Annotated in this window: 45 protein-coding genes, 1 tRNA gene and 5 pseudogenes (1 of these 51 running past the window's edge); 23 read left to right on the forward strand and 28 right to left on the reverse strand. The window is 60.5% G+C overall.

The window, feature by feature from the left end; translation table 11 throughout:
- Window positions 1–249, reverse strand: the 5' end (the start) of a protein-coding gene (gene carA / locus AA309_RS06995) for a glutamine-hydrolyzing carbamoyl-phosphate synthase small subunit (protein ID WP_047188343.1). It extends 969 nt beyond the left edge of the window; the window shows 249 of its 1,218 coding nt (coding positions 1–249); its start codon is at window positions 247–249; the stop codon falls past the left edge of the window.
- A gap of 143 nt (window positions 250–392) precedes the next feature.
- Here carA and AA309_RS07000 point away from each other — a divergent pair, with 143 nt between their 5' ends.
- The gene (locus AA309_RS07000; RefSeq protein ID WP_047188294.1) at window positions 393–851 is read left to right on the forward strand and encodes a GatB/YqeY domain-containing protein; all 459 of its coding nucleotides are present in this window, start codon (window positions 393–395) and stop codon (window positions 849–851) included.
- 155 nt (window positions 852–1,006) lie between these two features.
- On the opposite strand, the gene AA309_RS07005 is transcribed toward AA309_RS07000, so the two are convergent.
- Window positions 1,007–1,594, reverse strand: coding sequence for a cysteine hydrolase family protein (locus tag AA309_RS07005; protein ID WP_047188344.1), 588 nt, complete (start codon window positions 1,592–1,594; stop codon window positions 1,007–1,009).
- Window positions 1,595–1,717: 123 nt separating this feature from the next.
- On the opposite strand from AA309_RS07005, the gene AA309_RS07010 reads away from it, so the two are divergent.
- Window positions 1,718–2,149 (forward strand): Lrp/AsnC family transcriptional regulator, encoded by a 432-nt coding sequence (locus tag AA309_RS07010; protein ID WP_052954520.1) that lies wholly within the window; start codon window positions 1,718–1,720, stop codon window positions 2,147–2,149.
- A 588-nt stretch (window positions 2,150–2,737) separates the two neighbouring features.
- On the opposite strand, the gene AA309_RS07015 is transcribed toward AA309_RS07010, so the two are convergent.
- From AA309_RS07015 to AA309_RS07030, 3 genes are all read right to left on the reverse strand, one after another.
- Entirely contained in the window at window positions 2,738–3,283 is a 546-nt protein-coding gene (locus AA309_RS07015) for a DUF3800 domain-containing protein (RefSeq protein ID WP_150117415.1), read from the reverse strand.
- Window positions 3,284–3,828: 545 nt separating this feature from the next.
- Window positions 3,829–4,098 carry a hypothetical protein gene (locus AA309_RS07025; protein ID WP_047188298.1) on the reverse strand — a complete coding sequence of 90 codons (270 nt, stop codon included), beginning with the start codon at window positions 4,096–4,098 and terminating at the stop codon, window positions 3,829–3,831.
- Window positions 4,099–4,242: 144 nt separating this feature from the next.
- Complete coding sequence (locus AA309_RS07030; protein ID WP_047188299.1) at window positions 4,243–4,974, reverse strand: Crp/Fnr family transcriptional regulator; 732 nt, start codon at window positions 4,972–4,974, stop codon at window positions 4,243–4,245.
- Window positions 4,975–5,206: 232 nt separating this feature from the next.
- Between AA309_RS07030 and dnaG the strand changes: the two genes are divergently transcribed.
- Both dnaG and rpoD read left to right on the forward strand, forming a co-directional pair.
- Window positions 5,207–7,105: a DNA primase gene (gene dnaG / locus AA309_RS07035; protein ID WP_047188300.1), complete on the forward strand. Its 1,899-nt coding sequence runs from the start codon at window positions 5,207–5,209 to the stop codon at window positions 7,103–7,105.
- 278 nt (window positions 7,106–7,383) lie between these two features.
- Entirely contained in the window at window positions 7,384–9,378 is a 1,995-nt protein-coding gene (rpoD, locus tag AA309_RS07040) for an RNA polymerase sigma factor RpoD (protein WP_047188301.1), read from the forward strand.
- Between the two features lie 51 nt (window positions 9,379–9,429).
- Here the strand turns inward: rpoD and AA309_RS07045 are convergent, their stop codons facing one another.
- Window positions 9,430–10,689: an MgtC/SapB family protein gene (locus AA309_RS07045; protein ID WP_047188302.1), complete on the reverse strand. Its 1,260-nt coding sequence runs from the start codon at window positions 10,687–10,689 to the stop codon at window positions 9,430–9,432.
- 193 nt (window positions 10,690–10,882) lie between these two features.
- Here AA309_RS07045 and AA309_RS07050 point away from each other — a divergent pair, with 193 nt between their 5' ends.
- Window positions 10,883–11,290: a CidA/LrgA family protein gene (locus AA309_RS07050; RefSeq protein ID WP_047188303.1), complete on the forward strand. Its 408-nt coding sequence runs from the start codon at window positions 10,883–10,885 to the stop codon at window positions 11,288–11,290.
- Window positions 11,287–12,009, forward strand: a complete 723-nt coding sequence (locus tag AA309_RS07055; RefSeq protein ID WP_047188304.1) for an LrgB family protein — start codon at window positions 11,287–11,289, stop codon at window positions 12,007–12,009. The genes AA309_RS07050 and AA309_RS07055 overlap by 4 nt, the downstream gene beginning before the upstream one ends.
- Here AA309_RS07055 and AA309_RS07060 read toward each other — a convergent pair whose 3' ends face one another.
- Complete coding sequence (locus AA309_RS07060) at window positions 12,010–13,116, reverse strand: serine hydrolase domain-containing protein (protein ID WP_244470284.1); 1,107 nt, start codon at window positions 13,114–13,116, stop codon at window positions 12,010–12,012.
- A 215-nt stretch (window positions 13,117–13,331) separates the two neighbouring features.
- On the opposite strand from AA309_RS07060, the gene AA309_RS07070 reads away from it, so the two are divergent.
- Window positions 13,332–14,606 (forward strand): dicarboxylate/amino acid:cation symporter, encoded by a 1,275-nt coding sequence (locus tag AA309_RS07070; RefSeq protein WP_084730932.1) that lies wholly within the window; start codon window positions 13,332–13,334, stop codon window positions 14,604–14,606.
- A gap of 58 nt (window positions 14,607–14,664) precedes the next feature.
- Here AA309_RS07070 and AA309_RS07075 read toward each other — a convergent pair whose 3' ends face one another.
- Window positions 14,665–15,831, reverse strand: coding sequence for a CAP domain-containing protein (locus AA309_RS07075; RefSeq protein WP_047188307.1), 1,167 nt, complete (start codon window positions 15,829–15,831; stop codon window positions 14,665–14,667).
- Window positions 15,832–16,116: 285 nt separating this feature from the next.
- Between AA309_RS07075 and AA309_RS07080 the strand changes: the two genes are divergently transcribed.
- Both AA309_RS07080 and AA309_RS07085 read left to right on the forward strand, forming a co-directional pair.
- Window positions 16,117–16,596, forward strand: coding sequence for a YkgJ family cysteine cluster protein (locus tag AA309_RS07080; RefSeq protein WP_084730934.1), 480 nt, complete (start codon window positions 16,117–16,119; stop codon window positions 16,594–16,596).
- A gap of 134 nt (window positions 16,597–16,730) precedes the next feature.
- Entirely contained in the window at window positions 16,731–17,951 is a 1,221-nt protein-coding gene (locus AA309_RS07085; protein WP_047188308.1) for an MFS transporter, read from the forward strand.
- A gap of 15 nt (window positions 17,952–17,966) precedes the next feature.
- Here the strand turns inward: AA309_RS07085 and AA309_RS07090 are convergent, their stop codons facing one another.
- The 3 genes from AA309_RS07090 to AA309_RS07100 form a co-directional block, all read right to left on the reverse strand.
- On the reverse strand, window positions 17,967–19,055 hold the full coding sequence (locus tag AA309_RS07090) for a bifunctional transcriptional activator/DNA repair enzyme AdaA (protein WP_047188309.1): 1,089 nt from the start codon (window positions 19,053–19,055) through the stop codon (window positions 17,967–17,969).
- Window positions 19,056–19,234: 179 nt separating this feature from the next.
- The gene (locus tag AA309_RS07095; RefSeq protein ID WP_047188310.1) at window positions 19,235–20,563 is read right to left on the reverse strand and encodes a cytochrome c peroxidase; all 1,329 of its coding nucleotides are present in this window, start codon (window positions 20,561–20,563) and stop codon (window positions 19,235–19,237) included.
- A gap of 4 nt (window positions 20,564–20,567) precedes the next feature.
- Window positions 20,568–21,437, reverse strand: coding sequence for a hypothetical protein (locus AA309_RS07100; protein WP_047188311.1), 870 nt, complete (start codon window positions 21,435–21,437; stop codon window positions 20,568–20,570).
- Window positions 21,438–21,561: 124 nt separating this feature from the next.
- On the opposite strand from AA309_RS07100, the gene AA309_RS07105 reads away from it, so the two are divergent.
- A complete protein-coding gene (locus tag AA309_RS07105; RefSeq protein WP_047188312.1) occupies window positions 21,562–22,221 on the forward strand; it encodes a Fe2+-dependent dioxygenase in 660 nt (219 codons plus the stop codon).
- Window positions 22,222–22,536: 315 nt separating this feature from the next.
- Here the strand turns inward: AA309_RS07105 and AA309_RS07110 are convergent, their stop codons facing one another.
- On the reverse strand, window positions 22,537–23,157 hold the full coding sequence (locus AA309_RS07110; protein WP_047188313.1) for a TIGR02466 family protein: 621 nt from the start codon (window positions 23,155–23,157) through the stop codon (window positions 22,537–22,539).
- Window positions 23,158–23,288: 131 nt separating this feature from the next.
- Here AA309_RS07110 and AA309_RS07115 point away from each other — a divergent pair, with 131 nt between their 5' ends.
- Window positions 23,289–24,509 (forward strand): adenylate/guanylate cyclase domain-containing protein, encoded by a 1,221-nt coding sequence (locus tag AA309_RS07115; RefSeq protein WP_047188347.1) that lies wholly within the window; start codon window positions 23,289–23,291, stop codon window positions 24,507–24,509.
- On the opposite strand, the gene AA309_RS07120 is transcribed toward AA309_RS07115, so the two are convergent.
- Window positions 24,497–25,483: a glutathione S-transferase family protein gene (locus AA309_RS07120; RefSeq protein ID WP_047188314.1), complete on the reverse strand. Its 987-nt coding sequence runs from the start codon at window positions 25,481–25,483 to the stop codon at window positions 24,497–24,499. The genes AA309_RS07115 and AA309_RS07120 overlap by 13 nt on opposite strands.
- Before the next feature lie 207 nt (window positions 25,484–25,690).
- On the opposite strand from AA309_RS07120, the gene AA309_RS07125 reads away from it, so the two are divergent.
- Both AA309_RS07125 and AA309_RS07130 read left to right on the forward strand, forming a co-directional pair.
- A tRNA-Ile gene (locus AA309_RS07125) sits at window positions 25,691–25,766 on the forward strand.
- A gap of 528 nt (window positions 25,767–26,294) precedes the next feature.
- Window positions 26,295–26,990, forward strand: a complete 696-nt coding sequence (locus AA309_RS07130; protein ID WP_047188315.1) for an IS6 family transposase — start codon at window positions 26,295–26,297, stop codon at window positions 26,988–26,990.
- A gap of 1,298 nt (window positions 26,991–28,288) precedes the next feature.
- On the opposite strand, the gene AA309_RS07135 is transcribed toward AA309_RS07130, so the two are convergent.
- The 4 genes from AA309_RS07135 to AA309_RS07150 all read right to left on the reverse strand — a co-directional run bounded on the left by AA309_RS07135 (window position 28,289) and on the right by AA309_RS07150 (window position 34,633).
- On the reverse strand, window positions 28,289–29,953 hold the full coding sequence (locus AA309_RS07135; RefSeq protein WP_047188316.1) for a serine protease: 1,665 nt from the start codon (window positions 29,951–29,953) through the stop codon (window positions 28,289–28,291).
- Entirely contained in the window at window positions 29,950–30,948 is a 999-nt protein-coding gene (locus AA309_RS35080; protein WP_047188317.1) for an esterase/lipase family protein, read from the reverse strand. Before AA309_RS35080 ends, AA309_RS07135 begins: the two co-directional genes overlap by 4 nt.
- Before the next feature lie 15 nt (window positions 30,949–30,963).
- Window positions 30,964–32,802, reverse strand: coding sequence for a toll/interleukin-1 receptor domain-containing protein (locus AA309_RS31745; protein ID WP_052954521.1), 1,839 nt, complete (start codon window positions 32,800–32,802; stop codon window positions 30,964–30,966).
- A gap of 436 nt (window positions 32,803–33,238) precedes the next feature.
- Window positions 33,239–34,633, reverse strand: a complete 1,395-nt coding sequence (locus tag AA309_RS07150; protein WP_052954522.1) for a cell wall hydrolase — start codon at window positions 34,631–34,633, stop codon at window positions 33,239–33,241.
- Between the two features lie 710 nt (window positions 34,634–35,343).
- Between AA309_RS07150 and AA309_RS07155 the strand changes: the two genes are divergently transcribed.
- The 4 genes from AA309_RS07155 to AA309_RS07170 all read left to right on the forward strand — a co-directional run bounded on the left by AA309_RS07155 (window position 35,344) and on the right by AA309_RS07170 (window position 41,986).
- Complete coding sequence (locus AA309_RS07155) at window positions 35,344–36,267, forward strand: hypothetical protein (RefSeq protein WP_160310410.1); 924 nt, start codon at window positions 35,344–35,346, stop codon at window positions 36,265–36,267.
- A gap of 93 nt (window positions 36,268–36,360) precedes the next feature.
- Window positions 36,361–37,848 carry a toll/interleukin-1 receptor domain-containing protein gene (locus AA309_RS07160; protein WP_047188319.1) on the forward strand — a complete coding sequence of 496 codons (1,488 nt, stop codon included), beginning with the start codon at window positions 36,361–36,363 and terminating at the stop codon, window positions 37,846–37,848.
- A complete protein-coding gene (locus AA309_RS31750; protein ID WP_052954523.1) occupies window positions 37,845–40,508 on the forward strand; it encodes an ATP-binding protein in 2,664 nt (887 codons plus the stop codon). Before AA309_RS07160 ends, AA309_RS31750 begins: the two co-directional genes overlap by 4 nt.
- A 206-nt stretch (window positions 40,509–40,714) precedes the next feature.
- Window positions 40,715–41,986, forward strand: a complete 1,272-nt coding sequence (locus AA309_RS07170; RefSeq protein ID WP_047188320.1) for a trypsin-like peptidase domain-containing protein — start codon at window positions 40,715–40,717, stop codon at window positions 41,984–41,986.
- Between the two features lie 184 nt (window positions 41,987–42,170).
- Here AA309_RS07170 and AA309_RS36310 read toward each other — a convergent pair whose 3' ends face one another.
- Complete coding sequence (locus tag AA309_RS36310) at window positions 42,171–42,260, reverse strand: transposase (RefSeq protein WP_244470286.1); 90 nt, start codon at window positions 42,258–42,260, stop codon at window positions 42,171–42,173.
- 785 nt (window positions 42,261–43,045) lie between these two features.
- Between AA309_RS36310 and AA309_RS34100 the strand changes: the two genes are divergently transcribed.
- Entirely contained in the window at window positions 43,046–43,858 is an 813-nt protein-coding gene (locus AA309_RS34100; RefSeq protein ID WP_150117419.1) for a hypothetical protein, read from the forward strand.
- A gap of 372 nt (window positions 43,859–44,230) precedes the next feature.
- Window positions 44,231–44,941 carry a hypothetical protein gene (locus tag AA309_RS07175; RefSeq protein ID WP_150117420.1) on the forward strand — a complete coding sequence of 237 codons (711 nt, stop codon included), beginning with the start codon at window positions 44,231–44,233 and terminating at the stop codon, window positions 44,939–44,941.
- A gap of 117 nt (window positions 44,942–45,058) precedes the next feature.
- Here AA309_RS07175 and AA309_RS07180 read toward each other — a convergent pair.
- Window positions 45,059–45,517 (reverse strand): annotated as a pseudogene (locus AA309_RS07180) (IS6 family transposase); the annotation flags it as partial.
- 759 nt (window positions 45,518–46,276) lie between these two features.
- The gene (locus AA309_RS07190) at window positions 46,277–46,672 is read right to left on the reverse strand and encodes a hypothetical protein (protein ID WP_200901957.1); all 396 of its coding nucleotides are present in this window, start codon (window positions 46,670–46,672) and stop codon (window positions 46,277–46,279) included.
- A gap of 540 nt (window positions 46,673–47,212) precedes the next feature.
- On the opposite strand from AA309_RS07190, the pseudogene AA309_RS34110 reads away from it, so the two are divergent.
- Window positions 47,213–47,350, forward strand: a pseudogene (locus AA309_RS34110) (IS6 family transposase); the annotation flags it as partial.
- 183 nt (window positions 47,351–47,533) lie between these two features.
- Here AA309_RS34110 and AA309_RS07195 read toward each other — a convergent pair.
- The 7 genes and pseudogenes from AA309_RS07195 to AA309_RS37400 form a co-directional block, all read right to left on the reverse strand.
- Window positions 47,534–48,850: a hypothetical protein gene (locus AA309_RS07195; RefSeq protein ID WP_150117421.1), complete on the reverse strand. Its 1,317-nt coding sequence runs from the start codon at window positions 48,848–48,850 to the stop codon at window positions 47,534–47,536.
- Between the two features lie 78 nt (window positions 48,851–48,928).
- Window positions 48,929–50,031, reverse strand: a protein-coding gene (locus AA309_RS34115; protein WP_150117422.1) for an IS3 family transposase whose coding sequence is annotated in 2 segments (ribosomal slippage) — window positions 48,929–49,770 and window positions 49,770–50,031 — 1,104 coding nt in all. Because the reading frame shifts where the segments join, the coding sequence is not laid out codon by codon here.
- A 258-nt stretch (window positions 50,032–50,289) separates the two neighbouring features.
- Window positions 50,290–51,807, reverse strand: a complete 1,518-nt coding sequence (terL, locus tag AA309_RS37395) for a phage terminase large subunit (protein WP_342027934.1) — start codon at window positions 51,805–51,807, stop codon at window positions 50,290–50,292.
- A gap of 126 nt (window positions 51,808–51,933) precedes the next feature.
- A pseudogene (locus tag AA309_RS37190) lies at window positions 51,934–52,143 on the reverse strand (DUF5681 domain-containing protein); the annotation flags it as partial.
- A 145-nt stretch (window positions 52,144–52,288) separates the two neighbouring features.
- A pseudogene (locus AA309_RS07215) lies at window positions 52,289–52,558 on the reverse strand (adenylate/guanylate cyclase domain-containing protein); the annotation flags it as partial.
- Between the two features lie 27 nt (window positions 52,559–52,585).
- On the reverse strand, window positions 52,586–54,115 hold the full coding sequence (locus AA309_RS07220; RefSeq protein WP_047188327.1) for a ComEC/Rec2 family competence protein: 1,530 nt from the start codon (window positions 54,113–54,115) through the stop codon (window positions 52,586–52,588).
- A 314-nt stretch (window positions 54,116–54,429) separates the two neighbouring features.
- The gene (locus tag AA309_RS37400) at window positions 54,430–54,699 is read right to left on the reverse strand and encodes an ATP-binding cassette domain-containing protein (protein ID WP_342027935.1); all 270 of its coding nucleotides are present in this window, start codon (window positions 54,697–54,699) and stop codon (window positions 54,430–54,432) included.
- A 568-nt stretch (window positions 54,700–55,267) separates the two neighbouring features.
- On the opposite strand from AA309_RS37400, the gene AA309_RS07225 reads away from it, so the two are divergent.
- A complete protein-coding gene (locus AA309_RS07225) occupies window positions 55,268–55,717 on the forward strand; it encodes a c-type cytochrome (RefSeq protein ID WP_047188353.1) in 450 nt (149 codons plus the stop codon).
- A gap of 63 nt (window positions 55,718–55,780) precedes the next feature.
- On the opposite strand, the gene AA309_RS07230 is transcribed toward AA309_RS07225, so the two are convergent.
- A complete protein-coding gene (locus AA309_RS07230; RefSeq protein ID WP_047188328.1) occupies window positions 55,781–56,014 on the reverse strand; it encodes a hypothetical protein in 234 nt (77 codons plus the stop codon).
- Between the two features lie 70 nt (window positions 56,015–56,084).
- On the opposite strand from AA309_RS07230, the gene AA309_RS07235 reads away from it, so the two are divergent.
- Both AA309_RS07235 and AA309_RS07240 read left to right on the forward strand, forming a co-directional pair.
- Window positions 56,085–56,321, forward strand: a complete 237-nt coding sequence (locus AA309_RS07235; protein ID WP_047188329.1) for a hypothetical protein — start codon at window positions 56,085–56,087, stop codon at window positions 56,319–56,321.
- 54 nt (window positions 56,322–56,375) lie between these two features.
- Window positions 56,376–57,646 (forward strand): annotated as a pseudogene (locus AA309_RS07240) (carboxypeptidase M32).
- Window positions 57,647–57,671 lie beyond the last annotated feature (25 nt).

Consider the following 57,671-nt stretch of genomic DNA (forward strand, 5'->3'; position numbering starts at 1 on the left):
GTTCGTGCCGACATTGCCGATATGCGGGAAGGTGAAGGTGATGATCTGCCCGGCATAGGAGGGGTCCGTCAGGATCTCCTCGTAGCCCGTCATCGCCGTATTGAAGCAGACCTCGCCGGTGGCTTCGCCTTCGGCGCCGACGCCGAAGCCTTCCAGCAGCGTTCCGTCCTGGAGCACGAGAACGGCCGTTGCGCGTGGCTCTTCCCAGCCACCCGAGTGGGACCCGGTGGTGTCTTTGTCTTGCAGCATCGTCATGATCTCTTGTAAGTCCGGGGCCAACAGGCCGTGCTTGAGCAGGCCCGTACCGGGCCGTCCGTGAACTGTCCTCGTGACTTAAGGGGCCGCTCGCGTCCCGTCAACGCTTGAAGCACCTTAATTTAAAGGAGATCCGCATGCTGCGCGAACGTTTCACCGCCGATATGAAAGAGGCCATGAAGGCCGGCGACAAGGGCAGGCTCGGCGCGATCCGCCTGATTCAGGCCGCCTTGAAGGACAAGGACATCGAGGCCCGGGGCGCCGGCAAGGGGCCGCTCTCCGACGAGGAAATCCTGGCTCTGCTGCAGAAAATGGTGAAGCAGCGTCAGGAATCGATCACCATGTACGAGCAGGGCGGACGCCAGGAACTGGCTCAGCAGGAGAAGAACGAGGTCGAGGTGATCTCGTCCTACCTGCCGAAGCAGATGGACGAGGCCGAGACGAAAGCTGCCATCGAGGCCGCCATCGCCGAGACGGGCGCCACCTCCATGAAGGACATGGGCAAGGTCGTGGGGATCTTACGCGCCAAGTATGCCGGCCGCATGGACTTCGCCAAGGCCAGCGGCCTCGTGAAGGACATGCTGCCCAAGGGGTGAGCGGTATCAGAACCCATGATCAGAACCCATGGCGTCATGGCCGTCCCCGGACTCGATCCGGGGATCGGTCCCGGCCATCCACGTCTTTAGAAACGCTGCGCCAACAAGGCGTGGATCCCCGGAACAAGTCCGGGGATGACGAGGAGAAGCGAGCTTCAAGCCGCTACAACCGCTCCGGACGCTGTGAGCGCCTGAACAAGCTCCCGCGTCGCGACGATTCTGGCGAATTCGAAGCCCAAGGTCGCCACATGCGTCGCGTGGACGGCTTCCGCCGGAATGGTGCCGCCCCTGCCGTCGGGGAGGTCGAAGCAGTCGCAGGCATCCTCGACCAGGATCATGCGGTAGCCCAGGTTGGCCCCCATGCGCACGGTGGTCGACACGCACATATCGGTCGAGATGCCGAAGGCGACGATGGTGTCGACCCCGAGCCGCCGGAGGCGCAGGTCGAGGTCCGTTCCGATAAAGGCCGAGTTCACGCTCTTGGTGACGAGTGGCTCGTGGCCTTTCGGACCGAAGCCCTCACGGAAGGCATTGCCTGGTCGGGTCGGGCCGAGGGTCGAGTTCGGCTCAACCGAATCATGTCGGACGTGGATGATGGGGCGTCCCGCCGCTCGCCAGGTTTCGATGAGCAGCAGACCATTGGCATCGACGGTCTTGTTCCAGCGGGGCGGCCAGGATGGGGCATCGAAGGCTTTCTGCATGTCGATGGGCAGAAGAACCGCGTTCGTGAAGTCGGAAGGCATCGGAAGCTCCTTGTGAAACGATGCCATACTCTTCATGAGTGTTCGGCCGGTTTCACTCGACAAGATGACGGCCTGACCGGCTAAATGCCGGTTGGAAGGCTTCAAGGCGGCAGATGGGGCGCCATGCTGGACGACAAAGACAAGATCCTCGTTGCCGCCTTGCGGAAGAATGCCCGGGAGAGCCTCGTCGGTCTCGCCCGCAATGTCGGCCTGTCCCGCAGTGCGACCCAGGAGCGGATGCGCCGCCTCGAGCGCGAGGGCATCATCAAGGGCTATACGGTGGAGCTGGCCTCCGAGCACGATCCCGCCGTGCGTGCCATGATCGCCGTGACCTTCGAGCCGGGTTTCCGCTGCAGGCAGGTGGTGCCCATCCTCTCCGGCATTCCGGAAATCGTCGCCTGCCACTCCCTGACAGGATCCATCGACCTGATGGTGATGGTCGCCTGCGATTCCAACGCGACCCTCAACACGATCAGGGACACGGTGGCCGCCGTAAAAGGGGTCGCCACCGCCACCACGCATATCGTGCTGGCCACCGAGTGGTCGCGGGATTGAAGGGTTGGGGCGGCCGAGGCCTGCCATTTTGCATCCAGCAATTTTCAAAGAGCCAAGCTGAAGCGTCCTCGGGGCCGGTGCGGCTTCCGAGGTTCAGCAATCGAGGGAGGCGCGATGGGCGATCCGGCTCGAACTCTGATGGTGATGCTTGGAACCGGATGGCCCCTCGCGCACGGCTTTTTTAGGCGGACAGGCGGGCCATGGCTCATCGACTGCCGCAGGCGGACACCGCGTCCTTTTCAGCGAGCGGCCTGCGACCAATCCTGAACCCCAGCCGCATCCTGGGCCTCCCGCCGGATGAGGCTGCGTATCCTCACCCGCGAGACCGCTCCCAACCCCACACATGCGACGCCTCGCGAGCGCGCCCTCGGCAGGTCAGGACAGCACTAGATATAGCCCAGGTTAGGAACATTGTCAAGAACAAAATCAGAACAAACAAGATGGCTCTCTTCCTCGCCTTGTGGGGAAGATGGAGGTGAGGGTGTAAGTGGTAGCCTACAAAGTTCTGCTGTCCACATTGATCCGGGATCTTCGGGAGCAACCGGTTTGTGGCTGCCCAGAACTCCCTAAGCAAAGTGGTCCAGCCACTCAAAGCGCTCTTCTTCTCGCAAACTGTCGGTGAGGCGCGGGAAGAATTTTCCCGTAACTCAGATAGCTCTTATGGCGCCTGAAGACGATGGGCTTGAGGTGCCGGATATAGCGGCATTCCGTAGTGTAATACTGCGAGGGCTCAATGGCTTTGCCGAGACCGCTGGCCATGGCGTCAGCGAGTTGAAGCCCAATCAATTCCTTGTTCTGGAGGAGCTCGACTTCGCGCTCCAACGCCGGCCAATGGATCTTGTTATGGGCTAGATCGGGATAGAGGCTGCGCGAGTCGGCCTTTCTGCGGAGAAGGTCCGGATATTCAGTGATGCCTTCAACCTGAAGGCCTCGGCGACTGGAGAAAATGAAGCTAGCCTTGCCGTTCCCGGGATCGTCTGCGGGCTTATTAAAGCGGCAAAACCACGAGACGCGTTCAAGGAGAAGCCTCGCGATGTAGAAATATAAATAGTACGGTTTCTTGAACGCATCGGTGAGCAGCAGGCTCGGCTTATGGACAGCCACGGCCATGCAGGCATACGGAGCGACCCTCATGTGCTCGATAGAGCCGAGGCGGATGCTCAACACCAAGCAGCAGAAGCAGAAACGGGACCGCGCCGAAGCGAAGCCCCGTTCCCTGTCAGTTGAAGAGGGACAAGATGGCGTACAGCACCCAAAGGCACGACGCTAAATCGACCTCTAGACTAACAGCTAGCCGGAGTATGGTTCTCATTGGAAAACGCTCCGGGTCGCGGCGCCGCAGACCTAAAGAGATTGGGATGCGGAGTATTTGTATCTCGCCCCAGCTGGCGCTAGCCTTCGGGATGGCCAGTCCTTCAAGGCGTTCGGGCATTGAGACGTGTGAGGTCGCTTTGCCCATTAGCCGCCCTCGACAGGGCAACACAGGGTGTGTCGTCACCCTAAGCGGATTAGAGGATGCTCCCTCAGGAGGCCTCTGATCCACCTTTATTTAGTCTAGCAACTGTCGGCGTTTACACCAGCGCAGGGAGTGCTTCGCCTCACGTTTGATGATCGATTGTCAGCCGGGCTCTTCATCTCATGATTGGAGCTCGGCTTGTCTGTCCCGGCAGAGCGAAGGCTCAGCCGTAAATACGCTCCTGAAGGATCGCGAGTTGCTGAAGGTAAGGGTTTCGCTGCTCGCGATGGCTCTCCCGAAGTTTCCCCAGAGCTCGGATTTGCTCCCTCGGGTTCAGAGCGGATGAGCTCAGCGTCTCCCGCTCGCGCTCATACGCGAAGTCCAGGTTCGTGAGCGTTGTGAGAAGCGATTGATAAAGGATCTTGAGCGCCGGAGCCTGAGATTGCGCTTCCCTCAGCTCCACGCGCGATTTGTCGATCTCGAAAACAGACATTCGCATCCTCTGCTGTGTTGAACGATGCGATAGAGCCTGTAACGCGCGGCGTCTGTCAGAGTGATGACAGTTCCTGGTGGCCGAAGGGAGTAGTGACCTACTACTATCGGGTAGTATTGGGTAGGCCCAAAGCGTGGCTTTTATCTAGGCTGTTGTGGGAGGGCCGCTTCCTTTTGGAAAGTGAAACCCGAGTTCGCTGAATCTCTCTCGAATGTTTCCGTAGCACTCACAGGCTGCTTCTTCGAGCCCCTCGCGATCGGCGATGACGAGGATGCCGCGGCGCTGCGTGATGAGCCCTGCGGTCTGAAGAGTGCGCAGAATGATGCTCACGGTGGGGCGCTGCACCCCGAGCATCTCGGCCAGGAATTCGTGCGTCAGCGGCAGTTCGTCCCGCGCGACCCGGTCATGGGCAGTCAGGAGCCAGCGGCAGCAGCGCGCTTCGACTCCATGAACCGCGTTGCAGGCCGTGATCCGGAAGGTCTGGGACAGCAATCCCTCAATGTAGCGGAGGAAGAGGGCGCGCATATTCGAACTGGTGTCGAAAGCTTTCACGAGCGGTTCGATCGGTGTCCGCGAGGCCGCTCCAGGGAGTTGAACCAGATAGCGGCCCAGAGCCACCCGCGTGGTCAAGGCACTGGCAAAGCCAACGACGCCCTCCCGTCCGAAGACCGCCATCTCGACGGTCCCCCCATCCTTCATGATGGTGACGAGCGAGACCATCGCATCATGAGGAAAGTAGGCATAATCGACCGTTGCGCCGGTCTCGTACAGAACTTGTCCGGGGGATAGTTCAACGATCTCCAGCGCGGGCTCGAGAACGGCGAAATCGTCAGGCTCCAGGGCGGCAAGAAGCCAGTTTTCTTGACGGCTGATCATGGTCGATCACCTCGGTTGGGCCCCAGGGCGAGAAGCATGACCACTGTCTTCGGTCCGTGATGTGACGCTTCGGGCGCTCTCGCTCGGAGAACAGTGAGGCTGGGGCTTGGTTCCCCCTTCAGGCCGCGAAGGCGGCCTGTGGATTGCGGGTACAGAAAAGCTCGGCTGTTCTCTTTCCGTCTTCAGTCTTGCCGCCCTAGTTTATGGAGCAGGTTTGGAGAATTCGCTTAACTTGCGCTACCCGCCCCAAATCCTCGAAGAGATCCGCGCCCGACTGCCGGTTTCGGCCGTCGTGGGCAAGCGCGTGCGCTTGAAGAAGGCGGGGCGGGAGTGGAAGGGGCTGTCGCCCTTCAACGCGGAGAAGACGCCGTCCTTCTATGTGAACGACCAGAAGCAGTTCTATCACTGCTTCTCCTCCGGCAAGCACGGCGACATCTTCACCTTCGTCATGGAGACCGAGGGGCTCTCCTTCCCCGAGGCCGTGGAGCGGCTGGCGGCGGAGGCCGGGGTGCCCCTGCCCAAGCTTGGCCCTGAGGACCGGGCGGAGGAGGTGAAGCGCAGGACGCTCTACGACGCCATGGAAATGGCGACGGAGTTCTTCGAGGCTTCCCTCCAGGGCCGTTTCGGCATGAAGCCTCGCGATTACTTGGCCGGTCGCAGTTTGAGCCCGGAGACGCAGAAGCGCTTCCGCATCGGCTATGCGCCGCCGGAGCGCTTTGCCCTTCGTGACTACTTGGCCTCCAAGGGCATCTCCATCGAGATGATGATTGAGGCGGGACTCGTCTATTCGGGCGAGGACGTGAAGGTGCCGTACGACCGCTTCCGCGACCGGGTGATGTTCCCGATCTGCGACGTCCGCGGCCGCGTGATCGCCTTCGGCGGGCGCGCCATGAGCGCGGATGCGCCGGCGAAGTACCTGAACTCGCCGGATACGCCGCTCTTCAACAAGGGGCGGCTTCTCTATAACTACCATCTTGCTCGCCAGCCCGCGCATGATCGGGGCACGGTGATTGCGGTCGAGGGCTATGTGGACGTGATTTCGTTGAGCGTCGCGGGTTTTCCCAATGCGGTCGCCCCGCTTGGGACGGCGCTTACGGAGGACCAGCTTGCCCTCCTGTGGCGCCTCTCCGAGGAGCCGATCCTGTGCTTTGACGGTGACAAGGCCGGGCAGCGGGCCGCCTATCGCGCTCTTGAGACGGCCCTACCGAACCTTTCCGCCGGCAAATCCCTGCGCTTTGCCATCCTGCCGGAGGGGCAGGACCCGGACGATCTCGCCCGTTCCGGCGGGCGGCCCGCCATCGAGCGGGTTCTGGCGTCAGCGAGGCCCCTGGTGGACATTCTCTGGTCCCGGGAGACCGAGGTCGGCCCCCTCGATACCCCGGAGCGTCGGGCGGCCCTGGAGCGGCGGCTTCGCGAATCACTGGCACTGATTCGCGACGAGACCCTGAAGAAATACTACCGGGAGGAGGTCGAAAGCCGCCTTGCGGCCTTGAATCCTGCCCCCCGGGCAGGGCGGTTCGCCCGCCAGGGCGGGGGAGGGCGGCGCGACTTCCGCGGGCCTGCTCCGACCACGCCGAGCGCCCGTTTGAGCGTCTCGCCGCTCCTGGCGCGCAGCCCTCTTTTCACCGGCGGAACGGCGGAAAGCCCCCGGGAGGCGATGATCCTCTGCGCCTTCCTAGTGCACCCGGAGCTCCTGCAAAATCACGCAGAAACCCTTGCAGATCTTGAACTTGAGGGACGCTCTGCCCAAATGATGCGCAGTCTCCTGCTGGATAGCGCCGCCAGCGGCGACCCAGCCGATCCTAACGTGATGCAGACCCGCCTGGAGCGTGCCGGACTGACCCAGGCGGCGGACAGGCTGAACGCTTTGGTCCGTCCTGGCGACCGCTGGATGCTCGATCCGCATGCGGATCCCTTGCGGCTTGAAGACGCATTGAGGCAAGCCATCACCTTGCATCGTCGTGCGCGCACGTTACATAGCGAGCTTCGGGCCGCCGAGCGCGCGCTCGCCGAAGAGGACAACGAGGCCAATCTCGCCTGGCTGCGAGAGGTCCAAAACCAACTGTCCTCCGTCGAGGGTGCCGAGGCCGACTTGGACAAGAACGGGTCCGCTGGGGGAGCCGGTTTCTAGCGCATCGTGCGGAAAAGCGGACCCGGTTTTCCGCTCAAAACGATGCGCTGTTGAAATAGGAGCATCGGATCGATCCCAGAAGTGGAGCCCACTTTCGGGTCCGATGCTCAGGACAGGGTGCGGCCCAATGCGGGCGGGAGATGGTTAACGGTTAGTCAATTGACTTGCTGTTGAATGGTCAGGAATTTCCGGGTGGCCGGGCCTACAGGCCTTGCTGCCCATTCGCGCATCGAAAGTCCCGCTGGGGGGACCGACGGGGCGCTGGAGTAGAGCGAAGCATGGCAACGAAGGCAACCGAACGGGACGAAGGCGAGACGACAGCTCCGGAGCAAACGAGCGACGGGCCTCTGCTCGACCTGAGCGATGCCGCCGTTAAACGGATGATCAAGCTCGCGAAGAAGCGCGGGTATGTCACGTATGATGAGCTGAATGAGGTTCTGCCTCCGGAGGAGTTCTCCTCGGAGCAGATCGAGGACGTGCTCGGCCAGCTCTCCGAGATGGGTATCAACGTCGTCGAGTCGGAAGAGACGGAAGAGGGCGCTCAGGCCGAGGCCGAGGAGGACGAGGCCGAGGGCGGCGATCTCGTCGAGGCATCGCAGACCCGCGCCGTCGCGGTCCGCGAGACCACGACCAAGGAGCCGACCGACCGCACGGACGATCCGGTGCGCATGTATCTGCGCGAGATGGGCTCGGTGGAGCTTCTCTCCCGCGAGGGCGAAATCGCGATCGCCAAGCGCATCGAGGCCGGCCGCGAGGCGATGATCGCGGGCCTCTGCGAAAGCCCGCTGACCTTCCAGGCGATCATCATCTGGCGCGACGAGCTCGTCGAAGGCCGGGTGCTCCTGCGCGACATCATCGATCTCGAAGCAACCTACGCAGGCCCCGACGGCAAGGGCGCGCCCAAGGTGGATGCGCTTTCCGACGAGAGCGAGGATGAGCCGGCCGAGACCGAGGAGGGCATGACCCCGCCCGAGGGCGAGATGGACGACGAGGACATGGAGAACAACGTGTCGCTCTCGGCCATGGAAGCCGAGCTGAAGCCGCGCGTTCTCGAGACCTTCGACTCCATCGCCGACAACTACAAGAAGCTGCGCCGCCTGCAGGTCGAGCATGTGGAGCAGCGCATGCAGAACAAGCAGCTGACGCCGGCCCAGGAGCGCAAGTACCGCGAGCTGAAAGCCGACATCGTCGCTGCGGTGAAGTCGCTGTCGCTCAACAACAACCGCATCGAAGCGCTGGTCGAGCAGCTCTACGACATCAACAAGCGCCTCATCTCGCATGAAGGCCGCCTGATGCGTCTGGCCGAGAGCCACGGCGTCGCGCGCGAAGAGTTCCTCAGGCACTACCAGGGCTGGGAACTCGATCCCAAGTGGGTGCTGCGCGTCTCCAAGCTCGGCGGCAAGGGCTGGAAGGACTTCGTCGCCAAGGCGAAGGACCAGATCCACGACCTGCGCGAGCAGATCCACAATCTGGCAAGCGAGACCGGCCTGGAGATCCAGGAATTCCGCCGCATCGTCATGATGGTGCAGAAGGGTGAGCGCGAGGCACGCCAGGCGAAGAAGGAGATGATCGAGGCGAACCTGCGTCTCGTGATCTCCATCGCCAAGAAGTACACGAACCGCGGCCTGCAGTTCCTGGACCTGATCCAGGAGGGCAATATCGGCCTCATGAAGGCGGTCGATAAGTTCGAGTACCGTCGCGGCTACAAGTTCTCGACCTACGCCACGTGGTGGATTCGTCAGGCGATCACCCGCTCCATCGCGGACCAGGCGCGCACGATCCGCATCCCGGTGCACATGATCGAGACGATCAACAAGATCGTCCGCACGTCGCGCCAGATGCTGCACGAGATCGGCCGCGAGCCTACTCCGGAGGAATTGGCCGAGAAGCTCGCCATGCCGCTGGAGAAGGTGCGCAAGGTGCTGAAGATCGCCAAGGAGCCGATCTCGCTCGAGACGCCGATCGGCGACGAGGAGGATTCACACCTCGGCGATTTCATCGAGGACAAGAACGCGATCCTGCCGATCGACGCGGCGATCCAATCGAACCTGCGCGAGACCACCACGCGTGTTCTCGCCTCGCTCACGCCGCGCGAGGAGCGCGTGCTGCGCATGCGCTTCGGCATCGGCATGAACACCGACCACACCCTCGAAGAGGTCGGCCAGCAGTTCTCGGTGACCCGCGAGCGTATCCGTCAGATCGAGGCGAAGGCGCTGCGCAAGCTCAAGCACCCCTCGCGGAGCCGCAAGCTCCGGAGCTTCCTCGACAACTGAGCGAACGAGAAAAGGCGGGCTTCCAGGCCCGCCTTTTTCGTATGCGCTCGTTTATGCAGCGAGAGCAAAAGTCACGCTACCGGCTGCGATGGCCGCAAGGCTCGCGCCGGAGACGATCCACCCGGCTTTTCCCGCGCCTAAGCTGAATGTCATGCCCGCTTTCACGAGCGTGTTGACGGCAACGGCGATGCCGATGCCGAGCGCTGCGGTCGTGACCGTGACGCCGTCCCGCGACAGGCGCGCGAGGGAGAGCGTGATCGCATCCACATCCGCGATGCCGGAGAGAGCGGCGAGAACGGTGAGGCCCGCATCGCCCATAAGATTGCTGACCACTTTCGCGAGCAGGCTGATGATCGCGATGAGCGCTGCGAATTGCAGGGCCATACCGAGATCGAAGGGGTTCCTGATGCTGAGCTGAGGGCATTCCTTGCTTCCTTTGCCGTAGGTGAGGAAAAGCAGGCCGGACACAATGATCAGAACGAGGCCCGCTGCGCCCAGGGGCCAGGCGAGCGGAAGCAGGAGCGCATCGTTCAAGGCGCTCGCCACGATCAGAACGCGTGCGACCATGACGAAGCCGGAGAGAAGAATGCCGGCGGAAAGCAACGGGCTTGCTGCCGGGTGCTCACGCGCCATGCGCGCGAGTGTCACGGTCGTGGCCGTCGATGAGGCAAGGCCGCCTGCAAGCGCTGCGAGCGCCACGCCTGCTTGGCTTCCCATGATGCGAACGGCCACGTAACCGGCAAACGAGATGGCGGCGATGATGATGGCCAGCAACCAGATCTCGGAGGGATTGACGGCATTCCACGGATCGACCGCTCTGTCCGGCAGAAGCGGCAGCGCGAGAAATGTCATTGCGAGCAGGATGAGGACGGAGCGGATCTCCAGCCATGTCAGCCGCCTGAGCCACGTGTGGAGCGGCTGCTTGAGAGCAAGGATGAGCGTGACGATGACGCCGGCCGCAATAGCGACCTGGAGATCCCCGAGCACCGTATAGGCGCCAAGCGAGAAAGTGATGAGGGCTGCAACGACTCCTGTGACACTGAAGTTCTGCTCCGTCTTGGCTTCGAGCCAAGCGAAGGCCCCGAAGGCGAGCGCGAAGCCGAGAAAGGACAGCCCTAAGAACATGGGGCTCGTATAGCCTGCCAGAATTGCCGACAACGCACCGAGAAGAGCCACCAGCGTATAGGTCCGCAGGCCCGCCGTGCGCTCTCCCTCTGCCTCCTCGCGTCGTTGCCAGCCGCGTTCGAGGCCGACGAGAAGTCCAATGGCAAGCGCTACGCCCAAGCGCAGAAGAAGAGACGTATCGTTCATAGTCCGATCTGCTTTGGAGCAAGCCATGAAGACACGGGATCGCTGCCTCTCGGACCTGCTCTTTCCTTACTTGGTAGCACGGCCAAGCTCAGGGAAACAGTTCCCATGCAAGCCGCCGGATAATGATCTGCCAAGCTCCGCCGTAGGCGGTATATAGGGACATGTATTCGCGCGCCGTCGCCAAGGGCTGCCCATGATCGTCAGTTTAACTCTCATTCTTCTGTGCCAGCTTCTCGGCGAGGTGATTGCCAGAGGTTCGGGCTGGCCGGTTCCCGGGCCTGTTCTGGGAATGCTGATCCTGCTCGTCGTGCTGAGCCTGCGGGACCGGATCAGAAAAGCGGTGCCGGAGTTCGGGAGAGCCCTCGATTCTACGGGCAAGGGGCTGCTCGCGCATCTCTCGCTCCTGTTCATCCCCGCGAGCGTCGGCGTCGTGCAGCGGTTCGATGTGCTGGCGGCCCATGGTGTCGGGCTCGTGGTGGCGTTGGTTGTCTCGACCTTCATCACTCTCGTCGTGACGGTCGTCACCTTCGTCGTCGTGTCGCGCCTGAGCGGCTCGTCCATGGACGCGAACGATGAGGTCAGGGCAGGGGAGAGGCCATGAGCGATCAGGCCTTCTCCCTCTGGGTTTATCTCTCGCAGACGCCGTTGCTCTGGCTCGTCGTGACGCTGGGCGCTTACGTGATTGCGGATCGGATGTCGCAAGCCTTCGGGCGACATCCATTGTGCAATCCGGTTCTGGTCTCTGTCGTTGCGGTTGCGCTCGTGCTCTGGGTCACGGGAACATCGTACCCGGTCTATTTCGAAGGCGCGAAGTTCGTGCACTTCCTCCTCGGCCCCGCCACGGTTGCGCTTGCCATTCCGCTCTATGAGAACCGTCGCGTCGTGTTGCGGGCCATCGTGCCCATGGTGGCGGCACTGATCGTAGGCTCCGTCACGGCCATCGTGTCCGCTGTCGTTGCCGCGCAATTCTTCGACATGCCGAAATCCGTTCTCATCTCGCTGGCGCCGAAATCGGTCACTGCACCCGTAGGCATGGGCATCACGGAAACGCTCGGCGGTGATCCGGCTCTCACGGCCATTCTCATCATGCTCACGGGTGTCATCGGCTCCGTCATGGTGACGCCGCTCATGAATGCGCTTCATATGAAGGATTGGCGCGCGCGTGGCTTTGCCGTGGGCCTGGCCTCGCATGGCATCGGGACGGCCAGGGCTTTTCAGGTACATTCGTTGGCCGGCACCTTCGCCGGTATCGCCATGGGTCTCAATGCGCTCGTCACGGCCCTGTTGCTGCCGATCGTGCTGAAATGGCTGATCGGTTGATCACGGGATTGGCGCATCGGCAGGCGTGAGCCCGTTCGGAACCGTGCTGCCGGTGCCCTGCGGCTCTTGTTTTCCTTCGAGCGCGGGGATGATGTTGTCTGCTACGAGCGCGTGAAGCTCGCCGACATAATTGTCCTCGCGTGAAGGCTCCGTCGGGTCCGAGGTCATGACCACAGTCATCCCGAGGCTCGGTGCCACATAGATCATCTGCCCGCCAAAGCCCCAGGCGTAGTAGACACGATGGCCGCGCATCTCGCGCATGAACCAGCCATAGCCGTAGCTGTCGCCCGTGTAGACCGATGCGGTGCGAGGCTCCCACGACTCCGTCACCCAGCTCTCCGGCACAACGCGCTTGCCGTCGATGGTGCCGCCCTGACGATACATCTCGCCGAAACGCAGGAGGGCACGGGGCGACAATGCCATCTCGTTCCCGCCAAGATAGATGCCTTGCGGATCGCGGGTCCACGGCGGCACCGTGATGCCGAGAGGCTCGCCTAGCCACTCGCGCGCCAGTTCCAGAGTGCTGCGTTTCGATGCCCGGGTCAGTGCGGCGGAAAGCAGATGCGTGCTGCCTGTCGAATAGAGCATGCGCCCGCCAGGCTCATCCACAAAGGGGCGGCTCAGCGCATGGCGCACCCAGTTGCTGCTGCTCACCCATGAACCGTAGTTGCGTCCGGAGGTTCGCTCCAGGCCTGCCCGCATGGACAGGAGGTGGCCGATGGTGATCTGCCTCACGCGCTCATCGGCATCAGGCGGGATGCTCCGGTCCAGAATCTCCGCGATGGGCTGGTCGACGCCTTTGAAAACACCACGCTCGATGGCGATGCCGACGAGAGCGGACAGAACGGTCTTGGACGCAGATTTGATGTTGGTCGGCCGCTCCAAGCTGGAGCCGTTGAAAGCTTCCTCGGCCACGATCCGTCCCTCGCGGGAAACGATCAAGGAGCGGAGGTTTTCGAGGCTCCTGGCGCGCTCGATGCTTTCCTTCAGAGGCTGCACCTCCGATGTTCCCGATTGTGGTGCGGGACCCGGTTGCGCCGAAGCGCAGAAGGCCGGCGCCATCAGGAAAGCCAAGGTCAAGGGCAATCCGAGAGGGGAGAGAAACATCGAAAATATCATGCGAGATCATGTGCATCCATGCCCGCGAATAAGATGGAGCAGGGGGAAGCGTTCCGGCATGGCGACCTGCCACACATCATTGTGAGGGCCCTCTGCGATGCGCCTATGCAGCCACACCACGACGGCCCTGCGCTTGGGGCAATTGTGCTTTGTGGACCCATCGACTATTTGCGCTTCAAATTCGTAAATAGGAATCTATCTACATGATAAGTTCGTGGTTTAAGCAGCCTCTCTGGCAAAGGGTCGCCGTGGGCTTTGCCCTCGGCATCCTGGCCGGCATCCTGGCAGGAGAGCAGGCAGCGGTCTGGTTCAAGCCGTTGGGCGATCTCTACCTGAACCTCGTGCGGATGATCGTGATCCCGCTCGTGTTCTTCACCATCACCTCCAGTGTCGCGAAGCTCGCCGAGGCGGGCAATGTCGCGCGCCTGGGCCTGCGGACGCTCTTCTGGTTCATCGCCACCTCGGCCATCGCGGTTGTCGTGGGTATCGCGTTCGGCCATCTCATCGATCCCGGCGTCGGCTTGTCGAACCTGCCGCTCGGCGAGGTGAAGCCGCGCACGATCCCGACGCCTCTCGAGGTGCTGATTGGCATCGTTCCGACCAACCCGATCAAGGCCATGGCCGACACGAACGTGCTCCAGGTCCTCTTCTTCTCAGGGATCGTCGGTGCGGCTCTCGTCTCGCTTGGAGACAAGACGGCTGCCATTCGCAACGTGATCGATCAGGGCGCGACGCTGGTCTTCCGCATCACGCGCTGGGTCCTGCAGCTCACGCCGATCGGCACGTTCGGCCTTATCGCCTGGGTCGTCGGCAAGTACGGCATTTCCTCACTGCTGCCGTTGGCCAAGTTCATCGCGGCGATGTATCTCGCCTGCCTGTTCCACATCATCGTGGTCTATGGCGGCCTGCTGAAGTTGCATGGCCTCAAGGTCGGCCGCTTCCTCAAGGGCGCGCTGCCTGCACAGCAGATGGCCTTTGCAACTTCGTCGAGCCTGGCCACGCTCCCGATGAGCCTGCGCGTTGCCGTGGAGAAGCTCGGTGTGCCGCAGAGCTACGCGAGCTTTGCCGTGCCGCTTGGAGCGAATGTCAAGATGGATGGCTGCGGCGCGATCTATCCTGCCATCGCTTCCATCTTCATCGCCCAGTATTTCGGTCTGGATCTGTCGCTGACGCAATATGTGCTCATCGGCCTGACCGCTGTTCTCGGCTCGCTCGGCACGGCAGGCGTGCCTGGCACATCCATCGTGATGCTCACGCTGACCTTGAGCACGGCAGGACTGCCCCTCGAAGGGATCGGCTACATCGTCGCGATCGACCGCGTGGTCGACATGATGCGCACCATGACCAATGTCACAGGTCAGATTCTTGTGCCTGTGATCGTGGCGAAGGAGGAGCGTATTCTCGATCAGGCCGTTTATGACGGCACGATCAGCACGCCTGCAGCTCAAGGCGAGCAGGTTCTCGTGGCTGCCGAGTAAGGGTTCGGTCTCTTCCAGAATAGAAAAAGGCGGGCTCCAGGCCCGCCTTTTTCATGGGTCAGAACAGGAAGTCGGCTGCGCCGATGAGAGCCTTCTGCGTGTTCAGCAGCATGATCGTCTGACCGTTCCCTTTGATGATCACGTCATCGGCAATGCCGTCGCCGTCCGCGTGGCCCTGCGTGACGGAAAGGGTGCTGAAGCTCAAGGCATTCCCGCGCAGATCGATGCGGTCGATGGTGTCCTGGAAGCCGACGATCTTGTCGGCGCCCCATGAGCCGACGAAGCGGAACGTGTCTCCATCGAGGCCTCCGCTGAGGACGTCATTGCCGGCGCCGCCGTCGAGCACATCCCTGCCGCCTTCGCCGTAGAGAGTATCGTTCTCGGTGCCGCCCTTCAGCGTGTCGTTGCCGGTGCGGCCATAGAGCTTGTCGTTGCCTCCGGAGCCATTGATCGCATCCACGCCCGTCGTGCCGTACAAGGTATTGGCAAGCGTGGTGCCGTTGATGATCTTGATCATGGCAGGGTCGATGAGATCGAGCTTCACGTTGTTGGCCCCGACGGTCACCTGTTTCGTGGTCGAGACGATGCCACCCCCGGAGAACGTGACCTTGTAGGTACCTGCCGCCAGAGCCAGGCTGTAGCCGCCCGCGCTCTGCGACGTGGTGGTGTAGCGCGCGCCCGTGGAGCTCACGGCGGTGATCGTCACGCCGCCCAAGGCTTCGCCGACATCGTAGAAGCGGTCGCCATCCTTGTCGTCCATGGTGACGCCGGTGAGAAAGATCTTCGAGCCGGAGCGCGCGAAGTTCTGGGTGGCGAAGGCCGCATCCCAGCCCTGATAAGCGCCGGTGTTGAAGCCGATGCCGATCTCGCGGAATGAGCCGTTGAGGATATTGGCCTTGTGGCCCGCGCTGTTCATGAGATTGGTGTGCAGGAGCTGAACCTCGTCCTGGTACCCCGCAGGAGAACGGGTGCTCGCCCACGCGATGTTCTCGGCCGATGACCAGGAGCCGCTGAAGACGTAGCCCGCGCTCTTCATGCGCGTCGTCGGAGACGAGCCGTTCACGCCCGTATGGGAGAACGTGTCGGTCGCGATCATCCAGCTGGTGTGGGAATCGGCGGAGCTGTTCAGATACCCGTTGAAGGCGAGAGGCTGAGCGCCGACCTTGGCTCGCGCCGCATTCACCAGTTCGAGCATGAGCTGCTCGTAAGCCGTTGCCTGTGACATGAAGAATGCCCCTTATGTCTTGATCTTCTCGGAGCCGGTTCGTCCGTGCTCCCTTCATCGGGGCGGCTTAGGTTTCAAATGAGAAGAACTTGTGGCAGCGTCGTTTGCATCTCGGACCGCCTCGATCTTGGCGGTACGGGCAATCTGCATGCCTTTCGAGCTTTACCGCAGGAGCGGTGACGATTGATGGGGTGGATGACGTGAAAGGCGCTGGATTCGCGAGAAGGCTCCTATAGTTATGACCAATCATCCGTCCCTGAGGCCAGGTGCATCGCAGGAGCCCTCATGTCCGAACGCGTGATCAAGGATGATCAGCCCCGCGTCTATTTCGACTGCAACAAGTGCCCGGCTTTCTGCTGCTCGATCTACGAGCGCGTGGTGGTCACGAGGCGCGACATCACGCGGCTGGCGAAGCATTTCGGGGTGTCCTTCGAGGAGGCCCGCGAACGCTACACCGCGGATTTCGAGGGCGAGCGCGTGCTCAAGCGGGTGCAGGACAGGATCTTCGAGCAGACCTGCATGTTCCTTGATCAGAAGACCCGTGGCTGCTCGATCTATCATGGGCGCCCGGCAGTCTGCCGCTCCTACCCGGGCCGCTCGCGCTGCGTCTATTACGATGTGCTGCGCTTCGAGCGGAGCACGCAGGGCGACGAGAGCGTCATTCCCCTGATCAAGATCACCTTCCACGAGGTCGAGGAGGAGATCGAGCCTTACGCGGATGGACCGGAGCGGGTCTATGAATGGGACGAGAAGGAAAAAGACTAAGGCCTGATGCAGGGACAACAGCCCTGCCTTGCAGGATCAGCTGACCTTCGACGCGGACAATCTGGTATATAGTCGGCTTGGAAACGCCTTAAGCAGGCCGGGCGGAGCTTGGCCTTGATAACCCAAGAACGCCCATGGACACCAAGTCGCCTACCTTTGCCGCCGCTCCCGCTCGTGTCTCTGTTGAGCGGGTCGCCGTCCCAATCCTTGCGGCAATCAGCGTCTCTCACCTCCTGAATGACCTGATCCAATCCCTGCTGCCGGCGATCTATCCGATCCTCAAGGCGAACTTCCATCTCGATTTCGGCCAGATCGGCCTGTTGACGCTCACCTTCCAGCTCACCGCCTCCCTGCTGCAGCCGCTGGTCGGCACCTATACCGACAAGAAGCCGCAGCCTTTCTCCCTGGTCTTGGGCATGGGCTTCACGCTCGTCGGCCTGCTCACCCTCTCGCAGGCGGGTTCCTATCCGCTTCTGCTTGTCGGTGCGGCGCTGGTGGGCATGGGCTCCTCCGTGTTCCATCCGGAATCCTCCCGCGTCGCCCGCATGGCCTCCGGCGGTCGGCATGGTCTGGCGCAGTCCGTGTTCCAGGTGGGCGGCAATGCGGGCTCGGCCCTCGGGCCGCTGCTTGCGGCCTTCATCGTCGTGCCGTTCGGACAGTCGAGCATCGCGTGGTTCTCCGTCGTGGCGCTGCTCGCCATGATCATCCTGTTCAATGTGGGACGCTGGTACCGCGCGAAGCTCGCGGATCTCAAAGCCAAGCCACGGGCTGCCACGACGTCCTCGACCCTGTCGAAAAAGCGCATCGCCATGTCGATCGCGATCCTGATGCTGCTCGTGTTCTCGAAGAATTTCTATACCGCCAGCATCTCCAGCTACTTCACCTTCTATCTCATCTCCAAGTTCCAGGTATCGGTGCAGGAAGCGCAGATCTATCTCTTCGTGTTCCTCGGAGCCATCGCCGCCGGCACGGTGATCGGCGGGCCCATCGGCGACAGGATCGGGCGGCGCTACGTGATCTGGATCTCGATCCTCGGCGTGCTGCCGTTCACGCTGATGCTGCCTTACGCCAACCTGCTCTGGACGACGGTGCTCAGCGTCATTATCGGCCTCGTGCTGGCCTCCGCCTTCTCGGCCATCCTCGTCTATGCGACGGAGCTGGTGCCCGGGCGTGTCGGCACCATTGCGGGCCTGTTCTTCGGCCTCTCATTCGGCATGGGCGGCTTGGGCGCGGCGGTGCTCGGCCAGCTCGCCGACATGACGAGCATCGAGACGGTCTACAAGATCGTGTCGTTCCTGCCGGCCATCGGCCTTCTCACCTACTTCCTGCCGAAGATCGAGAAGGCACGGGCATAAGCACTCGAGGGCTCTCTACAGAGCGAGCTGCGCTTGCGCCGGGTCGTGTGCAAGGGGCATGGCCTGCCCGGTCATGCGCCGCTCATGCTCGAGCAGCCACTTCTTGCGCCAGATCTTCCCGCCATAGCCGGTCAGCGATCCATCGGCACCGATCACGCGATGACAGGGGACGATGATGGCCACCTGATTGGCTCCGTTGGCCCGCGCGACGGCGCGCGGCGCATCAGGGCGTCCGATGGAGCGGGCGATCTCGCCATAGCTGCGCGTGCTGCCGAGAGGGATTTGCCGCAAGGCCTCCCACACCGTCGCCTCAAAGGCGCTTCCCCGCTGCACGACCGGTATGCCGAAAGTGAGCAACCGGCCGGAAAAATACGTCTCGACCTGACGCGCCAGTTCTTCAAGCACAGGGCTGTTCCCGAAGCAGATCGGACCGACGCGCGTTCGAAGCCGGTTGATCTCGGTGGGAAGCGCCGTCCGGTCGGCAAATTCGAGCAGTTGCACGCCCCTATCGTCCACGATCGCCAACATGGCGCCGATAGGTGTGTCGAGCCATTGTGCGGTGAGAATTGGCCGCCCTGTCGCGCGGGCAGGTGCATCTCCGACGAGCTTGGCGATCGCTTCTCGAAAGCCACTTCCGGATTCGTATCCGGCATCCAATTGAGCATCCATCACGGAGCCTCCCTGCTGCAACCGGCTGACGGCGAGCCCCAGACGGTGGGACCGCGCATATTGGGTGAAGGTCACGCCGTACTCCCGCCGAAAGGCGCGGCGGATGGTGGAGGGATCATATCCAAGATTTTTGAGATCCTCGGTGCTCCATCTCCGCTCGGGCTCGGCTTTGATCCTGTCGCGTAAGGTTTCGACTGCGCCACTAGAGGGCCGCTGCCGATCGACGGGCCTGCATCGCAGGCAGGGACGGAAGCTTGCCTCCTGAGCTTCCTCGCAGCTTCCGAAGAAAACCACGTTGCTGCGCTTCGGCTTGCGGGCCGGACAGGTGAGGCGGCAGAAGATGCCGGTGGTCCTCACGCCCACATAGGCGAACCCTTCGTAAGAAGGATCGCGGGCGATCAGGGCGGTATAGAGAGTATCGTCGTCGCGGAGCATGGTTATCTTTTAGCTGATCCCGTGAGCCCGTGCCGCCGGAAAAGAGGCGTTGATTTTTTACAAGCTAGCGCATCGTGCGGAAAAGTGGCCCCGGTTTTCCGCTTCAACGATGAGCTCATTCTAGAAGGGAGCATCGGATGGATCCCAAAAGTGCAAGTCCACTTTTCTCGTCCGATGCTCTAGCGAGCGGAGGCGACATCCACGCTCAGGCGCATCTCCGGGTGAATGCCGCAGATGATATCGTAGTGGCCCGGCTGGTCGAAGCCGAGGGTCACCGTATCGCCCGGGTTCTGCCCATCCGAGTTGAAACTCGTGTTCGCGCTGTCGACGCGCACATTGTGCGTGCGCGTGTCGTCGTTGAGGATGCGCAGGGCCTCGCCCACCTTGAGCAGGATGGCGCCGGGTGAGAAGCGCCGGTCCTTCTGGCTCACCGTGGTGGTCGAAACCGCCTGTGCCGGTGCACCCCAGGTCATCGTCTTCGGCGGCAGGCTTGCGGGGCGGGGAGGATCGTCGCCGGACAGCGTGTTCAGGAAAGCGACGAGTTGCGCGCGTTCCTTCTCGGAAAGCTCGATTGTATGGGGCAGATCGGCCGAGAGGGTGGGACGCTTCACGATTCCCTCCGCATAATGATCCACCACATCCTCGAAGGTTGCGAGCGAGCCGTCATGCATGTAGGGCGCGGTCCACACGCGCTCACGCAGGCTCGGCGTCTTGAAGGCGTGGTCTGCCGCACTCACGCCGAGGATCGGTCCGCGCCCCTTGTCCTCGCTCGGCAGCCCGATGTCATGAAAGGCTTCATCCGTGAAGCGCCAGCCCTGATGACAGCCGACGCAGCCGGCCTTGCCGACGAAGAGCGAGAAGCCTGAAAGCTCATCTGCATCAAGGGCTTTGTCATCCCCCTTCACCCATTGATCGAAACGCGTTTCGGGTGAGACGAGCGTGCGCTCGAAGGCGGCGATCGCCTTCGTGAGATTGGCGCGCGTGACGGCGGGATCTTCAGGGAAGGCCGCCGCGAAGGATTCTTGCATCAGCGGGTCGGAGCCAAGCGTCTTGATCGCATGCTCAAGATTGCCCGCCATCTCGCGCTTGTTCTCGATGGGGCCTGCTGCCTGTGCCTCGATGCTTCCGGCGCGGCCGTCCCAGAACCAGGAGAGACCCCAGGCCATGTTCCAGAGCGGGGGAGTGCGCCGGTCGAGGGCGGTGCCGTCGAGACCCGTGTGACGATCGACCCCGTCGGAGAACGACAGATCAGCCTGGTGGCAACTGGAGCAGGAGACGTTGCCCGTACCCGACAGCCGTGTGTCTTCGAACAAAGCCGCGCCCAGCTTCACCTTTTCAGGATTGGCGGGATTGTCGGCAGGCTCAGGCGTGTGGTCGGGACGCGCGAAGGCCTTTCGCCAATGCTCGATATCGGGGGAGGTGGATTTCTCCGCCGCTCCCCCGGCGAGCGCGGCGATCATCAGGACGGGCAGGACCCGCCTCAGATGAATCAGACCTTCGCGCGTCATGATGTCAGCGGAAGTTTCCGAGCTGCAGCTCGAACTTGGCGATGGTGCTCAGGAAATCGCTGGCGTCCTTGACCGGCTGCTTGGGTGGCGTCACGGCCGGGAACACGGCCTTCAGCTCGTCGAGGCTGGCCTTGAGCGCCTTTGCCGCATCGGGGTTCTTGGCGCTTGCGTCCCGCATCACTGCACCGACGAGTCGATCAGCCTCGAACACGAAGCCGCGCGCATCCTGGTATTCCACCACGTTGGCGATGCGGTTCTTCTCGATGGCTTCACCATATTCGTCAGCCGCCTGCTGCAGCACTTCGAGAGCCGTCTCCAGCGTGAAGTACATGCCGTTCGTTTCCTTCGACCGCACGGCCGTCTCGGCGGCGGCAAGGCGCTCGTCCAGCGCCGCACGGGCGCGGGTGTAGGCATCCTTGTTCTTCGCCTTCACGGTCTGCGAGAGCGACTTCAGAGCCGCCTGGAACGGAGCGACGTTGAAGGTCTTCAGATCCTCGCGCAGGCCGGCATAGATCTCCTCTTCCGGGTGCAGGAAGTGGGGCAGGGCATCGGCCCAGCGGCCGGCTTCGATCAACTCGTTGCCGACGAGCAGGTGGCCGCGGATCATCTCGATGCCACGATAGAGATGGAGCTGAGGGGCAAGGTTTTCGCCGGAAGCACCGCCTTCGTCTCCTTCGCCATCCATCGATGCGGCAGGCTTGACCGGTGCGCCGTGGCCCTGATGCGCCTGGGCGAGCTGTAGCAGATTCTGATCCGCCTTGGTCTCGAAGGCAGCCTGGGGATAGGCCGTCACATCGGCAGCCTGCGAGGCAATTGGAGCTGCAACCAGAACGGCGGTGCTCAAGCCCGCCCAAATCTTACGCTTTTTCATCATGATCCCCCTCCCGGCGGATCAATGCCACCGGCGGCTAGTTTAGAAAGACTAAAAACTGCTAGTCTTTACAAGCACTTAGCTACATCCTATGAGGGCGGAAGGCAAGTCTGAAGGCTCAAAATCCATGCTCATCACCATCGCGGATATCCTCCCCCCGAACGAGATCGAAGAGATCCGCACCATGCTCGGGTCCATGCGCTTCGAGGATGGGCGCGCGACGGCGGGATGGAGCGCCAAGCTCGTGAAGGACAATGAGCAGGCACGTGAAGGCGCGGCTCTCACGCTCCTGCGCGAGCGGGTCACGAATGCCATTCAATCGAACGAGGTGTTCAACCTCGCCGCGCGGCCGAAGGCGCTGACGCCGCTGCTCTTCAGTCGCTATACGGAAGGCAAGCAATACGGCTCCCATGTGGACAATCCGCTGATGAACGGCGTACGCACGGATGTGTCCTTCACGCTGTTCCTCGCCGATCCCGAGACTTACGATGGCGGCGAGCTCGTCATCGAATCCATGTCGGGTGAAGAAGAGATCAAGTTGCCCGCGGGTCATCTCGTGGCCTACGATTCCACGACACTGCATCGTGTGGCGCCCGTCACGGGTGGCGAGCGCCTCGTCGCGGTTGGCTGGGCGCAGAGCTATGTGCGCGACAGCGCGCAGCGCGAGCTGCTCTTCGACCTTGAGACCGCGCGGCGCAATCTCTTCGCGCAACACGGCAAGACGCCGGAATTCGACCTCCTCGCCAAGAGCAGCGCCAACCTGTTCCGGATGTGGGCTGAGGTTTAGGGGCATGTTGCCTTATTGATAAAGCCTCCCGCCGTCATTCCGTCCCCGGACGTGATCCGGGGATCAGTCCCGGGGATCCACGCCTTCAACCCGAGGGACTCCTTCAGACGTGGATGGCCGCAACGAGTGCGGCCATGACGAGAAAGAGACGGCACAGAGCAAAAAGTCGTGGATAGCCGGCACAAGGCCGGCCATGACGAGGGGACCGAGTGGGCCAAGGCTGATCCCGGATCACGTCCGGGGAAGGCCAGGACGACGTGGGGCAGAATGAGGTCAGAGCGAATTGAACTGAATTTGCCCCGGATCCCTTAAGTCCTACTGCCAGGAGTAATTGAAGCTCACGCTGATGCGCTCGCTGTCCGCCTCGTTCAGCGGGACTTCGTGGCGCAGCCAGCTTTCCCAGAGCAGCACCGTGCCGGGGGCAGGCTTCATATAGGCAAACTGCCGGTTCTCGGGCTTCGCCTTCGCCCTGCGCGGCGGAGCGGCCATCATGAAGCCGAGGCGCGGGTCCTCGAGCTTGAGCGCGCTCGCACCCTCGGGGATCGTCACGTAATAGGTGCCGCTGATCACCGAGTGCGGGTGGATGTGGGAGGTGTGGATGCCGCCGGGAGGCAGGATGTTGATCCACAGGCTGTCCATCACGAGCTTGCGGCCCTGGAGGTCGTATTCCAGCTCCTTGGCGAAAGCCGCCACGTGCTTGTCGATCTCCTTCAGGAGATCCCCGAACACCGGCACACGCCAGGGCAGGTCATTGAGCGAGGCATAGGAGGTGTAGCCCGGATAGCCGTTCTTGGCGCACCAGCGCTGCCCGGCCTCGTCGTCCTCGGCGATGGAGAGACAGGCGGCCTCAAGCTCCGCGTTGCGGCGCTCGGCCTTCACCCCGGTCAGTTCGGCCCGGTAGATCTTGGTGACGAAAAGCGTATCGATTGTTGGCATGGTCCGGCTCTATGACGTCGATGGGCACTCTGTCAAAATGATTGCCCTTTTGAGGCGCATAGCATCTTTTCTCAAGTCACGCCTCCCCATGCCTTGAAGGAAGGATGGAGACAACACACCTTGGCCTCATGATGTCATCCTCACCCCTGGCAGCCATCCCGGACGATCTGTTGTCCCTGGCCCGCAGCCTCGACGCGGAAATCCTGCCGCGGGTCATCGCCCTGCGGGATTGGCTCGTGACCACGGCGGCCCGAATGGAGGATGCCAACGAGGTTCTGAACGGGTTCCTGCATCGGCTCATCGATCTCGGCGTGCCTGTCGATCGGGCGGTCTCGGCCATCGAGGCGCTGCACTCGGAATATGCCGGGATCGGGCGCTTCTGGACCCGGGAGGAGGGGACCGTCGTGCGCTATCTTCCGCATGGCGACCGGCGCGAGGCCATCTATCAGACGAGCCCCTTCGCCCATGTGAATCGCACCGGCGAATGGCTTTTTCTCGATCTCGCAGATACGCCCGACGATCTCTTCCCGATCGTTCCGGAGCTGAAGGAGGCGGGCTACCGCCATTATCTCGTCATCCCGATCCGCTTCACCAACGGCGCCGAGAACGCGATTTCCCTGGCGACGCGCTCGCCTCAAGGGTTCAGTAGACAGGATCTCATGATCCTGCGTCTCGTCATGCCGTCATTCGCGCTTGTCACGGAGCTGCGCGCCACCAGCAACCGACTTGATGAGGTGCTGCGTATCTATGTGGGGGACGATCCGCACAAGGCCATTCTTTCGGGCGCCATTCAGCGCGGACAGGTGACGCGCATCCGCTCTGCGATTCTGTTTGCCGATATGCGCGAATACACGCGCATCTCGTCGACGCTCAGCCCCGAGAGCGCTGTGGAGCTCTTGAACAATTACTTCGACTGCCTCGTGCCGCCCATCGAGGATGAGGGGGGCGAGGTGCTGAAGTATCTGGGCGATGGATTGCTCGCCATCATGCGCGATCGTGGCGACGATACCGGCGGCGCCGCGCAATCGGCTCTGACCGCGGCCACCAAGGCGCTGCGGCGCATCGAGGCCGCGAACAACGAAGGGCGCTTCCCGGTGCAGGTCAATGTGGGATTCGCCTTGCATCACGGTGATGCAGCCTATGGCAATGTGGGCTCCGGTCAGCGGCTCGATTTCACGGTGATCGGGCGGGACGTGAATCTTGCAAGCCGCATCGCCGATCTCAACAAGCGCCTCGGCGAGCCGCTGCTCATGTCGAAGCCTTTCGTCGAGCATCTGTGGGGCAATCCTCACCCACTCGGGGCGCACGCCGTCGAGGGTTTCGAGGAAGAAATCGAAGTCTACAAACCCTGAAAGCGGTCGCGCCCGTGTGGCGCGTCGAGATCAAGGACGGGCCCGAGCGGCACGATGCCTGTCGGATTGATGGTGCGATGGCTCTCGTAGTAATGGCCCTTGATATGCTGCATGTTCACCGTCTCGGCGATGCCGGCGGTCTGATAGAGATCACGCAGATATCCTGACAGGCTCGGATAATCCGCGATCCGGCGCAGATTGCATTTGAAATGTCCCACATAAACGGGATCGAAGCGCACGAGCGTCGTGAACAATCGAATATCGGCTTCGGTGAGCCTGTCGCCGCAAAGATAGCGCTGCGAGGCAAGCCGCTCGTCAAGCATGTCGAGCGTTTCAAACAGCGGATGGATCGCTTCTTCATAAGCGTGCTGCGTTGTGGCAAAGCCCGCCTTGTACACGCCGTTGTTCACGGTGTCGTAGATACGTGCGTTCAACGCATCGATCTCGCCACGCAAGTGCTCGGGATAATAATCGCCGGGCTGCGCGCCGATCCCGTCGAACGCGGAATTGAACATACGGATGATCTCGGCGGATTCGTTGCTGACGATGGTGGCCTCTTCCTTGTCCCACAGCACGGGCACCGTCACACGGCCGGTATAGGTCGGCTCCGCTGACGTGTAGACCTGGTGCAGATACTGCGCCCGACGAAGCGGGTCGGGAATGACGCCCGGTCCATCTTCGAAGGTCCAGCCGTGCTCCAGCATGCGCCAGTGCACGACGGAGAGGCTGATCATCTCCTCCAGGCCTTTGAGCTTGCGCATGATGAGGGTGCGGTGAGCCCAGGGGCAGGCGAGCGAGACATAGAGATGATAGCGCCCGGCTTCGGCCTTGAAGCCGCCTTTACCCGTCGAACCCGGCGACCCGTTCGCCGTGACCCAGCTCCGGAAAGGGGCGGAGCTTCGCTCGAAGCGCCCGCCGGTGCTCTTGGTGTCATACCACCGGTCCTGCCAAACCCCATCCACAAGCAATCCCACCCGATCCTCCTTCGATATCCGATGATGCCCTCCCTCAACGGGAGCACGGCCAAAGGGTTCGCTGAGGGTATAGGGTGGAATGCCCTATTCCGCTGCACACATCGGCGTGATGGGCCCCCGGAGGGCAGGGAAGGACGTCTTCGGCCAAACAGGGGGGGTGACGAACGGCCTTCCCTCGGTTAGATGGTTTCCTTACCTTCCTTGGAAGGGCCTGTAGCTCAATGGTTAGAGCCGGCCGCTCATAACGGTCTGGTTGCAGGTTCGAGTCCTGCCGGGCCCACCACCCACTCCTGCAGATTTGCCCAATTTCCAAGTGTGGTGGAGAGCGGGGCTTTTCCAAAGACTTAGCTGGCGCTAGCCGACAAAGACCGGCGTCTCAGGTCACGGACTTGGGCCCGCCTGTGCGGCTTTCAGTGCCCGTTCTCTCAGCTCGTCAGTGCACTTTCCGACCTTGGGAGTGGACTCTTATGGAGACTGGTTCGCGATCAACAGAGACAGTGGTTCGCAGGGACTGGAATGATACAAAGCTTCGCCGAGCCGCCGGCGATCGATCTTTAATTCTCATCTAATGGCTGGACTTCAGCTGCATTCCGAGCAGTCATGGGGCTGTCCTGACCGGCCGGTGAGCCCCAGGATCCGCTGCCCTGCAGGCCGCGGCCCTACGCAGGGCTGTGGTGGTGACGACCAGACCGTCTTACCTGCCACAAGGATTCTCCATGACACTCACCGATACTCAGCTTGTGCTGCTCAGCGCGTGGTCTTGTCACGGGAACAGCTGACGGGTTCGACTGAGGCGCGGTAGAGTAGGGGGATGCAGCCCATTTCGTATCGCCGTCACCAGTTCCCGCCCGAGATCATCCGGCATGTCATCTGGCTCTATCTGCGCTTCACCCTCAGTTATCGCGATGTCGAGGAGCTTCTGGCCGAGCGGGGTCTCGACGTTTCCAACGAGACCGTTCGATGGTGGGTTCTCAAGTTCGGACATTCGTTTGCCCGCAACTTGCGTCGGCTGCGGCCTCGTCCGACAGACACCTGGCACTTGGATGAAATGGTGGTCTCGATCCAGGGGCGGCGCATATATCTGTGGCGAGCGGTCGATAGCGAGGGTGAGATCCTGGATATCCACGTGCAGCCGAGGCGGGACAAAGCCGCTGTCCTGAAGCTTATGCGCAAGCTGCTCAAGAAGCAGGGCTTTGCTCCAGGCATGCTCGTGACCGACAAATTCGGGTCTTATGGTGCCGCCCGACGCGAGCTGGGGCTCTCGGCTCATCATGAGCAGGCTCTGCGCAAGAACAATCGAGCAGAAAACTCGCATCAGGTAGTGCGACGACGCGAACGGAAAATGCAGGGCTTTAAGTCACTTGGGGCAGCTCAGCGATTCCTGTCCGTCCACTCCGCAATCTACAACACCTTCAACCTCCAGCGCCATCTGATCTCCCGCCAAACTCTGCGCCTCGTCAGGGCGAAGGCGGCAGCCCAGTGGCATCTTGCGACTGCTGCCGCATGACTTGATCAGGTCTCTTGTTTTATCGCGGCTTGAGTCGCGTTCCCGTGACAAGGCCACGCCACGCACTCTCTGGACCAAGAACGATAAGATCCTCATCGCAATGACAGGGCACTGTATCGTTGGCGTCATAATGTAGGGAACATGTTCAGTAAACTCGCGGATTGGAACTGGGTGATCCGCTGCTATGGTCGTTACACCCATATCTTCTCTCGGCCATCTACATCACGGCTATTGACAGCTTCTATCTAAGTAGTGGTCCTTGAGCTTGGGCGATGCATCCTCCAGATAGACCACATGGAGCACACAATCTGGCGCTCTTTGAAGGGACAGTAGAAGCAAATAATGGTCTGATGCGATGCTACACTCTCGCCCTATCCACGGCAGAAAGTTGGCACGTAAGCGCCGCCTCCGAGAGGGCCTCCGACTTCTACTGGTAGTCCCGGAGTGGCTTCAATCGTATACCATTCGTCTCCAAGAATGATCTTCGGCGCCTGACCAGTCGGGAGCCATTTTTTGACCTGTTTGGCGACTTGAGTGTTGGTTCCAGCGTAGGACTCCCAAGAGCAGCATGGGCTTGCGGCATTCACGGTGTAGACTGCGTAAACACGCTCCCCATTCAGGTATCCTTCGATGATCGTGTCACCATAGGGACCACGGCAGTTCTTCAGTTTCCGGCGAGGTGAATCGGCACTCACGATCCTTCGGCCGCAAAGATACTGTTGATTCAGTGCAACGCGTTCGGCCGTAAACTGGCGGCCGCTTTTTCTGTCCTTGAATATGACTTGGTCCAGTGAACATTCGGCGGCAAGTGATGGGGCTGCCACGAGAAACACCATGGCTCCAGTGCAAGTGCGCCTGAATAATTGGAAAGCTGGTTGTTTAGGCACCCTGAACCTCTTTTGGCAAACAGAGCCGTGGAATTCACAACTGGCACTATCGAACCTGCTGTCCAGAGCAATAGTCAGCAAGCGGCCATCCTACGATGCCACCTTAGCAGGGTGAGTCTTAGCATGTCACGAACACAGGCCCTGCCGGAACAGACAGCCCGAGGTCTCGCGCCAGCCTATTCCACGATCCGAACGCAGAATTCAGCGGTATGACACGTTCGGCTCGGCGGTTCCTCGACATGCACTCTGCCATTCACAGAACGTGCAATCTCCAGTGCCATCTCGTATCCCGCAGGACCCTCTGCCTGTTCAGGGCAGAGCGGCCGACCGCTGGGATCGCGCGACCCCGGTAGCATTATGCGATCATATCTGGCTCAAGCCGCAGAACCAGGTTTCCGTCCCAATATCAATTCAGGAGAGGTGGCCGCTTACACCTGTCGCCTGACATATCGCCCGCAAAGTAATGCCCTCATTAGCTTGGTATTCACCCAGTCCATTCAGGCGAGGTGACTTCTGAGAGCCAGCGTGGTGCAGGGCCACGACTTCCCATTTTGAGTTGAAGACCGGGCTGCCGGAGCTGCCCGGGTCAGTTGGCGTGCGGTAATGCATCAGCCGTTCATAACGGCAGACGTCCAGCAGAACGCTATCATTCACTGAGAACTGCAGTGCGCCGGCCCTAGGATGCCCAACGACGAAGGCCTTGGTTGTTGGCGAGGGCAGGGGGACATTGGCTGCACGCAACAGGCCCTGCACGCCCTCGGGCCGCGACTTGAGTGAGACAATCGTGACATCGAGTTTCTCTGGCTGCTCAAGCACGCGGCCCACTTCCTCGGGCTCGGACGTGAACAGAACCTGCTCGATCTCATGTGTCCGGGGCGCGCCGGCGGCGGCCGACTCGATCTCGAATGTGACACGCGCGTCCGCCGGGCGCAGCGATTCCGGCACGGTGTTGCTGATGACGTGGGCGTTGGTTACGAACACCAGCTCGGGCTCCATGCCGAATGCGCTGCCCGGCATGAGGAAACCCGTACCCATGCGCACGCCGCTGGCATCGGTCACGCAGCCGATGTTCGGACACAGCGCCAGCATGCAGCGCAGATCGGACACGGTGAACGACTTCTCGCCGGAGAAGTTCTTCTCCAGTTCCTCAGGATGCGCTGCCAGCTCTCTCGCCCTTGCCGGATCAACCGACCAGCGCCGCTGCGTCCGCACCACGTGCTTCTCGACGATGCCTGCGAGGCGGTCGGCGCAGGTTTCATTAGTCCGCGGGTCGCCCCGCCAGACCTCACGCAGTTGACGGTGGTAGCTCTCGATCGCGAATGGACCGGCCTCAGGGTGGGCGAGAAAGCGGTAGAGCCACAGCTCGGCTTGGTCGCACCATCCGGCCTCCGGCTCCGCGTGGTGCAGCGCCAGGCAGGCTTCCGAAGCGGTAGCCAGCGGCCAGGGGCTCATAGCGTCCAGGCGTCGCGCGGCTTGTGCCGAACCGAGCACCGTCTTCGCCAGAGACCCGGTGTCGATCCCTTCCCGGGACGGAAGACCGCTCTGAGCCTCCACCAGTCGCAGGGCGACGACATTGACGCCATGATAGAAGCTGCTTGTAGCACGATACTGCTGCAGATAGGCATCGGTCGCGGCACGCAGCAGATTGAGGTCGCCCTCCTGCACGAACTTCTGCTTGAGAATTCGGGCGCGTAGCCCCTGGTACTCGGCCACTTCCGGAATGAAATCCAGGTCATCAGAGATGGCCGCTGCGTTGAGGCCCTCATCGAGTAGGCGGTCGGCTGCATCGAAGGCCCCCAATTCGATCAGCGCCTGTGCCAGATGTTTCTGGATGCGGGCATCGCAGCCCCGGGTGTCGTGCCAGGCCTGGCCGATCAGGTGCGTGAGGTCGAAGTACCGATGGCTGTTGAGCACCCACACTGCAGTGCGGATCTCCTCTTTGCCTACTGCCGCGGCGGGTGAGGCCAACTCGTCGGCGATGAACTGAGCCGCCTGGGTCAGCAGCTGCTGAGGCGGATCATCGTAGCGGCCCCGCTTCAGCGCGACGGCAAGATCTTCCGGAGTCTGGGGGGTCATCGCAGTTGCACCTCCAGGGCCTCGGCCAGGCACGCGCGAAGTTGCTTGCCGGCGAGGTAGTGCGTGATCGTGTGGCGCCAGCTGCCCCAGTTGCTCTCCAGAAAGTCCTCGACGCGCTTGCCATCGACTTCCCGGAAGTCGCTGGCAAACCGTGGGTCGGCCCCGCACACCGGGTCCAGCGGGTCGTAGATGTTAATCCAGCGGCGCAGTGTGGCGGCGGGAAAGTCCACCTGGTCCTTGCCGGAAGCGACGAGTTCGTCCTGTACCTCCTGAATACCCAGTGGCGAGCCCAGGGTGAAGAGCGTATCCACTGGCGGGCAGTCAGGGCAGTTGCGCAGCACGTCGTAGGCGACCATGGTCCCCATGCTGTGCGTCACGAGTACGGTTTTTTCCGCCTTCTGCCCAGCCTTTCGCAGGACATCCAGCAGGCGCTGGCGCAGCTCGTGCCGTACTTTGACTGGCTGGCTGTTCTCGCGCTGGTACTCCTTGTCGAACAGGAAGTAATAGGCCTCCATCGCGGCTTTCCTGATGACAGCCTGCTTGACTGGCCCGGGCAGCCAGGACGCGATCTCGAACTGCGCCGCGTCAGCTACAGCCGGTGCGGTAAGCACCGAGGGGGGCGTTGGTGGCGTTGGCTGCTCGCTCATCTTTCGCTCGAATTCGACCAGGAACCGGCGCTCGCGCTCATTGGCGGGCTGGGGCGGCTGCAGCTCGCCAGCAACCGCGTCGAGATTGTCCGGCAGCACCACCGCGCTCTCAGCCTCGTAGTAGGACCCGAACTCCGTTTCATAGTCCTCTGCGTAGAACACGTCGGCGTAGTAGTTGAAGAGCGCTGGCACACCCTCGACGTCGAGGTCTATACCGGGGTTCGGGTTCGGGAAAACCTCTCCATTGGGATCCGGGCGGCTCAGACCCCAGCGCCAGATCTCCTCCAGTTTCGTCAGCGGGGGCTTCTTGGCCAGGCCATGGACAAAGACGACGGCGTACTTCCTCATGGGTGCTCCTTCCCCTTATGGCGAATTGAACAGTGCGTGGGCCTCACCACGGAAATCGGTGGGGGGCGGACTACCTGACTTGTGCGCCTTCTCCGTGGCCAGCGCATGGTTCATGTCTGCGGGAAAGAACGTGACGGGCTTGCCGCGTCTGCGTGCCTCTTCCAGCTCATCGCGCGCGATGGCACCACCGCCGATGCCGATCATCTCGTCACAGGCCACCACCATGGCTTCTGAGGTTGGTGATAGCTGCGTCCCCTGCCGGCCACCCCAGGTGCCGTCCTTGACCACGTAGACGACCTCCACATCGTCCGACATCGCGGCGCTCTCCGCTTCAGCGCGGGAGGAGACGATGCCAATGGTGCGGAACCCCTTGCGTCTGGCGATCGGGTAGACCATACCGATGCCCTCGGCTGTTGCGCCAGCACAGATGGTGGTCGACTGCGGCGCGAAGCGCGCCAGCTGCTCCCGCAACACACGTTCCACGGCGGCCGGGTCCTCATAGCCGGTGCCCGAGAAGCCACAGAACGTTACGACTCGCTGGTCGGCTTCGCGTATCGCTTCTACAACGGAAGCCGCGTCCTCGGCTTGCACGACCCGGCGGAAGGCAGCGAGCACCTGGGAAATTTCCTGCGCGGACGGCGCCAGATGCGCCAGCAGCCGACGCGCTTGCCTGCAGCTGGAAGCATGATCACCGGTGCGCCCTGGCGTCATAGCGACAGCTTGGCTATACAAGCTCGCCGCTCCGGCAAAATTCCTCTGGATCAGCTGCACCTCGGCCACTGTAGCCGTGTGCCAGTAGTCACCATGTTTGACCTCAGTGCCGACGATGGCCTGTACGCGCTGCGCGAAGTCTTTGCCAGCGTCCAGTTCATTGAGGAAGATGCTCTTTGCCGCGGCATTCACACCCAGGTAATAGCTGTTCGGCGCAAGGCCGAAGCCTTCAGCATAGAGGTCGCGCGAGCGCCGCAGGTGCAGGCGATCACCGGCGGCCTCGAAGGAATCCATCCACGTGCGCGCATAGATGCCAATGGTCTCGGGATCCCGTTCTCCCAGCTCGTACAGCTCACCAAGCACTGCCTTGGCCTGCTGCCAGCGGCCCGAACGTGCCAGAGCCAGCCCGCGCAGTTGCCGCGGTCGGATGGATAGGGGAAATGCCGCCTCAGTCCGGTCCAACACGGCAATCGCCGCATCATGGGCGCGCATGGAAATCAATGCCTCGGCGGCGGCACAGGGCAACAGCGGACCAGCACGCCAAGCCAGGTCGCTGGATTGCGCCAGCTGCTCTATGGCGGCTGCGTTGTGTGCGTCAGTATGCGCCTTCAGCAGGGCCAGGCTCCGCTTCGTCTGCTGGTCGATGTCCGCCGCGAGCCGGATCCCGCGCGCTGGAATCGGCTGTCCATGAAGACCGTACAGCAGCCGCAGCAGCGCCGTACCACTGGGTCCGTCGCGCTGCTCCGAGAAGTCCTCCCAGATGGCGTTTCGTGCAAAAGGCGGCAACTGCGCTCCAGGCAGCCGGGCAATGACGAAGCGGAACCCGCGCTCGTCCCGGAGTGTCAGGAAGCTGTCGTACTCCCGCCTGCACCACTCCGAGTCTTCACTGCGGGTTGACCAGATCAGGACACCCGTCTGGCTCGCCTCCAAATTCTCTTCAAGCGAGCGCGCCAAGGCTGCTCCGGAATTCAGGACGAACTGATCCATGAAGACCGAGTATCCCAGCTGGGTCAGGATGTCGTAGAGCGAGAGTACCCAGGCACGCTCCGATGAGCGGTAGCTGAGAAACACATGCCATTTTCTGCCAGGTTCGAGCGGAGCAGGCTGGGGCGCCAGTTCCAACCATTCTTCCAGATTATGCACCGTCTCACTCCTCCTGTGCACTCCAGATGTTCGATGCCGGAATTTTGGCTGTGGTCTACCGCTTCTTCAATCTGTCGATAGCTCCCGGTTGATCCCGTAGCACTTGACCGGTCATCTCAGGCTCGCATGCCGAGTTTGTATTGCCTGACGGACTGCGTCTGTCGTTGTGGCGCTCCCATGTAGAACTTGACCCGGAGTGCGGTGCACCAGTCACACCACCAGAATGCAGCATCAAGCCATAGGATCAGGTACTAACCCAGGTTGCTGCACCGCTCCCGTCTCCTTGAGAATGCCAGTCTCGTGACAACACCGCCTGACGGCATGTCAGATGGTTGCGGCCGAAAACTGATGACCCGCGCAGGCCATGAGCTGAATCTCATGAGCCTGCCCACACTGTCCGACTCCGTCCAATCTGTACGCGGGATCCTGCAGACACTCAACCAAACACCCGGCGCTTCCAGGGGCCAAACTCTACGTTCTGTCCTCTCGTATCGATGTGTACAAAAGTCGGGTAAACGCCAATCCCTCCCATGAACAGTCCCGCGTCGCGAAGATCACTCAGCTGCTTCGCCCACCATACGGAGCCAAGCCCATCAGCGCAGCTGAAATCGGCAGCGCGGAACTGCATGTGCGTGCTGCCGCCCGCTGCTCCTGGTATCAGGGCGTTGTACGCGGGCGAGCGGTAGACGCTTGACAGGCGGACCTTATCCCCGAGCCTCCTGCGTAGGACATCCAACACTTTTGCCGTTGGGACGATGTTGTTCCAGAGGTCCTCGGGTGGCAGCGTGTTTTTGCCCTTAGCAGGACCGGACAGGTTCTGAGCACCCAGGACAAGAAACTCCTGCGGCTGAAAGTGCTGCAGGTTCAAACCGCTGAGAAACTTGACAAAGCGTCCTTCGGGTGTGGTGTCGGTTATCACTGCCGGTGCGTGAACCTCGTCATCGTCGCTGCGATCGTCGCTTTCGTGAACGTTGCGGTCCAGATCGTCACCCTCAAAAATCGCCAGGAGCTTCTCCTGTACGGGCAGGATCTGGCGCATGCGCCATCCCTCGGCAGCGAGCCGGTTCAACGTGGTCTGAAGCGAGGTCACCTCCGACAACGGCACCTCCTCGACGTGATACGCTACAATACCATCTTCATTGTTGTTCTCTTCTTCAATGAAGACACCAACATCTTGATCCTTGCCTGATTGCTTTGCCTTAGTTTTGTCCCTCTCCGGCGCTGAGCCGGTGCCAGGCGCATCCACGCCGGCCTGTCCTGCTAAACCAGCCGGATTTCCGAGTGCCGCAGCGATCAGGGTCATGCCCTTCCCAGTGGAATCTTTCTCTGCAGAGTTCAGCGCAACATTGTAGGCCGGCGACGGGGCAGTGCCCGGAGCAAAACCGTGAAAGTGGATGTCGCGGCCACGACCCCAACTCGCGACAGCGTTCGCGACCACGTGATTGCCCCACGTGCTCAGGGCACGGGCCGAAGAAAGAAATGGGTTCAGGAAGTGGGTTGCTCCACCAACCGTGCTTTTCGAACCGCTCACGCGCGAGGCCAAGTGTTTTGTTACGATGCTGAAAACGGCATCACTTGCTCGTGGCAGTCGCCGCCAGGTCCGTACGCCGCCCGGCCCACCGATTGCCGAAAACTGGAAGCGCGCGTTCACCACCTCGTCAATGGTATCCGGGAAATTGGGATGCGCAACTCTGTTGAGGATCGTATCAACGACCGCTTTCACTCCTCCCTTGAGCGTCTCCTCACCATATCGGCCGAAATGACCAACCTCGCTCATTGAAGTGCGCGCGAGTGCCTCAATATCATCTTCGGTTATTGTAATCGTCAGCATTGGGTCCTCCCTGGACAGGCGCCAGCCTGCCGGTCAATGTTGGACGGTGAGAATTTTGCTTTATGTGTTACATAATCAACCAAAAATAATTTACCTTGCATCAAGTAAAATAAACAATTTGCGATGCGGATCATTGGACCATTCGAGGGATCGTTGGCTGTGCAAGCTGGTTACCCAGCCTTTCCCAGACCAAGCTGCGTGTGGATCCTTGATGCTCCTCAGGCTGGTATCGATCAGCAGATCAATGATCTGAGCAGCGTCGACCTTTCGGACCTGTGGTGTGGCCCTCGGTTCGTCGCCAGACAGATGTCATCCACGCGATCATGCCTGAGCCCGAAATGAGGTTAAGACGATTTCTTGGTAACCCTTTTCGCCAAGCGGAATACACTTAAAATCCAATATAGAGCCGACATCTGCGGTAGGATGTTAGAAGAACACCCAGGATTTATTTAATGGAGCTAGCATAGAAAAGTCTTCGGGAATTTCGAGGACACAGTGTGTGCGCGATGAAGTCAAAGGAGAACAGGATGGTGAGCAGAGCACAGCCACTTGCCTTAACCCGTCCTCTGGGTGCGTTCGGAAATCGCGTCATAGATTGGTTGTCCAAGCGAAACCAGGTCGACGCCCCGCCTGTTCGCGGAATCCACGCCCTTGCACAGCCCGACCTGACTCTGGGCGCCCTCCCGCCAGAACTCAAGGCAGTCCTGGGCATGTCGGCTGTTCGTATACATTTACAGAGCTACGCGCGCTTCGATGGCGACGCGATCTCTCAACAGCGGCGGCTGATGCAAGAGCTGACCATCGCTAATATCTGCCTGATGATCGCGGGCGTTTTGAGCGGACTTGTCCTCGCCGGCGGCGCCATGCGCGACCTCTTGGGCCCGCTCTGGACAGACCGACTGGCATTAACGCTTGGCGCAACAACCCTCGTCATGGGAGCGGTGGCCGCGATGCTGACTTTCTGGGCGCGCGAGAGTGACCGGCTTCGCCGATGGCTCAGTCTGCGCAGCAGGGCTGAGATGGCGCGGCTGAGTGTATTTCGCGAGATCGCAACCGCCCTAACGGTCGTTTCACCGGAGGCCGCAATGCAGGGCCTGACGCTCATTCATGAGCACCTGCTTGAGGATCAGCGGAGCTACATGCATAACCGTGCTCTACGCCACAGACGATCGTCCGAATGGACATCTGTATGGGGCGGACTTGCAACTGCCCTGGCCTTCGTTGGCGGGAGCGGAGCTGTAATCGCCAGTTTTGTACCGAGCCAGAGCTGGATGCCTGTGGCGGGCGTCCTTGGTGCTGCCCTCGCGGCCTACGCTGCCAACCGCGAGGGATTGCGTCGCGATCGGGCTAATTCTGACCGGTGTGAAAAGGCCGCCGCTGCTCTTGACGAACTTGCTGCGCGTTTTGACGCCATCGAGGCACAGGTCCGGGCCGGGCACAAGGATGCAATCATGGCTTTCACCGACGCCGTCGCTGACCAGCTGGCCGGTGAGCACCGGCAATGGCTGGAAGGAACGGCACAGGCCGAACTGGCAGTCGCCAAACTCGACGCTCAACTTCAGCACCTTGGAGCGTCCCGCCATGAGCAGGAAGAGCCACTTGGAAACAGCAGCAACGCACAGGTCAAACCTTAAGACGGCTCCGCAGAGATCCCTTACCAAGCGGCGTCCAGATGCTCTAATTTCGACATCGAATTGCGGGGCCGAACGGCGGAAGGAGCGGCTGTAGTGTCGTCAATCTTTCTATCGTACGCGCGAGCTGACAATGCAGTGCCAAACGATGATCCAAAGAGTGTTGGCTGGGTCAGGAGATTCTATGAATTTCTGGATACCGGGCTTCGGGCGCGTGGTTTTCTGAATGCTGCCGTCTGGCGGGACGTAGCTGACATCAATCCTTCCGAGCAGTTCGCGCGCGAAATCGAAGAGGCTGTGCAACGCGCTGAACTGTTTATTGCAATCGCATCACGCGCCTATACGCAGCGTCCCTGGTGCCTGGAGGAGCTTGAGAAATTTCTTCGAGCGGCAAAGGTTCGGAGCATTGCGGACCCGAGGGAGCGGGTGATCGCGGTATTCAAGCAATACCTTCGCGACGTGGAACGACAGAGGCTACCGACAGGCCTTCAAGGCCAAGAGGGGTTTCATTTTTACGAGCAGGATCCAGAAACCAACGAATACGTGCCTTTCGCCGAATTCGGCCGGTTGATGAACGAGCAGCGCTACCTGCGGACAATGACCCGCGTCATCAATGCCATCGAGGAGCGGCTGCTCGACAGCCCATCCGAGCAGGAGCCGGAGACGACCGTGAGGAGCGACGGTCCCATCGTATTTATCGCCAAGCCTGCGAAGGAATTGGAGAATGACTATCTCAGGATCGTCGACGAGCTGGAGAAGCGAGGCTGTCGCATCAGGCCCGATCCCGATAGTCCCCTGCCGATCGACCGGGAAGCGATTGCAGCCCTGCTTGACGAAGCAACACGAGAGGCGTCCCTGTCGGTCCACCTGCTTGGGCAGTCGGCAGGCTTTACGCCCGACGGGGACAACCAGCCGATTGCAGCTATCCAGCTCGATGCGGCTCGCCAAGCGGCTCAGCGATCCCCGAGTTTCCAACGCCTGATTTGGCTCTCTCCTGCTCTCAGTGCCACACCACGTGACCAGCGCCCTGAGCTCGTGCGCAGCCTGGAAGAGGGCACGACCCTCCTGTCACGAGACGAGCTGGAGAGTGCTCCATTCGAGAGCTTCAAGCAGCATGTTCTGCGTGCCCTTGAGATTGGCCAGCTCGCAAAGGCGGCTGGCGTCACAGCGCCGGTCAACGTTGGTCCAGCAGACGTCCCCCTCAGAATCTATGTCGTCCATGATGAAAAAGACCGAGCAGCCGCTGAGTCAGTCGAGGTGGAACTCTTCGGCGCTGGCAGCGAGCCGGTGCTTCTCCCAGCAACTGCTGATGAAGATGAGCACGTCAAAGAAATCGAGGCATGCGACGCGTTGCTCATTGTGTGGGGCATCGCGGATGCAGGCTGGCTGAATTCGAAGCAGCGTACCGTTCATCGGGTCGAAAAAGAGCGCCGTGCGCGACCTTTTCAGGGACGGGCGGTTTGCCTTTGCCCTCCCGAAACACACGACAAAAGCCGGTTTCGCAGCAATGCCTTCACGACAGTCAGACAGGGGGATGGATCGCTTGCAAGTTGGGTCCGAAAATCGAGAGATCCCGGCCGATGACCAGCGTTTCAGCGACACAGCCCTTTCCGGGCCTTCGTCCCTTCGAAACGGCTGATCACCCGTTCTACTTCGGACGTGAGGAGCAGGTGGGCTACCTTAGAGCCATGCTGCAGCAGCGACGTTTCGTGGCTGTGGTGGGCACGTCCGGTAGCGGCAAGTCGTCCCTGGTCAAAGCTGGCCTGCTGCCGCTGCTGGTTTCGGAAGACCCTTCCTGGAAGGCTGCCGAAATGCGCCCGCTCGGCAGGCCGATATTGGAACTGGCGCGCAGCTTCATTGCTCTGACCCGTGATCTTGCCCCGGAGCGGGTTGCAGGACTGCCGGACCACGCCCTCGAGGAACGAGCGGAGGCAATTCTGCAGCGATCGAGCTTCGGCCTGATCGAGCTTGTGAAAGAACTTCAGGTTCCGGCGCGTGGCTCTCCCCGAACTTCAAGGCTCGATCGGAATGAGCCAATCCTGCTTGTGGTCGATCAATTTGAGGAGCTGTTCCGGTTCGCCGAGGATCAGAACCCGGCGGAGCATCTCCTCCGAGCTGGTGAAGCGCAGGCGTTTGTCGGGCTCCTCCTTGAGGCGAGCCGGTGCGAGCAACCCGCGATCCACGTCATGATTACCATGCGGTCGGACTTTCTTGGCGATTGTGCGAGGTTCAACGGATTGCCGGAGATGCTCACTAACAGTCAGTTCCTGGTGCCTCAGCTCACCCGCGAGCAGAGACGGGCAGCCATTGAGGGCCCGATCGCCAAGGCTGGAGGCATGATCGACCCGGCTCTCGTACAGCGACTCCTGAACGATGGCGGCGATGAACCAGACCAGCTGCCTGTCATGCAGCATACACTCATGCGTCTGTGGCAGCGGGCGAGTAGCATGACAGCGGCGCAGGGCGCCGCTGCGACTGCCAGCGGAACCAGCTCTGCGCTGCAGCCGTTCGACCCGCGCCTCACGCTCAATGATTACGATTCGATTGGCGGACTCGATCAGGCACTGTCCCGTCATGCCGACGAAGTCCTCTCCGAACTGGAGAACAGTGATGCGGGAATTCGCCTATGTGTGAAGCGCACCTTTCAAGCCTTGACTGAGGTAGACCGCGAGAACCGGGCGCTCCGGCGCGCGCGACGTTTGTCGCGTTTGGTCTCGATTACGGGTCAGCCGGAGCCAGCTGTTCGCAGGGTGATCGAGCGCTTTCGGCAGCCCGATTGCAACTTCATCGTTCCGCCAATTGATATGGAGCTTGATGCTGAAAGAGTCATTGATATCAGCCACGAGGCCCTGATCCGCCGCTGGCGCTGTCTGTCTGGAGGTCCGAGCCAAACTGGTTGGGCGGAAGAGGAAGCTGAGGACGGACGCCGTTGGAATGCGCTTCGTGAGAACGCGCGCGATTATGCGGCCAACCCGGAGATGCTGCTCAATCCGGTTGTAACAAAACATGCGATGGCTTGGTGGGAGCAGAGGAAACCAACTCCGCAGTGGGCTGAGCTTTACGGCGGCAACTGGGAGGGAGTGAGAGAACTGCTCGACGCGAGTGATCAGCGGTCGAAGCAGGAGCAAGAGGAGCAAGCCAGTCAGGAACGGGCTGAAGCGGAGGCAAAGAAGAGGGAGCAGACCAAATCGACTATCCTGCGGGTCACAGTCGCGCTGCTCGGACTTATGACCGTTCTATTCGGGCTCTATGTCGTTCTGGCGAATAAAGTAACCAGGGCCATCCAGGTAGAGCGAGACCTCGCTCATGCCGCACGCCGACAGGCCGAAGAAGAGCGGCAGGTCGCATTGGCCGCACGAGAGCAGTTGGACGCCCGCGTGCAACAGCTGGAAGTGTCGGGACAGAGTGCCGTTAAGGAGCTCCAGGATAAACTCGACAGGGCCGAGCGTGAGCTTGCTGTACTCCAGCGGCAAATCCCCCGCAGTTCCCCTACGTCCCCAGCGAGCGAGCCGGATGCGTCGTCTCAGACCGTTGCGTCGGTTGTCGCTCAAGTGGCGAATCCTGAACAGGTTCCTCAGCCGCAGGCGATCACTGGTCTCGCTGCCTCTGAAGGTTTCATTTGGATTGGTGGTGGGCGACCGAGCCTTCTGAAGGACAATAACGGGAATGCGTTGAACTCGGATCAGATCCGCCCAAATGCAATCTATCTGTCGAATGCCAACATTGTGCTGCGCGAGGGACCTCCGAATTCCTCTGAGGATTACGCCTCCAAACCCAGCAAAGGCATCGTTTCGGCTGGAACGCCCGTTGTTGCTCTTGGCCGACCCATTGAATACACCCGACCGTCCGGATCTCAGTTCTGGCTCAATGTACGAGTTCCGCCCGCAACCGCCGATTCCGCCAGTATTCCGGCGCGTCTCTATATTCACATCGTGGACAATGCGCAACGGGCTGTAGCACGGGAGCTTGAGCTGCGCCTCGAACAGATCAAGCTCGGTAATACCGCTCTGATCGTGCCGGGTATCGATCTCGTCGCGCGCCAGTCGAGTGCGAATGTGCTCCGCTGCTTCAGTCGCGCTGATTGCGGTCAGGATGCCGAGGCCTTACTGAGGTCCATAAAGAGCGTGTTGGCCGAGCCAGAAATCGCCCTGCAAGACTTGAGTGACGCTTACGAGAAGTCGACAGCCATTCGCCCGCGCCATTTCGAGCTGTGGTTCGGGCAAGGAAATATCAAGCTCCGATAGTCAGGCTGCGTGTGGAATCGTTCGGAAAACGGAGACCAATTCTTGGATCGGCTTTGTCACATCAACGCCCTTTTACTTGCTTCTATTATCCCTCCGCCGAGAGCCGCATTGTGCTATGTCAACGGGTTAAGACAATCCGGTTCCGGCCCAAATGCCCCTTACTTGCTTGATGGATAAAGCCGATCAGGAATCCAAGGAGATTTCGGATGGCCATTCTCGAAAAAGTTCTCGCAGCGCCTAGAGTAGGGGTGCAACCGTGGTTTGTGAAGCGTGTCCTTGAGCTTAGCAGGTGCGTGGGACGGGTTTCTGTTGCTGGTCGGGGATTCGGCACAGGGTTTCTCATTGCGCCAAGGATCGTTCTCACCTGCTATCACGTGTTGCCGGATGTCGAGACTGCGAATGGGAGTTCGTTTGATCTTGATTATCAGCGCGATGAGGACGGCACCTTTCATCGCGTAACGACCGTCAAGTTGAATCCGGAGATGTGCTTCTTGGCTGACCGAGCACTCGATTTCGCAGTAGTCGGATTAGAAGCTGAGCTGAATGATCGCGCTGTGATTCCGTTGAGTGGCAACAGCAACACAATACCCGGTGAACGTGTGACTCTGTTTCATCATCCACAAGGTGGCCCGCTCCAACTGTCTCTACAGGAAGGTGCCATTGTCGCAGTATATCAGGATGTCTTGCATCACGATGCCAATACGCAGCCAGGCTCCGCAGGCGCACCGCTGCTCGATCAGAACTTACGTCTGATCGGAATACATCATGCCTCGGTGCCTCGGACCAGCGAGGGCCCAGGGCCAGAACGTTCGCAGGCACATGGGATGTTCGTCGCCAATGAGGCGATCCGTGCTACAGCGATTCTCGCCATGCTAGGAGAGCGTAAGCCAGAGCTGTTTGCGGACCTGAACGTTGCTAGACAGCCCAAGTCTTCGCGATCGCCTGTACGCCCCGCTACCGGCCAGTCGGAGCCGCCTTCGATAGCTGCCCCGGAAACAGCGGAAGCAAACGCTTCACCCGTCCGCGATTCTGTATTCATCAGTTACGCGCGCGCCGATCAAGGAAAGCGCAAGTGGCGCGAGCGGCTCCGAACGTTCCTGTCACCGTTTGGTGCAGAGTTCGATGTGTGGGACGATAGCCGCATAGAGACCGGAGCGGAGTGGAAAACGGAGATTGATATCGCGTTGAAGCGAGCGCGAGTCGCAGTGCTGCTCGTTGGCCCTTCGTTTCTCGCCTCCGAGTTTATCGCCAGCAACGAACTCCCACCTCTGCTCAAGGCTGCCGCTGCTGAAGGGGTGATTGTTCTTCCGCTTATAACAAACCACTGCTCCTATGAGCGAACGGAACTTGGGAAGTACCAAGCTTTCAACGATCCGAAGAAGCCACTTGAGGCGCTAGAAGGTCCTGAGCAGAATCGTTGGCTGCAGAGGTTTGCCGAGCGGATCGACGATGCATTTCATCAAATCGGCGAGAGGTGACCGTCGGCATCCACGCCAATGTGCGGCTTGCGCTAGGATCGTCTCATCCGGGTGCCGTGCTGTTCGACCAGCCATTCGCCGAGTCCACACGGCCACAGGCCTGTGCTGTCCACCAGCAAGTGAATGGGTCCGGTGCATGGTGGCGACCGTGGGACCTCCAGAGTTGCGGAGCCGTGGCTCAGGGTCAAGGGATCGGGCGCGGCCAGTCCAAGCCGAGGAGCTGGAGGATTGAACCGATCAGGTTTTCGGTTTGGCGCAGTGCTAGCTGAAACACCGCCCATAACGTCAACGCTGTCTTGGTCGACAAAGCCGAATAGTGGGCTTGACCACCTCATGTTGTGCAAGGCTCGGCATGCCAAGCCGCGATTGCTTCCGCAGCGAACCAGACGGTCAGGCTTCCCGCTGACGCAGAGCCGCATCGTATTCGGTCCAGTTCGTTACTTGGTTCCACTGCTTTGGGATGCGATGACGGCGGGTGGCATTGGCTTTGAACGGCACGGGAGACATTCGACCTGAAGGGCACGGGCCTCGATCAGCCAATTGCCGACTCGCCTATTGGTGCAACAAAGCAATGGCTGGCGCAAGCGGCTCTATCATGGGATGCGGGATAGACGCAGCTGTCATCGTTGATCGACCAAGGCAGCGAGGGAATGCTTGAGAACGGTCTCCTGATGAAGGTTGGTCTCATCGGACAAGCCCTTGGGATCTTTGGCTCTGGCGACTCCCACCTAATAGTCATTGCGGAAGCGCAGGGCCCGCCGTATCAGCTCAAATTAATGTATACTCTAGGATTCCGTGAGCGAAGGCCTCTGTCCGCGACATGTTGCTTAGCGAGCACCCGGTGGCCTAGATCTCTGCGCATTCTGCTTTGAGCGTGGAGTGCAACGCATTGCGGGCCTGCGGGTGTCAGCGGGTTTTGCAATAAGCGGCCCTGAGCCGCCTGCACGCACAGTAGAGGATGTTTCCGTGGTTGCCGTCTCTTGTGTGCGTTGACGCCCGAAAGAACGCTATGACGAGTCTCAATTTCGCAAGGCAGTATGATTGGCGCTCATAAAGCTCATGTCTATTCCACCTGATCAAGTGCAGAATCCCGAGAGCACGGATAGCTCGGCTCCTATTCATACCTATGATGCGTTTATCTCCTCCCGCCGGGCACAGGGTGGACGTGTCGCTCTATGGCTCAGCCGTAGATTGGAACAGTTCCGTGCATCCAAAGATCTCCTTGCACAACTACCCCCCACACTGTGCGGAGACCTGCAAAAGCCACACCGGATCTTCGTTGACACACGCCATGAGCGCTCGAATAGAGATTTCTGGGATCAACAGATCGTTCCGGCCCTGAACAGTTCACGGCGGCTGATCGTAATCTCCACTGCCGACGCGTTTGAACCACAGAGCGATGGCTCACCTAAGTGGGTTGAGAGGGAGATTGAGGTTTATTGGGAGCAGTTCCGCGATCCAGGGCGCATCTTTGTGGTTCTGGCACCCGGTGCTCCGGAGGGTCGTTACCCCGGCGAACTCAGCAATATTTCAAAGCGTTGGGATTGGGCAGATCTGCGGACCTACAAACATCTTTACTGGCTAATGTCTGGGCGAACCAGGAGTCTGGAAGATGCAATTTCTAAGTTGATAGCCGGAATTTTTGATATTCCTGCCGAACTTGTGCCAGTTCTTCGTCAGGAGGAACGACGGCGGCACAGTCGCTGGCGCGCGGGCGTTATAAGTCTTGCAGTAGCTTTAATCAGCTTGGCAGGGTCTGGCGCTTGGCAGTTTCGTAATAGCCGTATCGAGCAGGAAGCCAACTCAATCTGGAATAAACTCGAACTCGTTGCGCCAGGAGACTGGAATCCAGAAGAAGTTAATATGCTTTGAAAACTCGCCACAGCCGACCAATCGGTTTTTGAGGCTTTCTGGTCAAAAGTGCCGGGTAGTTCGATCCTAATCAGAAGATTAGATCAACGAGCGGAGCAACTGGCTCGCACGGCTGGCATAAAGCCTTCTAACAGAACTGCCGCGGCTCTAGATCCTCTTCTGGAGGCTTTTCAGAACAGTCAACCCAGCAAGGATCCTCTCCAGCTCAGCGCTCTCAGCAAAACAGTCGGCGCGCTCCCTGTCCCGCTCACGCCCGAACAGCGGAGGGCTGTTCTGGACCCGCTCCTCAAAGCCCTTCAAAGCAGCGCTGAGAGTCACGAATTCTATCAGCTCAATGCTCTCAGTGAGGCGGCTATTATACTTGCACCCGGATTGACACCCGAGCAGGCAAAAGCAGTTCTCGATCCGGTCTTACTGGCTCTCCGAACGAGCGTTAACAGCTATCAACTCTATCAGCTGAGTTTACTAAACGAGGCCGTCAGTGTGCTTGCGCGAAGGCTGACGTCGGATCAGGCCTCGGCAGTTCTGGATCTGCTCGTCAGAGATCTTGAGGTAAATAATAATCCGTATCAGCTTAGCGCTCTTAGCGAGGCGGTCGGGCTGATCCCGAGCCAGCTCAAACCAAAGCAGATGACAGTCGTTCTGAATTCTCTCCCTCGGGCTCTTCAGGTCAGAACAGCTTTTGATCAGCTCAGTCAACTCGGGAGAGCCATCAAGGCGCTTGCGCCCAGGCTGACGCAGGAGCAGATAAACCAGATCTTGTCTATCAGCCGCGTCGGACTTGCGAACTCGGGTAGTGAATTCGCCGCTGAAATTTGGGCGAGCATGATCACTGAAATGCTCAAACTGAAATCAGAAGTCGTACCCACGGCAGATGTGGTTCAGATGCTCAAGTACCCAACGGCTGGCGAGAAACCAACCGAGATCCTGCTCGCCAGCCTTGGTGAGCAGTTCGTAATTACTCCCTTAAAATCTCTCCAAGAGGTTATGCGCAAATTGATAAAACCTTCCCTGAAGTTGGGCCCGAGCTTGCCAGCCAGCCAATCCACCCAAGTGCGTCTGACCGACAGAGATAACGTGTGAAACGTCGGTGTCATCACGGGCATCGTCAACTTAATGAGCTCAAGTAGGCTTTCCTGTCTGGAACACCAGATAAAAAGCCTGCTGCGATGAAGTCACCTCGTTTAAAGCCAGAAACACCTAAGTTCGGGACCTGTGATGATCAGCGGCGTTAGTGTTTGCGGGACGGTGGAACAGGATCGCGACCTGATCATGGACCGAGAGGACGCGCTGAGCCTGCCCGGCTGACTTGAAGCGTTTCATGATGCGCTCGCGTCGTCGGTCGGCTGGTGAGAGTTCCCCACTCGATTGTTTAAGCTCTTGTGCTGTCGATGCTCCACGCTAGGCATGACAACCCGCTTCGCGGCGGCGTAGCTAGCGAGCTTGTCTATGATCATCCCCCGAGGAGCCGCGCCCTGCTTCTTGAGCAACTTGCGGAGCAGGCGCCTGGCCGCTTGCCGCATTGCGGTGCCTCTGGACCAAAATGTCGAGCATGGTCCCATGCTGATCGACGACACGCCAAAGCCAATGCCTCTTGCCTGCGATGCGGATCACGACCCCATCAAGGTGCCATCGACCGGCGCCTTGCCAAGGACTACGAGCGTCTGGTCGAGACCGGCGAGATGGTGCTCTATCTCGCCACGTGTTGCATCCTGCTGCGCCGCCTCGCCCGAAAGGACGAAAGATAATAGCTAACCAGCCTCTACCAACTCCATGAATATATTTCACAAGCTCAATACACTTGGTGATTGCCTCAATTGATCAATGGCGTCGCCTAATTTACGTTCGAGCGTGTTCTGACTATCCCAGAATATATTTGGTGTATCAAAGACATCGAATGGTAGCACTGTGCCTTCGTGTGCATCTGTATGATTGGCTTTCCCAGAGCACGTGCATAACCTAGCTCAAAATAGATGTTAGGTTTAGCCCCGCTCATTTCTACGATGATGAAAGCTGAGCGCTTTATACTTGAAAATATCGTCGGAACGATCCTTTCCCTTCCATCAAGGTGATGGTCAACTTTGGCGGTGACGAACGTTTTTTCCTGCAACGCGGCGAAAGGTCTTATAAGCATCCCTAAGGTAAGGTATTCCCTCAAAGAAAATTATTATGAATACTTCAGAGGAAGGGGTGGTTCTCTCTCTGCCAAGGTGAGGACCTCTTTCGCATAGTCTTCAATGGATGTTAGGTCGTCTGAGATCACCCTATTGAGAGCCCTATAATCATCTAAAGTTATCCGGGATGTATAGCGACGGTCAAAGATTGCTGTTTCATCTTGATAAATGTCAGCAGAAGCGCCGCCAAAAGTGGATCCCATACGTTGCCGCTGGTTGCACGGTACCGCAACGGTTCTTTGCACTACTGAGCAGGTCGCACAATCTCATAGGTGCAGGCGAAAGCGGCCGCTGCGATCCTGTAGGTGTCTTTCGGGTCGTTGGGGTTGCGGACGATCGCATCTCCGGGGCGGGCAATCATTGGCTCACCCCAAGGTGCCTCGAACGTAAAGCTGCCATCCACATCTCGGACGATAAAATACTGCATCTCAACCCCGCGCGGCCGGTAGGCCCGGTAGCCGTTAGCATCGGCTGGCCCGGTCGGCCCCTCGTAGCGCTCCTGGAACTTCGCCGCAGTGACCAAGATCTCCTCATTTCCCGTCTCGGGGCAGCGGTTGCGCACGACCATGTCGCCTTCTTGCGCCGGTGGGCTCTGTGTCTCCGTTTCCCTCCGCTCTCCCTCAGCGGCAATGATCGTCACGACGATTTCACCAGATCGGGCAGGGCGTACGTCAACAGGTCTGGTCTTACGGGCAACTCCCACTCGCCCAGCTTGCTGCGCCCGGGCGAACAATCCAGCGATGTCCTCGCGTCTATCGGCGTGGGCTGGGGCCAGACAACACACCGTCAGTCCAATAGATCCGAGGCACAGGCTCACACGCATGTTCGTCTCCACTGCTCTGAAGGTACAGAAACAGAGGGCCTCCCGCGAAGTGGAGTATACAATACGTGATCCCGTGCTCAAGGTATGTAACATCTAGGGTACAGAGGTTGAGTAAACGGGATTGTTCAGTATCTTCCTGACTGTGCTTGTTATTTCCGCACGAACCCGATAGGTCGCCTGAAACCTGCAGTCCGTCGGATCCGCTCTGGCCTCTCCCTTGGTTGCTCGGACGCATACGGCGGACGAGTGCGGGCGGTGAGATAGTCGAGAGCTTGGCTGATTGAGTCCACTTGGTCATTGTGGCGGCCGCTTGGGAACGCCAGCAGCTCGTCCAGCTAGGGCGCATCCTGCGGCACCGGCTCAGCCCAGAGCTTTCTCTCGATGCATGCTCCGGTCCACACTACGTTCAACCTTCAACGTCACCTCATCTCCCGCCGCACTCTTCGGACCCTCAGGGCCGAAGTGGAGCAAGCATGGCAGCTTGCGACCACGGCGGTCCGAATGAGCTCGTCGTTCGGGCCATTGTCGCGTCGCTCCAGTTCCCGTGACAGCACCCCAGCATACCTTCCCCACCGCTCCTGTCACCGCAATGAGTAAGGCGGGTTAGACCACTTCCCTGTGCACATTGCCCTCAGGACATAGCCGGCTCCCAAGTCCTGAAAAACGGAAGCCAAAGGCTCAGGAAGTGCTTCCCGAAGAGCACTCCTTTCGGGGGAGCGCGACCTCCTTGCTGATCGGAATCGGTCCTGCAAGAACTCCGGCAGCTATGGCGTGGGCCTTACGCTCGATCATCGCGCAATAGCGCCAGCGGTCAAGCAGCGATCGGGAGAGATCCTGGTAGGGCACCAGGCGCTCACGCCAATCAATGTCATGCGCCTCCAAATAGCGCTGGAAGCGTTCCTCGACACCCTCATTCCCGCAGACAATCACGAGCTTGTGGGCGCATCCCTGCGCGATCACGTTCTCGAGCTCCCAAAAGAGATTCTTTGCAAACTGCGTCGCATCGAAAATGATAAAGTCGACGCTCTCGATCGCCGACTTCACCGCCGCTTCCCAATGTGCATCTGCGATCCGCAGTACCGCCTTCCCCGCAAAGAAATTATCTCCACGCCCAGAGCGCACGCGCTTGTTCTCGGCGGCTATAAAACTCGTCGCACCCAGAGCGTCAACGGCGACGACGCCAGCCCCGAGCATTATAGTGCGCCGTATGTTAGCGACGAGCCGCCACAACCCATACAGCACATACAAACCCGTAGCGAGGCTCAGGCCATACCAGAAATACTCTGAGCGGACGAACGGGTGTGGCCGATGAAGCTCCGGATTGAGCACCACCATATTAAACCACGCCGCGACAACGAAGAGGACAGTCGCAATGGGAACTATGAGGAATACAACCAGATCAATAATCAACTTGATGTAGCATTGGCCGCTCGAAAGGCGTGATGCCGCCACCCTGGTATCGGCCAGCGTTACCACACGCATACCGCTGATGGAGAGATGATCAAAAGCCTTGGCCAAATTAAAGCCGTCAGACTTGTTATGGAAGCGCCTGAGCCAGAGTGATGTAGCAATCGGCGTGGCCATTGAGAAGTATGCCCACAATGCTATGGATGGTATAATGATCAGAGCGATGATGTCGAGAGCGAGGCTGGTGCCAGCGCTCTGGATCTCAAAGATCCAAAGCAACAACTCCATTCCCATGAGCCCCCCCGAGACCAGTCCCGCGAACAACAACAGTAATAGATTTACTACTGCGGCCACCGTACCCAGCCGGCGTAGTCCAGTCCTCTTTGCTGGAAGCGAGAGAAGGGCATACTGCAGCAACCTGCGTTTCAGCACGAACAACAGGAAAAAAGTGGCAAAGAAGGCGCCAACCGTCACAAGCGCGGAAACTGGCTGTGGTATCTCCCTCAGGACCCACAGCAGAAGAGAAGTGGCGACAAGGACACCGAGTATCGAAAACGTGAAAGCCCGCCCTGGCATCGCTCTTCCCATGACCAGCCCCCACGATGCGGTCCGCAGGGAATGTTAGCTCAGGATCACTTGGACCTGCCCCCATATGTGATCCACGGCCTATGCAACTTTCCGGGCTTGATGAGTTTGTTGGGCGAAGGCGTTCGGGGTCAAGCCGCCGAGCGCTGTATGCGGTCGGGTCTCATTGTAATCTCTCCTCCACTGCTCAATCCGCTCCCTGGCATCCGCCATGGATAGGAACCACGAGGCATTCAGACATTCCGCTCGCAGGCGGCTGTTGAACGCCTCAATGTACCCGTTGTCCGTGGGCGTTCCGGGCCGGGAGAAATCAATCTCGACCCGGTTCAGATACGCCCACTGGTCCAGCGCTCGACCGGCAAATTCCGGGCCGTTGTCCACCCGCAGGCTCTTCGGCCGGCCGCGGCTCCGGGCGATTGCATCGAGCGCCTCGACCACCTGATAGGCCCGGAAACTCACTCGCGGCACAATCGCCAGTGACTCTCGCGTGTGGCAATCCACCACCGTCAGGATGCGGAATGCACGCCCGTCAAAGAGCTGGTCGGCCATGAAGTCCATCGCCCAGACCTCATTGGGGCCACCGATCTCCGGACGACCCTGTCGATAACGCCAGGCCCGCTTGCGCTTCGGCGCCTTGGGCCGGATCGACAGTCCTTCCTCACGATAGAGGCGATAGGTGCGCTTGTGGTTCACCGGCCAGCCCTCCCGGCGCAGCAGGATGTGCAGCCTGCGGTAGCCGTAGCGCACCCGCGCCGCCGCCAGTTCCTTGAGCCGCAGGCGCAACTCGATCTGCGGATCAGACCGCTTGCGATAGCGCTGCGACGAGCGGCGAAAACCGGTGGCCGAGCATGCCCGCCGTTCGCTGATGCCATAGGCCGTCTGCAGATGGCCTGCGACCTCACGCCGAACAGCGGGCTTCACCACTTTCTTTTGAGCACATCCTGCAGCATGGTCTTGTCCAGCGTCAGATCCGCCACGAGCTTCTTAAGGCGGGCGTTCTCGTCCTCGAGCTGCTTGAGGCGTCGGATCTCGGTCACGCCCATGCCGGCGAACTGCTTCTTCCAGCGATAGAACGTCGGTTCGGTGATGCCCATCTTGCGGATCACCTCGGCCACCGGCGTGCCGCTTTCCGTCTGTCGCAGCGCAAAGGCGATCTGCTCTTCCGTGTAGCGCGTCCTCTTCATGGCACTGACCCTCCTCAAGGATCAAAATGCCCGAAAAAGTTGTCTTCCAAATGGACCAGTTTAGCGGGTCAGGACCAACTCTGTGACCAAGGTCGCGTGCCGGATTACCTCGGGCGGGAACTGGTGACGGGAGGAGGAGATTGGCTGCATCTCGCCACCGTATCGCCGGTCGGCCCACCCTGTCAGCATTCCTGTGACAGTGCCAGCACCAGGGTGGAAGCTCTCAGACACGCAGGGGCAAACTGGCAAGCTCACTCCTCAACTCCCTTGCTTCCGCACATATCCGGCAGGCCGCTTAAGTCCGGCCGGCCGGTAGACACGCTCCGGGCGCTCACGTAGGTTCCCGGAGGCATGCAGTGGGTGTGTACGGGACGTGAGATAATCGAGAGCCTGACTGGTCGAGTCGACCTGATCATCATGCCGCCCGTTCGGAAACGCGAGCAGCTCGTCCAGCCAGTCGGCCAGCCAGGGTGCATCCTGCGGCACATGCACCTGGCCTGCCTCGAACCGGACTGACTGGGCCAGAAAGCGTGCCTCCTTGTCAAAGCGGGGTTTGCGCAGGATGGCTCGCCATTCTCCCGACCGGCGCAGATCTTGTGTGATCGCCCGGCCGATGTCAGTGTCCTCGATAATCGTCTGATCAGCCATCCAGGTCTGGGACAAGCGCAGCACCTCGCGCCGGAGTTCCGGCACCTCGAAGCGGCCCCGCACCAGATCGAGCAGATAGAAGTCAAGACCCCTGGCACCCCAAACTGTCCCGACCGAGTAATCTGAGGTTTCCGACAACGTGGACGCAGTATCCCAACTTGCGATCACCATGTCGAATGAAGAGGGGCGCTGCGAGTAGGTGCGCAGCCATTCACGTTTGACGATGTTGCCCTCCGGTGGCACCGGCACCTGCTGGTACTGGGCCGAGAAGGTCAGCGATCCCTGTGACCGGCGCATCTGCTCCAGGATCTCGCGTGGCTCGCGGGCCACATGCAGTACCTCGCCGTGGCGCCTGATGTAGACATCATCCGGATCATCGCTGAGCTGATAGACCCGATTCTCGGTCTCGATCGCTGGGATTGAGACCATCTCCCAGTCTCCCTTCGCCAGCACATGTCCGACCAGATCATCTTGGTGCAGCCTCTGCATGATAATTACGATCGCACCGGTGCGCTTGTCGTTCAGACGCGTGTAGAGGGTGTTGTCGAAGGCCTCGTTCACCCGCCGACGCTCCTTCTCGGACAGAGCATCAGTCGCCTTGATCGGATCATCGATGACGATGAGATCCGCTCCGCGGCCCAGGATCGACCCGCTCATGCCGGCAGAATAGCGGTAGCCCTGCTGAGTGGTGATCAGCTCTGTGTTGCGCGGACGCCGAGCGGCGAGCTGCATCTGCGGAAAGAGCTCCTGGTGCCAGGAGCTCTCGATCACCGTCCGGGTGTCGACCGAGAGCTTGCGGGCGAGATCGTCGGCATAGGAGGCACAGATGATGCGCCGGGTTGGATCCCGGTCCATCACCCAGGCGGTGAAGCCGACCGAGACGGTGATCGACTTCATGGAGCGGGGAGGGGCGTTGATGATCAGCCGGCGCACCTCACCTCGGGCGACCCGCGTCAGCTGCCAGCACAGATGATCGATGTGCCAGTTGTGCCGATAGGGTGTGCCGGGTTCGAGCGTGGCAAACACCTTCCGGCTGAAGATCGACAGGTCCTGCCGCAGCAGAGCCCGCAGGAGACGCGCACGATCAGTCATGATCCGGATCCTTCCCGTCAGCCACGTCGTGATCATCGGGGCAGGGTCCAGGTCTGACCCATAGCGTCTCTGGGATGGACCGAGCACCCGTTCCAAGAGTGCAACATCCTCCTCCGGCAACTCGTGCACCTGCTCGACCTCATGGCCAGCATGGCGCTCGTAGCGATCGAGCAGACTGTCGATCGCCCGCGGCTGCCCGCGCAGAGCCTCCTGGGCCTGCCGCAGGATGATGGCCTCAAGCAGCGGCACCTTGCGTCTGCGACCGTTCTCGGTGAGCTCGATCTCGCTCTCGAGCACGGTCTTCATGATAGTTTTGAGATTGAGGTTGCCCTTCCTGCGACCACCCGGGTTGCCGGACTGACCCGGCTTGAACTGGGTCGAGCGGGGTGGTTTGCCTCGGCCGACCTTATAGGCGGCCGGGGATCACTGTTCCATCCCACTCGAACACGGAACCATGGCAGGGGCAGTTCCAGATGTCATCGGCATTGTTCCAGGCACGGTGCAGCCCTTGTGCGCGCTTGCCACTCACGGCCTCGGCGACGGCCGCATCCATCAGGATCTCCCGGTCGACCGCCGACACGCGCAGCCTTGCGGCGAGGTTCACGACGCTACCGATGGCGGTGTAGTCGAACCGGCTCTCGTAGCCGATCCGCCCGACTGTAGCCGACCCCACGGCAAGGCCTATCCGGAATCCGATGCGGTGTCCGCGTGCCCGCCAGCCGATGATCAGCTCCTACACGCTCCGCTGCATCTCCACCGCCATATCCACGGCCCGTAGTGCCGGGTCCGCTTCAAATAGGGCTTCCGACGGCTTTCAAACCCGCACAACATCCTCCGGCTTTGGCATGCCCGTTCCATCAAGACTGAAGGCATAAGCCTCCTTCAGCTTGATGTTTCCGCTGTCGGTGTAAACGAGCAGACGATGCCCATCCGTACGGGTTTTCACGATACCGAAGGCCGTGCGGCTGAAGGCGAAGAATGGCCCCCGCTCTTCGGCTTTTCTTTTGTCCGTCAGGGTGGCCTGTCCCTCCACGTTGAAGAAAGCCACGAGCTCGGTAACGAAGACGAGAGGTTCGGCGACCCGGGACCATCTTCCGAGTGCGCCGATCAAGGTTGCGCGCGGGTGGATGTATTCCTTGCGAGCGCTCTCGTCGCCACTCGACACAACGCTGACCACCGGCGCGACCGCCTGAATGAAAGCTCCCGAGAAATCCGCTGATCCATGGTGGGGCACTTTGAAGACATCGGCCCTGAGGTTCAGATTGCCTCTGTTGTGCTCGCGGGTGAGGAAGCGTCCCGCTTCGTCATTCAAGTCGCCCGAAAACAGGTAACTAAAGTTGCCGTAGGTCAGACGAAAGACGATTGAGTGCCCGTTGATCGTATGTGACGCAGAAAGCCCTGTTGTAGCGAGGTCGTCGGTAGCGAGGGATTCCTGTCCAATTCGCGGCCCCTTGGGTGGATTGCCCAGGAACTTGAGGGCAGGGACACCGTCGAGATCAGTGACCAGCGGCCCCAGAACCTCAACCTGGATGTTTTCATCGGCCAGGAAACTGAATGCTTCATCGTCGCCGAGTGCCAGACGCCGACACTCTAGGCGGGCTCTGTCGTTATAGGTGGCGAGCGTGTCTTTCCAGGCGCGAAACGGTCTGTTCATTTCGTCGTCATCAACCGACAGAAGATCCTCCTCGAGACCGACGATGTAGAGTTCGCCGTTGTGTTTTCTGGTCGGTCCGAGAAGCTCTCGGTCTGGAACGCGCTTGCCCTCGCGAGTGCCAGGACGCTTGACAAGACCGTTATGGAAGACGCGCTTCGGTTGAATGAAAAGGCGCTTGCGCACCTCTGGATGTGACTCGGATCTCAAGATCTCAGGCAGCCCGACGAAATGGTCCGCATCACCATGTGTCACAAGCATGCACTCGATCGGCTGCGGTTTCTCGGCCGTGGTTCCCTGAAAGCGTCCGGCGAGATAGCGTGCGAAGAGTTGATTGTCGCCGCCATCAACAAGAACGACTTTCCCGTCAGGAGACTCTATGACCGCTCCATCACCTTGTTGGACATCAACGAAGCTGATCTTCAAAACTTGATTGTGCCGCTTCGGGATCACGACATCGGCAGCGCCCACGCCAGAGCTCTTTCGAGGCACGATGTAACCCAGCTCTACGCTGGGCAGGATGCTGCCGTCCGGCGTCTCTTGAAATCTCTTGAACTCTACCTCGATGTAGCTTTCTGTCTGGCCAACGACACTGACCTGATCCCCCCAAGCGAGGGTTCTCAGAAGCTTCGTACGTTCGGGATCGGACCAGACATCCGCCAAGTCGACGTTGATCACGTGCGACCTGCCCATGGCTGCCTCCAGATTGGCACTTGCCTCGCGGAAGTTGAGCAGAGCTTTACGTCAACTCTGCATTGCAATTCGGTATAGTCGCCCGCTTCTACCTTGACATTCCGGGTTATCAGAACTGTGGCGCCTGATCCCTGCTGCGCGATGCTCACAAAACTCATGAACTCGACCTATGACGGGGAAAGTGGCGTCACGAACGGTTTCGTAATGTCTACAGGTCGAAAGGAATCGATCGAAGACCGTAACCTGGCACGGGAACACCTCCGTTTCTCTCTGACGGATCTCAATGCCGAAACTTCATCACGCGTTGGACGTGTTCACTGCGAACTCATTGAGTAACGACGTAGGACCGTCGCCGTGAACCATCGATCTGCCGCCACCGTGTCGACGAGCCAACGGAAGCGCCCATTACGTCGTCGAGGTCGGCCTCTTCGCTGCCTGGACCGGATTGGGTCACCAGCGGAGCAGGGTTGCCGACCTGCATCGGGTACGGTTAGCGTCGCGAGCATGCGCATCAGGGTCGTCCTGCCGGCGCCGTTCGGTCCGAGGATCGCGAAGATTGTGCCCTGTTGAATATCGAGATCGATCCATCTACGGCACGCACTTCGCCAAAGCGCTTGACGAGGCCACGGGCGCTGACCGCGAGTGAAAGGTCTTCCGTTTCAACCAGTGCAATGGGTTGGCGCGGCGCATGGCCCCTCATGACAATCCTCCCCTCAGCCGACACTTGTCAGGTGGGTTCATCCCAAACCTCCTTGAGGACTGGTGTGGCTGAACGATGCGCCTATAGGGCTGCAACGGATCGATATTTGGGCAGTCCGCGGTGCCAAGTCAGCCTGTCTCGGCCATACAACACTTGGATGTTCCTAACCGGAACTGATGAAGGTCTGGAAATGGCACCTTCCGGAAATCTCTCGAATGTCTGTTCAGGCAGGCAAGGACGGAACTTATCGGAGGGCTTGGGATCCCCGGAGTTTGACCCGTGTCGACCTTCGCAGCACGAAGACATTCGCGAAGCCCCGCTATAAGTGAGGGGCGTCGGACAAACTGCCTCAGCCACACAACCACCTCTACAGCCCATTTTTCTAGAGCTCTCGTTTCTATTGAGAACCATCCCGCGAGACCGGCTCTGGGGCAGACAAAGGGATGCGAACGATGCACAGGACAGCCCTTGCCGCAATAGGTCTGGTGGTGCTCAGTGGGATTGACGTACTGGCCCAGCAAATGGATTCAACGGATGCGATCCACCAGCGCAAGGAACTGATGAAAGACAATCAGGAGCAGATGCAGGCGCTGACTGGAATGTCCCGAGGACAGGTGCCGTTCAACATAGCAACGGCTCAAGCAGCTCTCCAGCAGATCGAGCAAAACGCCCGCCAGATTCCTAGCCTGTTCCTATCCCATCAGGAGCGGGGGCCGACCGCCGCTCTTCCGGTCATCTGGGAGCGCAAGGCCGATTTCGACGCTCGTGCGGCCAAACTCGAACGGGATGTCACGGATGCTCTGGCCCGGATCTCCGACCTGGGCAGCTTGCAAGTAGCGATCCAGCAGGTTGGCCAGAACTGCGGCGGCTGTCATGAGACCTTTCGCAGGAAGGAAAGATGAAGTCATGGAGTTGGAGGCCCTACCCATGTGGCGGTTCCAAGCCACGCGGCAGGTGATTGACACCTAAGGGGAGGGGGCGAACTGACGATCGGCCCCGAGGGACATGGCCGAGCACAGCCCCAGGACGTAAAGCCCCAGCGCAGCCGCGACGGCCACCAGCAGGGTCTGCAACGCATCCTCCTCAGCGGGGCCATGCCTCAGCACGGCGAAGATCGTGGCGGCCGACAGGACGATGCCCAGAGCGTAACGGATACCGCCTCTCCACGGGATCATTGCATCCTCCGGACTGTCCGCCATGATGGTTCTCCCCGATCAGGCGGACCACGGTCGATGCCGCTGAGCGGAGAAGTCGTGAACCGATCCCTGGGTGCCAAAGTTCCGGCACCCACTGCCCTTCGTTGAAATTGACCGTCCGTCCCAATGCATCACCAAAGCCAAAGTCGCTGAACTGGAAAAGGGCATACAGCTCGAGCAGCAGGGGTTTTCGGAACTGATCGCCGACACCGATGTCTCGGAGGAGGAGATCCGCAAGTATGCCGAGACCAACTGGTACCTGACCGCGGACGAAGCCCTCAGGCGCAAGCTCGTGGCCGGGCTGCTCTAGCGCGTGACTGCGAACCCAGTTCGCCGCTATGGTCATGTCGTCAGGGAGGTGCCGATGCAACGGCACACCGCAGATGGCGGGCAAGTGCACGCCTATCGTCAACTCGAGCGGACCTTCGCACACAACACAGTGATCGAGGACATCATCGGGCTGTTGCAATGGGACTCGGACACGATGATGCTGCGTGGGGCAGCCGCAACCCGCTCGGAACAGATTGCGGCCCTCAAGCGGATGGCCCGCGACGGACTGGTTTCGCTCAGGACCGAGCACCTGCTGGACGAGGCGGATGGAGCCGCTGACAGCCTGGGTGACTGGCAAAAGGCGAACCTGCGCGAGATGCGGTACGCCTATGCCCATGCCTCGGCCGTCCCGAGCTGTCTGGTGCAGGCCCATTCCACGGCCGTGTCCGAGGCCGAGGGGGTCTGGGCGGAGGCCCGCAGGAACAACGACTTCCCGGCACTGTGCCCCAAGCTGGCAGAGGTCCTGAACCTGACACGCCAGATCGGCGATGCCAAAGCCCAGACCCTGGGTCCTGGACCTTATGACGCCCTGCTCGACGGGTACGATCCGGGGCTGCGCCAAGGCACGATCGACAGGCTCCTCAAGAACCTGCGGCGGGAGCTGCCTGATCTGATCCGGGCGGTGTGCAGGCATCAGGAGAAACAGCCTGCCGTCAAGCCGTTGACCGGACCCTTTCCCGCCGACATCCAAAGGCATCTGGCCGACGATCTCGTGAGGGCGGTCGGCTTCGACTTCGAGCACGGGCGGCTCGACGTCAGCGAACATCCCTTCAGCGGTGGCGCGGGCAGCGACGTGCGTATTGCCGCCAAGTACAACGAAGGAGACTTCATCGGCTCGCCCTCGGGCGTCCTGCACGAAAGCGGGTACGCGCTGTACGAGCAGGACGCCCGCAGGAATGGCTCCGGCAGCCGGTCGGCCGCACGCGGGGCATGAGCATGCATGAGGCCCAGGCGCTGCTGATCGAGATGCAGACCTGCCGCACCCATGCCTTCGTGGCCTACCTGGCGTCCCTCGCCCGCGAGGCGTTTCACGGGGATGGTCCGGCATGGAAGGAGGACAACCTGTACCGGATCGTCACGAAGGTTGAGCCGGGGCTCATCCGCATCGACGCCGACGAGGTCACCTATCCGGCCCACGTCGTCCTCCGCTACGATCTCGAGAAGGCGATAATCGCCGGGGACCTCGCCATCGAGGATCTGCCGGGAGCGTTCAACGACGGAAATGAAGGCCCTGCTCGGCCTGGGCAGTGTGCCGTTCGTGCTCGCAACTGGCTACGAGCAATGGGCACTACCAGAGACCCATAAGGATGTGCCCCGTTGCGACAAACCC

The sequence above is a fragment of the Microvirga vignae genome (assembly GCF_001017175.1).
GTDB classification, from domain to species: domain Bacteria; phylum Pseudomonadota; class Alphaproteobacteria; order Rhizobiales; family Beijerinckiaceae; genus Microvirga; species Microvirga vignae.

Bases quoted from the DNA above. Each gene is read 5' to 3' on its own strand.
- AA309_RS07000 (WP_047188294.1), top strand. From the start codon at position 393: ATGCTGCGCGAACGTTTCACCGCCGATATGAAAGAGGCCATGAAGGCC.
- AA309_RS07005 (WP_047188344.1), bottom strand. From the start codon at position 1,594: ATGCCTTCCGACTTCACGAACGCGGTTCTTCTGCCCATCGACATGCAG.
- AA309_RS07010 (WP_052954520.1), top strand. From the start codon at position 1,718: ATGCTGGACGACAAAGACAAGATCCTCGTTGCCGCCTTGCGGAAGAAT.
- AA309_RS07015 (WP_150117415.1), bottom strand. From the start codon at position 3,283: ATGAGGGTCGCTCCGTATGCCTGCATGGCCGTGGCTGTCCATAAGCCG.
- AA309_RS07025 (WP_047188298.1), bottom strand. From the start codon at position 4,098: ATGTCTGTTTTCGAGATCGACAAATCGCGCGTGGAGCTGAGGGAAGCG.
- AA309_RS07030 (WP_047188299.1), bottom strand. From the start codon at position 4,974: ATGATCAGCCGTCAAGAAAACTGGCTTCTTGCCGCCCTGGAGCCTGAC.
- rpoD (WP_047188301.1), top strand. From the start codon at position 7,384: ATGGCAACGAAGGCAACCGAACGGGACGAAGGCGAGACGACAGCTCCG.
- AA309_RS07045 (WP_047188302.1), bottom strand. From the start codon at position 10,689: ATGAACGATACGTCTCTTCTTCTGCGCTTGGGCGTAGCGCTTGCCATT.
- AA309_RS07050 (WP_047188303.1), top strand. From the start codon at position 10,883: ATGATCGTCAGTTTAACTCTCATTCTTCTGTGCCAGCTTCTCGGCGAG.
- AA309_RS07055 (WP_047188304.1), top strand. From the start codon at position 11,287: ATGAGCGATCAGGCCTTCTCCCTCTGGGTTTATCTCTCGCAGACGCCG.
- AA309_RS07060 (WP_244470284.1), bottom strand. From the start codon at position 13,116: ATGTTTCTCTCCCCTCTCGGATTGCCCTTGACCTTGGCTTTCCTGATG.
- AA309_RS07070 (WP_084730932.1), top strand. From the start codon at position 13,332: ATGATAAGTTCGTGGTTTAAGCAGCCTCTCTGGCAAAGGGTCGCCGTG.
- AA309_RS07075 (WP_047188307.1), bottom strand. From the start codon at position 15,831: ATGTCACAGGCAACGGCTTACGAGCAGCTCATGCTCGAACTGGTGAAT.
- AA309_RS07080 (WP_084730934.1), top strand. From the start codon at position 16,117: ATGTCCGAACGCGTGATCAAGGATGATCAGCCCCGCGTCTATTTCGAC.
- AA309_RS07085 (WP_047188308.1), top strand. From the start codon at position 16,731: ATGGACACCAAGTCGCCTACCTTTGCCGCCGCTCCCGCTCGTGTCTCT.
- AA309_RS07090 (WP_047188309.1), bottom strand. From the start codon at position 19,055: ATGCTCCGCGACGACGATACTCTCTATACCGCCCTGATCGCCCGCGAT.
- AA309_RS07095 (WP_047188310.1), bottom strand. From the start codon at position 20,563: ATGACGCGCGAAGGTCTGATTCATCTGAGGCGGGTCCTGCCCGTCCTG.
- AA309_RS07100 (WP_047188311.1), bottom strand. From the start codon at position 21,437: ATGATGAAAAAGCGTAAGATTTGGGCGGGCTTGAGCACCGCCGTTCTG.
- AA309_RS07105 (WP_047188312.1), top strand. From the start codon at position 21,562: ATGCTCATCACCATCGCGGATATCCTCCCCCCGAACGAGATCGAAGAG.
- AA309_RS07110 (WP_047188313.1), bottom strand. From the start codon at position 23,157: ATGCCAACAATCGATACGCTTTTCGTCACCAAGATCTACCGGGCCGAA.
- AA309_RS07115 (WP_047188347.1), top strand. From the start codon at position 23,289: ATGTCATCCTCACCCCTGGCAGCCATCCCGGACGATCTGTTGTCCCTG.
- AA309_RS07130 (WP_047188315.1), top strand. From the start codon at position 26,295: ATGCAGCCCATTTCGTATCGCCGTCACCAGTTCCCGCCCGAGATCATC.
- AA309_RS07135 (WP_047188316.1), bottom strand. From the start codon at position 29,953: ATGACCCCCCAGACTCCGGAAGATCTTGCCGTCGCGCTGAAGCGGGGC.
- AA309_RS35080 (WP_047188317.1), bottom strand. From the start codon at position 30,948: ATGAGGAAGTACGCCGTCGTCTTTGTCCATGGCCTGGCCAAGAAGCCC.
- AA309_RS07150 (WP_052954522.1), bottom strand. From the start codon at position 34,633: ATGCTGACGATTACAATAACCGAAGATGATATTGAGGCACTCGCGCGC.
- AA309_RS07155 (WP_160310410.1), top strand. From the start codon at position 35,344: ATGTCGGCTGTTCGTATACATTTACAGAGCTACGCGCGCTTCGATGGC.
- AA309_RS31750 (WP_052954523.1), top strand. From the start codon at position 37,845: ATGACCAGCGTTTCAGCGACACAGCCCTTTCCGGGCCTTCGTCCCTTC.
- AA309_RS07170 (WP_047188320.1), top strand. From the start codon at position 40,715: ATGGCCATTCTCGAAAAAGTTCTCGCAGCGCCTAGAGTAGGGGTGCAA.
- AA309_RS34100 (WP_150117419.1), top strand. From the start codon at position 43,046: ATGTCTATTCCACCTGATCAAGTGCAGAATCCCGAGAGCACGGATAGC.
- AA309_RS07195 (WP_150117421.1), bottom strand. From the start codon at position 48,850: ATGGGAAGAGCGATGCCAGGGCGGGCTTTCACGTTTTCGATACTCGGT.
- terL (WP_342027934.1), bottom strand. From the start codon at position 51,807: ATGATCACGACGTGGCTGACGGGAAGGATCCGGATCATGACTGATCGT.
- AA309_RS07220 (WP_047188327.1), bottom strand. From the start codon at position 54,115: ATGGGCAGGTCGCACGTGATCAACGTCGACTTGGCGGATGTCTGGTCC.
- AA309_RS07225 (WP_047188353.1), top strand. From the start codon at position 55,268: ATGCACAGGACAGCCCTTGCCGCAATAGGTCTGGTGGTGCTCAGTGGG.
- AA309_RS07230 (WP_047188328.1), bottom strand. From the start codon at position 56,014: ATGGCGGACAGTCCGGAGGATGCAATGATCCCGTGGAGAGGCGGTATC.